Raw genomic sequence first — 56,102 nt, 5'->3', positions numbered from 1 at the left:
TGATCGCCATTGACCATGATGCGCTCGCCGGCGGCGATTTCCGGGTTCTGTTCCCTGATCCTGAAGCCGGTACGGCTGATCTCGCCATCGATCTGCGGGCAGATCGCAAGGTCCTCGAAGCTGAGCTTGCCGGGCGGGCCGACCTCGATAGCGATACCGCCGTCCTTCGGCTTGATATCCTCGATTTCCATCAGCGCGGCGCGGAAGACCGTCACCCGGAGAAGGGCGGCCTGCCAGTCGGCGATGGCACCGTAATTGTCGACATACCAGCGCAAGGCCGAATAGACCTGGTTGAAGGCAGCGGCCGCGGCCATGAGTTCGCCGAAGGTCATGGTTCCCGCGAAATAGGCGGGTGAGGCGATCAGGATCGGCACGATCATGGCGAGCCAGCCGAAGCCGGCCGTGACCCAGGTGAGATTGGTCAGCGCCATGGCAAGCTGGCGGATGACGGCAAGAACGGAATCGATCGCCTCGTGAATGTGGCGGCGCTCGGTTTCCTCGCCGCCGGCGAGCGCGATGGCCTCGAGGTTCTCGTTGGCGCGCATCAGCGAGAAGCGCAGGTCGGCTTCGCGCGCATAGCGTTCGGCATTGAGCCGGGTGAGCCGCCAGCCGACCACCTTGCTGAGCAGCGACGCGGCGGCGGCATAGATCAGCGCTCCCCAGACCATATAGCCGGGAATGGAGAAACTGTAGTCGCCGACATGAAAGACGAAGCCGCTCGACATCTGCCAGAGAACGCCGATGAAGCTGACGAGCAGGATCGTTGCCTGGACAAGTCCGATCGACAGCGAGGTGGTCATTTCCGCGAGCTTGCGGGCATCCTCGTGCAGGCGCTGGTCCGGATTGACGCCGAGCGGGCTCGACATCGAGAGCCGGTAGGCGCGGCGGTCCTTCAACCACTGGTCGACGACATCGCGCGACAGGCCCTCGCGCATGTAGAGCGCGGTCATCTGGTTGAGCCAGGTCTGGATGACGTTGAGCAGCAGCAGAAAACCGGCGATCAGGCCGAAATTGCCGAGCTCCCGGATGAAGGCATCGATGTCGCGCCGTTCCAGGGAATTGTAGAAGGGCACGTTCCAGCGGTTTATCAGGACCTGGCCGTAGGTGGTCAGGAGGATGACGGCAAGCAGCGCGCCGGCGACCACGAAGACCCGGTTGCGCACCGAGGATGCCCAGAAGGAATCGGCGGCGATCCGCACTTGCCGCGAAAAACTAAGTTCGACCGTCGCAGCCGTGGGGCGCCCGTTTGCAGCTTTTTCCGGATCCGAACTGACCATATATCACTGTCTCGCCGTATCGGCTTTTTCTTATATCATCACAAAGGCGCTGTGCACCCGTACCCGGACACAATACCAGCCTTCCTGCGACAGAATGGCAGAAATAGGTTGGAAAAGCGTTGCGGCCACGCAACATCGGCCGTTTCAGGCACTTTTTTGCAATGCCCTTGCCTCCCGCAGACCGCCGCGCTATGTCTCGTCCTGCTCTAACGGGGTGCCTCATGTCCTTTCCGGACGTGGAGCTGAGAGGCCAAAAGCCAACCCGCGGAACCTGATCCGGCTAACACCGGCGGAGGGATTAGACGCGTAAGACAAAGACGCCCTATCCCGAAATCCTACTTTTATGGAGGGGCGATATGCCGACCAAATCTCTTTCGTTTTTGAGCCGCGGGCTTGTTGCGGCCACGGTCTTTTCGTTGCTGCCTGCGCTCTCCGCGATGGCTGCGGACAAGACCCTGACGGTCTACACTTATGAAAGCTTCATCTCCGAATGGGGACCTGGGCCGAAGGTCAAGGAAGCCTTCGAGAAGACCTGCGGCTGCACCGTCGATTTTGTCGGCGTTGCCGATGGCGTGGCGCTGCTCACCCGCCTCAAGCTCGAAGGGGAAGCGACCAAGGCCGACGTGGTGCTCGGCCTCGACACCAACCTCGTCACGGAAGCGAAGCAGACCGGCCTGTTCGACACTCACGGCGTCGATGTTTCCAAGGTCTCCGTTCCCGGCGGTTTTTCCGACGACAGTTTCGTTCCCTACGACTATGGCCATTTCGCCGTGGTATACGATACCGAGACGTTGAAAAATCCGCCGAAGAGCCTGAAGGAGCTGGTGGAAGGCAACCCCGAAGAGAAGATCGTGATCGAGGATCCGCGCACCTCGACGCCCGGTCTCGGCCTTTTGCTCTGGGTGAAGTCGGTCTATGGCGACAAGGCCGCGGAGGCCTGGGGCAAACTCAAGGGCCGTGTGCTGACGGTCACTCCCGGCTGGTCGGAGGCCTATGGCCTGTTCACCAAGGGGGAGGCACCGATGGTGCTGTCCTATACGACGTCTCCGGCCTATCACATGGTGGCTGAGAACACCGACCGTTACCAGGCTGCAGAATTCTCCGAGGGGCACTACATCCAGATCGAGGTTGCCGGACTTCTCAAGAAGGCGCCGCAGAAGGAACTGGCCAAGGAATTCTTGCAGTTCATGGTCAGCCCCGGCTTTCAGGACGCCATACCGACCAATAACTGGATGATGCCGGTCGGTCCGACCTCGGAAGCGTTGCCGGACGCCTTCGGCAAGCTGGTCTCGCCGAAGGACACCTTCCTGATGAGCCCGGACGAGGTTGCCGCCAACCGCAAGGCATGGATCGACGAATGGCTCGCCGCCATGACCCTGAATTGAGCGGGACGGTTTTCCAGTTCATTGATCTTCGCGAGAGGCTGCCGGCGCTTACCGGTGGCCTCGTCGCATTTTCGGCGATTGCGGCCTTTATCGGCATTGCTGTCGTTTCGCTCCTTCAATTCGGCGGGGAAGGCGCGCTGCTGTCCGTGGCCACCGATCCGGTGGTCGGCACCGTGTTGCGTTTCACGCTGTTTCAGGCGGTGTTGTCGACGCTGCTTTCGGTCGCGTTTGCCATACCGGTCGCGCGGGCGCTTGCGCGGCAACCGCGATTTCCCGGACGTGTCTGGCTGATCCGGCTGATGGCGGTGCCGATGGGTCTGCCGGTGCTGATCGGAGCACTCGGCCTGCTCGGCATCTGGGGGCGACAGGGCCTCGTCAACGACCTGCTCGTCCTGCTCGGTGCGGGCCAGCGTTTCAGCATCTATGGGCTCGGCGGCATCCTGCTTGCCCACGTCTTCTTCAACATGCCGCTTGCGGCGCGGCTGGTCCTTGCCGCTCTCGAACGTATTCCGGCGGAATACTGGCGCACCAGCGCCGGTCTCGGCATGGGGTCGCTTTCCAATTTCCGCTTCATCGAATGGCCTGTCATCCGACGCATCCTGCCGGGGATCGCCGGGCTGATCTTCATGCTCTGCATCACCAGTTTCACGCTCGTACTGGTGCTCGGCGGGGGGCCGGCGGCAAGCACGATCGAGGTGGCAATCTATCAGGCGCTGCGGCTCGATTTCGATCCGCCGCGCGCGATATCGCTGGCGCTCCTGCAGATCGCGGTAACCGGTGTCATTCTCGGCTTGTTGTCGCTTGCCGGAACGCCGTCCGATCCGGGCGCGTCGGCCGGTGCCGTCGTCAGGCGTTTCGATGGACGCGCTCCGGTCACGCGGTTGCTTGACGGCATAGCGATCCTTGCCGCCGCGCTCTTTCTCGGGCTGCCGCTCGGGCAGGTGGCGATATCCGGCCTGAGGGCCGATCTCCTCAAGCTGACAGGCGAGAAGGCCTTCCAGGATGCGGCGCTGACCAGTCTCGCCATTGCGGCCTCAGCGGCAGTCATTTCCGTTGCGGCGAGTGTCGCGATCATCGAGGCACGGGCGGCGTTGCCCGCCGGCAAGCGGCGATCTCAGCCGGCAATGGTGTTTTCCGGACTGCTTGCAGCCTCGTCCTCGCTGGTGCTGCTGGTGCCGACGACGGTGCTAGCGACCGGGTGGTTCATGGTGCTCAGGGCTCACGGCAATACTTCTGCCTTCGCACCGGTCGTCGTGGTGTGCATCAATGCCCTGATGTCGCTGCCCTTTACGATGCGCGTGCTGGCGCCTGCCTTTGCCGAACACCGGGCGAGAACGGCGCGGCTTGCCGCAAGCCTCGGCATGCATGGCCTTGCCCGTCTGAAATTCGTCGACTGGCCGGTGCTGCATCGGCCGATACTGACCGGATTTTCCTTTTCGATGGCATTGTCGCTCGGCGATCTTGGCGCTGTGGCGCTGTTCGGTTCGGAAAACCTGACGACCCTGCCCTATCTGATCTATAGCCGGATGGGCAGCTATCGCAGCGACGATGCCGACGGTTTCGCCTTCCTGCTCGGTCTCGTCTGCCTGATACTGGCGCTGGCCGGAACGTGGGGAACCGCATCAGGAGAGGGGCGTGCCGATGTCGGGTAACGCGACGGGTGACATCGTGCTGGACGGCGTAAAGCTTCGCCTCGGCGAAGCCGTGTTCGATTTCGACTGCCGCATCGGCGCCGGGCGTATCACCGCCATTGCCGGTCCATCGGGCTCGGGCAAGTCGACACTCCTCAACCTGATCGCCGGTTTCGAGCGACCCGACCGGGGCCGGGTGCTGATCGCGGGCGAGGATGTGAGCGGGCTTGCGCCCGGCAGGCGGCCGGTCTCGCTGGTTTTCCAGGACAACAACCTCTTTTCCCATCTCGATGTCTTCACCAATGTCGGGCTCGGCATCGATCCGGCGATGCGGCTTTCCGCTGCGGACCGGGAGGCCGTCTCCATGGCCCTGTCTCGCGTCGGGCTCGCGGGCTATGACAAACGCAGCCCGGCGACGCTTTCGGGCGGAGAGCGTCAGAGAACGGCCTTTGCAAGGGCGCTGGTGCGACGCAAGCCGGTCATGCTGCTCGACGAACCGTTTGCCGCGCTCGATCCGGGGCTGAGGTCGTCAATGGCGGATCTGCTCATCGATCTGCACCGAGAGACGGGTGCGACGATCGTCATCGTCAGCCACGATCCGGACGAAGTGGCCCGGCTTGCGGGAGACGTCCTGTTCCTCGACCGGGGCCGGATCGTTTTCGACGGGCCGCATGACATGTTTGCGGAGACGGTCGATATCGAGGCGATCGGGCGGTTTCTCGGCCATTCGGGCGGCTGAGTGTGCCATTCCCGGTCGGTTCGCCTTAATTTGGACGTTCACCGGTGGCATGCGCTTAAGGAATGGGTGGTTTTCTTTTGTCGTCCTAGTCTTTTTGCGCCCACCTGCGCATCTTTTCCCTTATGCAAATTTATCCATATCCGATGAATGATGTTAAATGGATGGTGCCGAAGGATCGATTCTCGCAGGTCGCAACGGCAATTTTTTCCCGGACGCCATCGGTCCGGATCGCGGTAGGATGGTAGTGGGGCAGGATGCAGGTAATCGCCGATAAGAGCACAGCGCCGGTCGCTCGCGTTCGGCAGCGCCGATCGCCTGGCTTGCGGCGCGGGCTCGTCGCAACGCTTTCGGCCGCGCTCATGCTGACTTCCTGCCAGTCGCTGTTCGAGCAGGCCTATGTGCCGACGGTCAGCCCCTCCAGCAATCCGCAGATCGTCGACGAGGTGCAGAAGAACGATCCGCGCGCTCAGATGGGTGCGCGCGAGCATCCGCGCATTGTTGCAAGCTATGGCGGGGAATATCACGACGAAAAGACCGAGAAGCTGGTGGCGCGCATCGCCGGCGCCTTGACGGCGGTCTCGGAAAACCCGGCGCAATCCTATCGCATCACCATTCTCAATTCGCCGGCGATCAACGCTTTTGCGCTTCCCGGCGGCTATCTCTACGTGACGCGCGGACTGCTGGCGCTTGCCAACGACGCTTCCGAAGTCGCAGCCGTACTGTCTCACGAGATGGCGCACGTGACCGCCAATCACGGCATCGAGCGGCAGCGCCGCGAGGAGGCCGAGGTGATCGCGAGCCGCGTCGTCGCGGAAGTGCTGTCGAGCGATATTGCCGGCAAGCAGGCGCTGGCGCGCGGCAAGCTGAGGCTTGCGGCCTTTTCCCGCCAACAGGAGCTGCAGGCCGACGTGATCGGTGTGCGCACACTCGGCGAGGCCGGATACGATCCTTATGCCGCAGCTCGCTTCCTCGATTCCATGGCGGCCTACAGTCATTTCACGTCTGTCGATCCGGATGCGGACCAGAGCCTCGACTTCCTGTCGAGCCATCCGAACGCGCCGCAGCGCGTCGAGCTTGCCCGCCGGCATGCACGCGCCTTCGGGCCGGAGGGCACGCATGGCGAGACCGGCCGCGATTATTATCTCAACGGCATAGACGGGCTGCTTTACGGGGACAGCCCGCAGGAGGGTTATGTCCGTGGACAGACCTTCCTGCACGGAAGTCTCGGCATCCGCTTCGACGTGCCGGAAGGCTTCCAGATCGACAACAAGGTGGAGGCGGTTCTGGCGACCGGCCCCGGCGACGTGGCGATCCGCTTCGACGGCGTGGCGGACAACCAGAAGCGCAGTCTGGAAAACTACATTTCGAGCGGCTGGGTGACAGGGCTTCTGCCCGAGACGATCAAGCCGATCACGGTCAACGGGCTCGAAGCCGCGACAGCGAGGGCGACCGCCGACCGCTGGGATTTCGACATCACCGTGATCCGTATCGGGTCGCAGATCTTCCGGTTCCTGACCGCGGTGCCGAAGGGCAGCGCCATGCTCGATCCCACGGCCGAAAAGCTGCGCTCGAGCTTCCGTCGGATCACGCCGCAGGAGGCCGCCTCGCTGAAGCCTCTGCGCGTGCGGGTCGTCACCGTCGGGGCGGGCGAGACGATCGGCTCGCTTTCGGCGCGGATGATGGGAACGGACAGGAAGTTGGAACTGTTCCGGCTTATAAACGCGCTGACGCCGACTTCCACCATTCAGTCGGGAAGCCGGGTCAAGATCATTTCCGAGTAACCAGCGCCGATCAGAAGGACATTTCGAGCTTTTCTCCCGTCCGGGGGGCGACGCCGGCAAGCGCCGTCTTCAGCTTTTCCATGGCGCGGGTCTCGATCTGGCGCACGCGCTCCTTGGAAATGCCGAGTTCGACGCCGAGCTCCTCCAGCGTGACGGCGTCTTCCGTCAGCCGCCGTGCCTTGATGATGTGGCTTTCTCTTTCGTTAAGGCCGGTCATGGCGGCGCGCAGCCATGCGCTCCAACGCTCGCCGTCGATGATGCCGCTGACCTGTTCGTCCGGCGGGGGCTCGTCGCTTTCCAGCATATCGAGCTGTTCCGTACCCTCGCCATGCCGGCCGGCGACCGGAGCCTGCAGGGAGGCATCGTTGCCGGAAAGCCGTGCATCCATGGACTGGACGTCGGCGAGGCTGACGCCGAGAGCGGAGGCGATTTCCTGGTGGATGGCCTGTTCGCTCAGGCGGTTATCCCCACGGGCGAGCTTGGCGCGCAAGCGCCGCAGGTTGAAGAACAACGCCTTCTGGGAGGAGCTCGTACCGCCCCGGACGATCGACCAGTTGCGCAGGATATAGTCCTGCATGGAAGCCCGGATCCACCAGCCGGCATAGGTGGAGAAGCGCACCTCGCGCGCAGGATCGAAGCGGGCGGCGGCTTCCAGAAGCCCGATATAGCCTTCCTGTATCATGTCGTTTAACGGCAGGCCGAAGCCACGAAATTTCGAGGCCATGGCGATCACCAGGCGCATATGGGCCTGGGCGATGCGGTTGCGGGCCTGCTGGTCGTTTTCGTCCTTCCAGCGGATCGCGAGATCCAGCTCTTCCTCCCTGTCGAGGTAGGGCTGGGCCATAGCAAACCGGATGATATGTCTGTCGGCGGACATGGATTTCATCGTCGTCTCCATGGAATGCGCAACCGCTGCGGGACTATCCCGCCGGAACGAAGTTTCAACGGACGAGGGACGCTCCGGTTCCATGGCGGACGGGGCTTTTTTCAGCGAGCCGCCGGACGGGATCTTCCAGTCGTCGCCCTATTCTACGCATCAGGATGGCGCGTGGTTTTATCGTAATCGCGGGAAAAGCGATTCCGGCAGTATTTTTTTGGTCGTAAAGCGATGGGAGAAGGCGGCCAGGCTCAGTTGCCGTCGCCGAAAGGCTTTCCCAGGAGGTCGGGCGGGAGCCGATGCACGGGAATAAGAGAAAGCCTTGGTACCGGCCAGCCCTTGGCGTCCGGCATGAAGACCAGCCTGTAGCGGGCGAAGACATTGGCGAGCAACAACGAGAACCAGGCTCCGTAGGAGAGGCCTGCGATCACGTCGCTCGGATAATGGGCGGAGACCATGACGCGGCTGAAGCCCATCCAGAGTGCCAGCAGGATGAAGGCCAGCCGGTAGCGGGGCAGGAGCAGGATCAGCACCATGAAGATGGCGCCGACCGTCGTGGCATGGCCCGAGGGGAAGCTTTCGAATTTCGAGCCGCTGAAGGAGGAAAAGCCGAACGAGCCCCACTCGTCGAACTGGCTAGGCCGAGCGCGGCCGATGATCCGCTTCAGCAGGTTGGCCGAAAGCCCGGAAAGGGCGACGGCAAGGAAGAAATAGGCGCCGATCTGGGCGGCATAGAGGGCGCGGAAGCCGCGCTTTACGCTGCGGGACAGGCGGAGGGAGGAGAGCCCCTCGAAGAACAGGATGGCCGAGGCGATCAGGATCCAGCCCGAACTGCCGAAATCGGTGATGAGTTCGCCGAGCGAATGGGTGAAGGGGCCGGCCGGTCGCACCGCACCGACCGCTGTGTCGAAGACGAGGAAGGACAGAAGCACCAGATTGGCGGCGACGATCGCGAAGATCTGCCAGTAATGGGGTGCCGGAGGGTGGCGGTTCGCGTCCCGTCGCTTCTTGAGCCAGGCCCAGGTGGTTTCGATGCCCTTCACGTATGCCTTCCGCTTATTCCCGTTCCGCCATTCATGGATGCTGGGAATCCACATGGCATGCTGCCGCGGCAAGATGGTTGCCGCGGCAGCGAATTGCAAGGGCGATTGCGTCGCCGGCCACCGATCCGGTTCGGTCTGGTGCGGGAATGCCTTCGGCGACCCTATGTCTTTCCGGAAATCTCTCCGATTTCCACGATCATGCGGCGGCGGAAAGCGCCTTGAATTCGGCGAGGATCGCATCGCCCATTTCGGCGGTGCCGACGCGGGTTGCGCCTTCGGCCATGATGTCGCCGGTGCGGATGCCCTTGTCGAGCACGTTGGCGATCGCCTTTTCGAGGTTGTCGGCTTCCTTGACCATGTTGAAGGAGTAACGCAGGCACATGGCGAAGGAGGCGATCATGGCGATCGGGTTGGCGATGCCCTTGCCGGCGATATCGGGCGCCGAGCCGTGCACGGGCTCGTACATGGCCTTGCGCTTGCCGGTCTTGGCATCCGGTGCACCGAGCGATGCAGACGGCAGCATGCCGAGCGAACCGGTGAGCATGGCCGCCACGTCGGAGAGCATGTCGCCGAACAGGTTGTCGGTGACGATGACGTCGAACTGCTTCGGTGCGCGCACGAGCTGCATGCCGCCGGCATCGGCCAGCATGTGTTCGAGCTTCACGTCCGGATACTTCGTTTTGTGGGTCTCGGTGACCACCTGGTTCCAGAGCACGCCGGATTTCATGACGTTGCGCTTTTCCATCGAGCAGACGGCGTTCTTGCGGGTCCGGGCCAGTTCGAAGGCGACGGAGGCGATGCGTTCGATCTCGTAGGTATCGTAGACCTGGGTGTCGATGGCGCGCTTCTGGCCGTTGCCGAGGTCCGTGATGGTTTTCGGCTCGCCGAAATAGACGCCGCCGGTCAGTTCGCGCACGATCAGGATGTCGAGGCCTTCGACCAGTTCCGGCTTCAGGGAAGAGGCTTCGGCGAGGGCCGGATAGCAGATCGCCGGACGCAGGTTGGCGAAGAGCTCGAGATCCTTACGCAGGCGCAGAAGGCCTGCTTCCGGACGTACCTCGTAGGGCACTGCGTCCCACTTCGGGCCGCCGACCGCGCCGAACAGCACGGCGTCTGCGGCGAGCGCCTTCTCCATGTCGGCATCGGTGATCGCGACGCCATGGGCGTCATAGGCGGAACCGCCGACGAGGCCTTCGTCGGTGGTGAAGCCTGCGCCCTGTTCGGCATTCATGTAGTCGATGATCTTGCGCACTTCGGCCATGGTTTCCTGGCCGATGCCATCGCCGGGCAGAAGGAAGAGATTGCGCTGTGTCATGGGGAAGCCTCCCTGGCTTTGAAAGAGTTGCCGCCTTCTATCGGGCAAAGCCCTGCGTTTCAAGGACGCTCAACGGCAGAACGGTACGGTGGGAGGAGCCGTAGCCCGGGGCATCCCGGCGCGAGGGCTCAGGCCGCCGCGCCGGTATTGTTTTCCGAGGTCATATTCGAGAAGCGTCAGGCCCAGGGATGGTTGACGGCGTTCGTCTTTTCGAAGGAGGCAATGGCGCTGGCCTTTTCCAGCGTCAGGCCGATGTCGTCGAGGCCGTTCAGCAGACAATGGCGCTTGAAGGCGTCGATCTCGAACTTGATGCGGCCGCCATCCGGGCCAGTGATTTCCTGGGCTTCCAGATCGACCGTCAGCACGGCGTTGGAGCCGCGACCTGCGTCGTCCATCAGCTTGTCGAGTTCTTCCTGGCTGACGACGATCGGCAGGATGCCGTTCTTGAAGCAGTTGTTGTAGAAAATATCGGCAAAGCTCGTGGAGATCACACAGCGGATGCCGAAATCGAGCAGCGCCCACGGCGCATGTTCGCGGGACGAACCGCAGCCGAAATTGTCACCGGCGACCAGGATCTTGGCGTTCTGGTAGGCAGGCTTGTTGAGGACGAAATCCTCGTTGAGCGTGCCGTCTTCCTTGTAGCGGGCTTCGGCGAAGAGGCCTTTTCCGAGACCGGTACGCTTGATGGTCTTCAGATAGTCCTTCGGGATGATCATGTCCGTGTCGATATTGACGACCGGAAGCGGCGCGGCGACGCCGGTGAGCTTTTCGAACTTTTCCATCAGACCCTGCCCTCGGAATGCAATTCAGGAATTTCCGCAGCCCTTAGAGGAAAATTGTGCGGATTTGAAGGTCTTTATTGCCCGAAAGGGTACGCTCTCGCCCTGCGCGGCCGTTTTTGCCGCCAGCTTCCGCCGCTCCAACACGGCCCAGGCATCAGAGATCGATGATCGTGCCGCGTCCGTCGTTCCAGATGCGCATCTCGCGCTCGCCGGATTTCTTGCCTGCCTTGGCATAGACAGGGGCTGCCTTGGTCCGTGCGGTCAGCATGCGGTAGGCGAGCGAAAGCGTCAGCACGGCGCCGGCGATCAGCGTCAGCGAGACGGTAAAGGCGGCGGCTGCGGCAATGACAACGATGCCGGCAAGACCCAGAGCGACGGAACGAAGATTCTGCATGTTCGAAATCCTTTCTCGTTCATCAAGGTGGTCCTTCTTCATCGGGAATGCAAGGGCTTTCGAGCAAATGTCGGCTTGCGCGAGGGGGCAAAGATTGGCAGAACGCTGGCATGACTTCCTTTGCCGACGACCACCCTTCCAGATTGCGCCGTTCCGTCCTGAGCGTGCCTGCCGTCAACGTTCGCGCGCTCGAAAAGACCCATGGTCTCGCCTGCGACGCCGTCATCTTCGATCTGGAGGACTCGGTCTTTCCGGATAAAAAGGCCGAGGCGCGCGACAATCTTTGCCGTTTCTTCGCCGAAACGCCGCTTCGCGGGCGCGAAGCCGTTATCCGCGTGAACGAGATCGGCAGCGATTATTTCGCAGAGGACATGGCGGCTGTGATCGCATGCCGGCCCGATGCCGTCCTGCTTCCCAAGGTCGATGGACCCGATGCCGTTCGTGCGGTCGCGGATCTCCTGTCGGAGGCCGATGCGTCAGAAGGTCTCAGGATATGGGCGATGATCGAGACGCCACTCGGCGTGCTGAATGCGGGCCAGATCGCCGCTTCCGGCCGTACCGCCGGCGGTCGGCTCGACTGTTTCGTCGTCGGCCTGAACGACTTGAGAAAGGCGACGGGCGTGGCACCGGAGCCGGAACGCACCTATCTCGTACCCTTCCTGATGCAGGTGATCCTTGCGGCGCGCGCCTATGGACTCGACGCCATCGACAGCGTTTCGAACGATTTCCTCGATCTGGAGGCTTTCGGCCGCGAGTGCCTGCAGGGCCGCTCCATGGGCTTCGACGGCAAGATGCTGATCCATCCGGCGCAGATCGAGGGCGCCAACCGGCATTTCGGTTTTTCCCCGGAGGCGGTCGCCGAGGCCAGGGCGATCGTTGCGGCCTTTGCCGATCCGGCAGCGGCTGCGCTCAACGTCATCAATGTCGAGGGCCGCATGATCGAGCGGCTGCATCTCGATGAGGCTGAGAAACTTCTCGCGAAAATCGCGATCATAGAACAGAGAGAAGGCAAGATATCGTGAAAGTCTATCGTTTCCTCACAGGCCCGGATGACGCATCCTTCTGTCATCGGGTCACCGACGCTCTCAACAAGGGTTGGGAATTGCACGGCGCGCCGAGCCTTTCCTTCAACGCCGCGACCAACCAGATGTATTGCGGCCAGGCCGTGGTGAAGACCGTGCATGGCAAGGACTACGATCCGTCGATGAAGCTCGGCGAGCAGTAAGCCGGATAAAGGTCCGCCTTTCCGGCGGACCTTCGCGATCATTCGTGTTTCATTTGACGGCGGCGTTGCCGCCATCGGCATAAAGCGCCGAACCGGCGACGAAGCTCGACATCGGGCTTGCGAGGAAAAGCACTGCCTGGGCGATCTCCTCCGGTCTTGCGATTCGCTTCAATGCATGCAGGCCTGCGGCCCATTCCTTCTGGGCCTCATCTCCGGCCATGGCCGTGTCCGTGCCGCCGGGCAGAAGCGCGTTTGCGCGGATGTTCCGGCTTCCATAGTCCGCGGTAATTCCCTTCACCAGCCCCATGAGCCCTGCCTTCGCGGCCCCGTAGGCCGCCATGCCGGGCAGACCTACGCTGGTGCCGACGAAACTCGAAACGAAGACGAGGGCGCCCGCGCCGCTTTCCAGCATGGCCGGGATCTGGCGACGGGCGCCGAGAAAGGCCGATGTCAGGTTGGCGGCAAGCGTGTCCTGCCATTCCTTCGGGGCAATTTCCGCAAGCGGCCTGATCGGGCCGACCGTGCCGGCATTGTTGATCGCGATATCGAGCCTGCCGAACCGGCCTGTGGCGGCAGACACCAGTTCCGCGTGGGTTTCGTCCAAGCCGACGTCGCCTGCGACGGCGAGGGCCGTTCCGCCTTCCTGCCGGATGGCGTCGGCAACCTCGTCCAGCGCCCTGCGGCCGCGAGCGTTCAGGACGAGGGATGCGCCTTCGGCGGCAAGCAGCATGGCCGTTGCACGGCCGATGCCCGACGATGCACCGGTAATGATGGCGACTTTGTTTTTCAGAACCGACATGAGGACCTCCTTGAAATGGAGGCCAAGGGATAGGGGCGTGACAATGCAGCTGCCACCCGTTTCCTGCGTGGCCGGCTCAAGCCTGCGGATCTCGGCCGGAATTGCCTGCGCCTGCGGAATTCGGCCTGAAGCATTTCCGGCGAAAGTGGAAGCCGCTTTTGCTGGAGTTGCTCCTAGCGATCCGCAGCGGCGTCCTCGGCGCTTTCCTCGATGCGTTCCATGTCGTCATCGGAAAGGCCGAAATGATGGCCGATCTCATGGATCAGCACATGGGTGATGATGTCGCCGAGCGTCTCTTCGTTCTCCGCCCAGTAATCGAGAATCGGACGGCGATAGAGGGTGATGCGGTTCGGCATTTCGCCGGTTTCCATGGTGAAACGCTCGGAAATGCCACGTCCCTCGAACAGGCCGAGCAAATCGAAAGGCGTTTCGAGCGCCATGTCCTCGAAGACCTCGTCCGTCGGAAAATCGGCGATCTCGATAATCAGGTTGCCGGTCAGCGCACGAAATTCCTCCGGCAGATGGCCATAAGCCTCGATCGCCAACGATTCGAATGCGCTGATCGTCGGTGCGTGCCTGTCACGCCAATCTTCGGTCTGGTCAATGCGGGCCATCGTAGCTCCTTGTCGAGCCCTTCATATAGGATCTTTGCCGTCGCTTTTCGAGTGGGAATCCCGTCAAGGAATAAATTCACAGCAAATGTGGTTGACTCTTTGCAAAAGCTCTGGAATCCATAAGAACATATAGAGAACAAATTGACGGGAGAAACGTCATGGGCGGGAACGCTCTGGCGCAGGAAAAGCTTTTTGCCTTGCGCAAGGCGATTGCGAAGATCGAAGGCAAACCTGTCGCGGACGGGTTGATGCCGGTCGCTGGCGATATGGCTGCCCGGACTTCCGACGGTTCCGGTGGGAGGATGGACGGTCTCGGAGACCTTCTTCCCGAGGGCTTTCCGGCCGGGTCGATGATCGAGGTGCGCGGTGTGGCGATGCGGGATGCGGCGGCAGTCAGCGGCTTCGGTCTCGGGCTCTGCCTGGCGTGCCGACCCCACCGGCCGGACAGGCGGATCCTCTGGATCGGCGAACGGTCCGTCGCCCGGGAGGCGGGTCTACCTCATGCGGCGGGCCTTGCCGATTACGGCTTCCGGCCGGGCGAATTGCTGCATGCCATGCCGAGAAAGCTCGAAGATGCGCTGTGGCTGGCGGATGCGGCGCTTTCCTGCAGCGCCTTTTCCGCCGTGATGCTGGAGGTTCAGGGCAATCCGCGCGGCTTCGGCCTGACCGAGAGCCGGCGGCTCAGCCTGAAGGCCAAAGGAAGCGGCGGCTTCCTGCTTCTTCTGCGGCAGGCGGGCGAAGAGGAAGCAAGCAGCGCTTCCCTGCGCCTGCGCATCGAACCCGCACCGGCAGCGGCGCGGTCCTTGTCCGGCGGGACGATGCTTGGCGGCAGCATTGGCAATCCCGTCTTTCACCTTGTTCCGGAAAAGAGCCGGCTTGCGGCTCCCCCTGACCTTACCCTGGAGTGGAACCCCCATGACCATCTGTTTTACCCCGCAACTTCCCCTTCTTCCGGCGAGGCACTCCCCTTCCGTCCGGCGCATTCTGGCGCTCTGGTTTCCCCGGCTTTCGACCGACAGGCTGGCGCGACGGCGCTGGGGCCTGTCATGGCGTTCGAAAGGGCGTCCTGAACATCTGCCGGTTGTCTGCGCCGGCCGGATGCAAAACAGCATGCGGCTGACGGCGCTCGACGAAGCGGCCGAGGCAATCGGCCTGAGGGTGGGACAGGGACTTGCGGAAGCGCGGGCAATCTGCCCCACGCTCGAGGTCGTGGAAGCCGACCAGCATGCGGATCGGCATTTTCTCGAGGCGATTGCCGACTGGTGTGATCGCTATACGCCATTGGTGGCGATCGACGGGCTCGACGGGCTTCTGCTCGACATTACCGGCTGCGCTCATCTCTTTGGCGGAGAGCAGGGCCTGATCGACGATATTCTGCGGCGTCTTCTGCAACTCGGCCTTGACGTGCGGGGGGCGATTTCCTCGACCACTGGCCTTTCCTGGGCGGCGGTGCGGTTTTCGGACAGGCGGGTGATTGCCGACGAGGCGATGGTTGCGGTCCTTTCGGCCCTGCCGATGCGGGCGCTGCGCATCGACACCGATATGTCGCTGGCGCTTGCCCGGGTCGGCCTGAAACAGGTGGGCGATCTCCTGGCTGCGCCGCGCGGACCGTTGACGCGGCGTTTCGGGCCGGAACTTCTGCTCAGGCTCGACCAGGCGCTTGGGCGGGAGGGCGAACCGATCGTGCCGCGTCGGCCGGTCGCCTTTCTTTCGGTTGAGCGGCGTCTGGCTGAACCGGTTCGCGACGAGGAGGCGATCCTCGATCTCGTCGGGCGGCTGGCGGCGGGGCTGAAATCCGGGCTGGAAGGACGTGGCGAAGGCGGACGCCTCTTCGAACTCCTACTGTTTCGCGTGGACGGACGCGTCTTCCGCATCGAGATCGGAGCGGCAAGACCCTTGCGCGATGCTTCTCGGATCAAGGCCTTGTTCAACGAGCGCATGGCCGTGCTTCATGACGATCTGGATGCGGGCTTCGGTTTCGAAATCCTCAGGCTCAATGTCTTGCAATCGGAACCTCTCGATCAGAAACAGGCGGCGTTCGGTTCCCGGCCTGCCGGTTCGGATCAATCCCTTGATTTCATCGACCGGGTGGCGGCGCGCTTCGGGCGGGATTTTCTCAGGCAGCCCGTGCTTCATGCCAGCCATTGGCCGGAGCGGGCATCGAGCCTTGCTCCGCTTTCCGACATGGTGAGATCGGCTGCGGCGGATGTGGCGCGACCGGTCCGCAATGAACGACCGATCCGGCTTCTTGCCCATCCCGAACCGATCGAGGTCATGGCCGAGGTGCCGGACGGCGCTCCGGTCGGATTTCGCTGGCGCCGCGCCCTGCACCGGGTCGCCCGGGCCGAGGGACCGGAACGGCTGAGCGCGGAATGGTGGGTTGACGGCGAGGATACGCCCCCACGGGATTACTTCCGCATCGAGGACAGCGCCGGCCATCGGTTCTGGCTTTATCGTCAGGGACTTTACGAACGCGGCGCCACCGATCCCGGTTGGTTCATGCAAGGGTTCTTCGCATGAGCACGCCTGTTTTCTTCGAGATCGGGGCGGCGAGCAACTTCTCCTTCCTCGAAGGTGCCTCGCATCCCGAGGAGATGGTTGCGACGGCCAATGCGCTTGGCATCGCAGGGCTCGGACTTGCCGATCGCAACACAGTGGCGGGCGTGGTGCGCATGCATGCCGCAGCGAAAGTCACGGGTTACGCCATCAGGCCCGGTGCCCGGCTCGTTTTTGCCGATGGCACGCCGGAGCTTCTGGCCTATCCGATGAACCGGCGCGGCTGGGGACATCTCTGCCGGATGCTGAGTGCGGGAAACCTGCGATCGGAGAAGGGCATTTGCACACTCTATGAGGCCGATCTTCTCGAATGGTCCGAAGATCTCATGTTTGCGGCCATGGCGCCGGCATTCGCCAACCCCGAACAGGCGGAAGCGTTTTGCGGACGCCTGGCAGTTCTTGCCGCATATCTGACGGGTCGGCTCTATCTGACGCTGGTACCGCGTTATAACGGCCTCGACCGGCTAACCTTCGCCCGGCTGCAGGCGATGGGCGAACGGCTTTCCATCCCCCTCATTGCCAGCAATGCGCCCTTTTATCACGTGCCCGAACGCAAGCCGCTTGCCGATATCGTCACGGCCATTCGCGACCATGTGACGCTTGCTGAAGCCGGCTTCCGTCTCGCTGCCAATGCCGAGCGGCATCTGAAGCCGCCCGGTGAAATGGCGCGGCTTTTCCGTCTTTATCCCGACGCCATCGAGGCGACCGCCGATTTCTTCGGCCGGCTCGATTTCTCCCTCGATGAGCTCAGTCATCAATATCCCGATGAAACGGTCGATGGCGAGCCGGCGGACAGGGTCTTGCGCCGGCTGACCTATGAGGGGGCTGCCCGGCGCTTCCAGGAAGGCGTTCCGCCCAAGGTCGCAGACCTCCTCGAATACGAACTGAAACTGATCGCGGACAAGCGTTACGAACCTTATTTCCTGACCGTCCACCGCATCATCACCTATGCTCGCAGTCAGGACATTCTCTGCCAGGGACGCGGATCGGCCGCCAATTCCGCGGTGTGCTACTGCCTCGGCATTACCGAGGTGGATCCGTCGGCGACGACGCTGCTCTTCGACCGCTTCATTTCGACCGAACGCGAGGAGCCGCCAGATATCGATGTCGATTTCGAACATGCCCGGCGCCAGAAGGTCATCCAGTTCATCTACGACACCTACGGGCGCGAGCATGCGGCGCTGACGGCGGCTGTCATCAGTTACCGGGCCCGTTCGGCTGGCCGCGAGACGGCCAAGGTTTTCGGTCTTTCGGAGGATGTGCAATCGGCGCTTGCGGGGTCGATATGGGGCTGGTCCACATCCGAACTCTCGGAACGCGAGGCGCGGGCGGCAGGGCTCGAACTTGCCGATCCGACAACCCGCAGCGTCCTCGGTTACGCGTCGGAACTGATCGGGTTTCCCCGGCATCTTTCACAGCATGTCGGCGGTTTCGTGATCACCCGGGACCGGCTCGACGAGGTGGTCCCGATCATGAACACCGCCGATGGCCGTTACATGGTGGAGTGGAACAAGGACGACCTCGATACGCTGAAGATCCTCAAGGTCGACGTTCTCGCACTCGGCATGCTCACCTGCCTTGCCAAGGCGATGAAGCTGCTCGCCCGCGACTATGGGCGAGAGGAGACGCTTGCCACTCTTTTCAAGGATCAACAGGACGACGTCTACGACATGATCTGCCGGGCCGATACGCTCGGCGTCTTCCAGATCGAGAGCCGGGCGCAGATGAGCATGCTGCCGCGGCTGAAGCCCAGGCGGTTCTACGATCTGGTGATCGAGGTGGCGATCGTCCGGCCGGGCCCGATCCAGGGAAACATGGTGCATCCCTATCTGAAGAACCGCGAAAATGTCTCGCGGGGCCAGGAGGTCATATATCCGAAGCCTGAATTGAAGACCGTTCTTGAGCGGACGCTTGGGGTGCCGCTCTTCCAGGAACAGGCCATGCAGATCGCGATCACGGCTGCCGGTTTCACGCCGGCCGAGGCCGACCAGTTGCGGCGCGCCATGGCGACGTTCCGCCGAACGGGACAGGTTGCCGATTTCAGGCAGCGTTTCATCAAGGGCATGATGGCCAGGGGTTATGACGGGGATTTTGCCAAGCAATGCTTCAGCCAGATCGAGGGTTTCGGCGAATATGGGTTTCCCGAAAGCCACGCGGCTTCCTTTGCCCTGCTGGTTTATGCATCCGCCTGGATGAAGGCCTATTATCCCGACGTCTTCTGTGCGGCCATGCTCAATTCCCAACCCATGGGTTTCTATGCGCCGGCGCAACTCATACGCGATGCCCGCGAGCACGGGATCGATGTGCGGCCGGTCGATGTCAATTTTTCAGTCTGGGATGCAGAACTGGAAGAGGATGACTTTGGCGCCCGGCGCATCGCACAGCGGCATGCGTCGATGCGAACGGTCATTCTCAGCAGGAAGGCGATCCGGCTGGGTTTCCGTATGGTCAAAGGGTTGTCGGAGGCGGATATGAAACTGCTGGTCGAGCGACGAGGGCCAGGCTATGTCTCGATCCGGGACCTCTGGCTGAGGACCGGCCTGCCGCGATCGACGATCGAGCTGCTTGCCGATGCCGACGCTTTCACCTCGCTCGGACTTGACCGGCGGGATGCGCTTTGGGCGGCACGTGCCCTCGACAAGGAGGCCGTCGTCGAAAGCCTGCCGCTCTTCGAAAGAGTATCCGATAGCGACCTGCAGGTGGAGGAGCCGATGGCATTGCAGCCGATCCCGGCAGGTGAGGCGGTGATCCAGGATTATCGGGTTCTGGCGCTTTCACTGAAGGCGCATCCGCTTTCCTTCCTGCGCACCGATCTTGCGCGCCGCGGCATCGTCCGATCCGCCGAACTGGAAAATATTGCTGCCGGCCGCTTCGTGAAGGTCGCCGGGCTCGTTCTGGTTCGGCAGAGGCCTGGTTCGGCGAAGGGGGTTATCTTCATGACCGTCGAGGATGAGACCGGCATCGCCAATATCATCGTCTGGAAGAAGACTTTCGAGCGTTATCGCCCGATCGTGATGGGCGCGCGGCTGGTGACCGTCCATGGCCGACTGCAAAAGGCAAGCGGCGTCATCCATATCGTGGCCGAGCATATCGAGGATTCCACGGAAAAACTCGGCCTGCTCAAGGAGAGGGCGAACCGTTTTGGCGCTCCCGTTGGCGGCGAAACGGCGTATGGCGGCACGGCCGGTCGCCATCGCGGATCAACTGACGCCGGTCGGCATGGAGATGGGCCGATATCCCTGCCGGACCGGCGGAATGATGTGACGGAGGTCATGCCGAAGGGACGCAATTTTCATTAAGGGGATTGCAGTTCCTGGACGCCGGCCGGCCGGATATCCGTCCATGCCGCCTTCACGATATGTCTCATCTTCGCCCGCTGCCTTGCATCCCGGTGGATCGCTGCATCCGCTGGACCGGGCAACGCTTCCCTTCTTCTTTGCCGGTCGAGGTCCGGCATTGGCTTGCGATCCCTGGCCATCCGGCGAAGTCCTGCGGCATATACTCACCTGCGCCAGCCGGATCGGCGCGGATACGGATTTGCGGTTTTCATCGCCGTTCCGCTTGCTGTCCTCTTTCCGACCGGTGGCCCTTCATCGCATCTGGCGAGCCGCTTCTCGAATCGCGGGGGGATCCCGCCCCTTGGCGCCGCTACCGTCAGCGCTCCAGTTTCGCCCGCCGAAGGCCAGCCGCTTATGGATGCAGCGCTCTTCCACATATCGAGCAAGAGTGTTCAGCGGTTTTGCGGCAACAACATGCGTTAAAACAGGGGCGTAGAACGTGCCGAGCGTATCTGAAGATCGCGATGGGCTCTATATTCACGCGCCAGGAAACAGTCGCTCCTTATCCGAGCTGGCGGGCCCGATAAGGATGGCCTCCCAAAAAAGCGGACACCAATGTCCTCTCCTCAACCCAGCCGCTTGATGACAATCGTCCTAGTCTCGCGGGCGAGCGATCGAATGAGGTTGTCCACCAGATCGGCAGCCTGGGCAGCGATCTCCGGCACACCCGTCAGCTCGCCGAAGGCGGGGCGAGCGGGAGGGCCCGCAACGAAAAGGCTGGTGTTAGGAGTGCCGTCTGTGGCAATTGCGCGGCCGGCGTCGTCGCAGACCAAGCCCAGTCCCAGCGGATCGGATTGAATAAAGCCGTCCCGGTGCATTGCGAGCAGAAAACGCTGGTGCGAACAGTAGTCACGAAAATCGCGCCCTGTCGCGAGCAGAATGCGATTGCAGTGGCGTTCGGTCATGCCGCTTCGTGTCCGGATCGTCGTCGCCAGGTCATGCCTGTCGCCCCGCACTGAGCAGATATGGCCGGCGAGGATATCCATCCGCCGGGAGGCAAGGCCACGCTCAAGTGCGGCTGAAACCTGGGGAGGCATGCGGTAGCGATGAACGTCGTACCAGCGTCGCAACCGGCGGAGAAACTTTTGTCTTTCCGCCGAAGGCAAGTTCTGCCAGAGAGATTGGGATTGCTGACGCAGCGCATCGAAAACGGATTGCCATGGGATGCCTTGCGCCTGCGCCTGCGAGATGGTCGCGCGAACTCTGGCCAGAAGCTGGCGGGTGGAGGTCGGTTTTTCATCCAGGAACTCACCAAACGGGGCAAAGCCTGCACCAGCATGGGGCCTCGGCAGAAGGCCGGACCGGGACAGAAGAGTGACCTGCCCGAAGTGTCCCAGAGCCTCGAGACGAACAATGGCATCCAGGGCAGTGAGACCGGAGCCGACAATCAGGATCGGCTCGGCCGGATCGATATTTTCAAAGGCGTTCGGCGCGAATGCATCGATAACGCCGCCCGCGGCGCGGCGGTCAAGCGTATCCAGCACCGGTGGCCTCGACACAGCCGGATGACCGGTCGCCAGAATCAGGACGTCGGCTGCGACAGACATGCCTCCCGCACTCGTCACGCGCCATTGTTCCTCCATTCGGGAGACGGACCGCACATTTTCCCGAACGTGGCGAATTGCGCCTCGCTCGAGCAAGGGTGACAGCTGCGTCTCCATGAACCGCCCGAAGTCGCGGCGCCGGGCGAACACGCCCTCCGGCGTTACTGCCCGGGGATCTACGGTGAGGGTTCCACTCGTCTGCAGCCAGTCCAGAAAGGCCGCAGGCGCGCCCGGAATGGCACGCATGCGGTGTGCTGCGACGTTGAGACGAAGATCTGCGTCTTCGACATCGTAAGCAAGACCGGAGCCCAGCCTGTCACGCGGCTCGAAGACCGTCACTTCCTCCAGGTCTCGTGGGCCGCGCTCGACAAGAAGCTTGGCGATCAGGGCGCCGGTGTAGCCTCCTCCGATAATGGCGATTCGTGAACTCGATCTATGCGCGGTGGGGTAGGATCGCACCGAGGACATTCTGATTTTCAACATGGCAGACTTCCTTGCGGTTCGCGGCGGTACATCTGGACATATTTTCTATAAAATATATGTAGTTTAAAAACGCTTGTCTACAGGGACGGTTCCCCCGCTGCTATCTCTTGCTTCCGACACCATGAGCGGAGAGAAAGCATGAGCACCTTCATCGCGACCGAGTTTGCAGAGCCCGCCATTCGCCCTGTCTTCGATCGACCGGCGGATGCCGAAAGCTTGAAGGAGGCGCTGAGAACCCTCGGCGGGGGCGTCAGCGTTATCACCGCAGGCGAAGGCGAAGAGCGGTCCGGCGCGACCGTCACCTCTGCAACGGCGCTGTCCGTCGAACCTCCGCGCATGCTGGTATCCCTGAACAGATCCTCCTCGACGTGGCCCGTCGTCGAGCGCTTTCGCCATTTCGCGGTGAATGTGATCGGGGTCGACCACAGGAGCATCGCGAACCGTTTCGCCGGGATAGGGGGGGTGCGGGGGCCTGAGCGATATGCCGGCGCCGAATGGACGAGGCTTGCAAGCGGGGCGCCGGTGCTGGAAAATGCCGTGGCGGCGCTCGATTGTGAGGTCGAGGAGGCCATCGAGCGGCATAGCCACGTGATCGTGATCGGCAAGGTTCTGGCTATACGTCTCGGGCAGGGACAATCGTTGCTGTATCAGAACGGACGGTACCATTCGATCTGCAACGGGGCGGGCAAAAGTGTCGAGCGGTTTTGTGGTGACGGCGTGCGATAAAACAAAGCCTTAAAGCGTGCGGAGCGAATCCGGAGGATCGCGATGGGCGTCACGGATTGCGGTCGATCTCTCAGGCGGAGGCATTGAATGATGACATCGGCTCCAGATCGATTGCGTCCCGTTCCCGCGACGCTTCCGACCGAGGGGCATGTCATCGCCGCCGTCGAGGCCTTTTTACGGGCGCCACTTCCGCAGGGCCGTGACGGGATGTCGGCGCTGTCGAGGACCGGGCTTCTCGCGATTTCCATACCCGCGGCCTTCGGGGGCGCGGACATCTCGAACACGATCGTCGCCGAAGCCGTGAGCCGACTGGCCGTTTCCAGCAAGGATCTGGCCATTCACTTTGCGAGACACTTGGTGGCGCTCGAACTCCTTCGCACTAGCGGCTCAATCGAACAGCGCAAGGCCCTCTATACCCGAGTGGTCCTTGGGGAGACGTTCGAGCGCCTTTCCATTCTACCGGGCGATCACGTCCCGCGACTGGTCCGCCAAGGTCTATCCTTCACCGTGGAGCCGGCCCCTGCACCGGGTCCGGCTTCCGAAGCAGACTGGCGCGTGGTGGCGGGACTGGGGCCCGGCACCGTTGAGGTTGCGGCAATACTGCCGGGGACGCACTGGCAGGCGGAAGACGATGAAGCCGTGCCATCCGCCGCGACTTCCGTCTCTCCCGACCATGTTCTCGAAATGGCTCCTGAAGCATCGCTGCTAGCCGAGTTCATGGAGACTTTTCTGGACGGGGCGATCCTCCGCGGTGAATATGACGACGCATCCGGAAGCGGCATGCCGGACAATCTGTCGGTCGAATTCGAGCTTCTGGATGCCATGATCCTGAAGGTGGCGTCGGTTATCGACATCATACAAGTGGACCAGTCCCAACTCGATGTCGCCCGCATTCTACGCCTCCGTCAGGCCTTGGAAGCAGCGCGCCGCCGTTCAGGTGGTGCGACGGTTCGCGGTCGATAAGGCTCGCGGGGATCGCGGCAGTCTCACAGGCTTCGAACGCGGCGCAGCCGGCGGAACGGATGGGCACAAGACGACCCGTCCCGAGCGGAGCGATCTCTTCGATAGCGGTTCCGTCGGCGGCCTCGACAGCGCAAGGTCGACCAGCGCTTTCAGCCAAATCTGCCTTTTTGTCAGCGTGCGGTGCAGAGGTTCCGCTCGTGAGCCATGGCTGCGGGCTTCGCGAAAATACGCGGGATTCCCAAATCGCGTGTGCAAGGCGCGTGCTGGGGTCGCATTCCAGGTCCTCCTTCTTTTCCGGGTCCCGCGTCAGTCCGTTCGTGAGTGCGCTTGCGGCGGAAAATCAATTCGCGAAGCAGCGGAATATTCGCAATTCTATTTCTCTATATAAAATATAGACAATGTAGGCTGCTGTCATTCGATTATCTGACCGAGAGAGGACGAGCCCATGACACGCAAGATCAGACTTGGAGCATTTCTGCCCGGTGGCGGACAGCATATCGCCTCGTGGCGGCATCCCGACCAACCCGTCGACGGAGCGGTCAGTTTCGAGTTCCACAAACAGTTGGCATTAACCGCGGAGCGCGGCCTGTTCGACGCCTATTTTCTGGCGGACGGTCTCGCGGTGGGTTTCGGCGGCGCTCGGGAAGGCGGCAATGCCCGCGTTGCGGGCTTCGAACCGGTCACGCTCTTTGCAGCCCTCGCACCCTTCACCACCCATCTCGGCTTCATCGCAACCGCCTCGACGACCTATGAAGAGCCCTACAATACCGCGCGCAAATTTGCATCGCTCGATTTGATCTCTGACGGGCGTGCGGGCTGGAACGTCGTGACCACAACCGGCGATGCCACGGCGCAGAACTTCAATCGTGATGCGCAGTTGCCGCATGCCGATCGTTACAGGCGCGCCGTCGAGCATGTAGAGGTCGTCAGGAAACTCTGGGACAGTTTCGAGGATGATGCCTTCATCCGCGACAAGGAGACCGGCGTCTTCTTCGATCCCGCCAAGCTTCACGATGCTGACCACAAGGGCGAGCACTTCAGGGTCAAGGGCCCGCTGAACGTCTCGCGTTCGCGCCAGGGCCATCCGGTCATCGTCCAGGCCGGTCAGTCGGACGACGGTCGCGGTCTTGCTGCGGCGACGGCCGAAGTGATCTTCACCGCGCACCAGCACATCGAGACGGCGCGGGAATTCTATCGCGACATCAAGAACCGCGCACGCGGTCTCGGGCGCAATCCCGACCACATTTTAATCATGCCGGGCGTGTCGCCTTTCGTTGGCCGCACGGAAGAGGAGGCGCGCGAGAAATACGATCGCCTCACCTCGCTCATTCTCGAAGAGGACGGCGTCGGTCTCCTCAACGGCCTGACAGGCGGAACGCTCGACCTGCGGGATTACGATCTCGACGGTCCTCTGCCGCCGGCTCCGCCAACCGAGGGCATGAAGAGCCGGCAGGCGCTGATCCGTCAGATCGCCGACGAAAACAACTTCTCGATCCGTCAGCTCTACCAGTGGGTCGCTTCGGCGCGTGGTCACTTCACGATCGTCGGAACGCCCGGGCAGATCGCCGACACGCTGCAGGAATGGTTCGAGAACGAGGCTGCCGACGGCTTCAACATTCTGCCGCCATGGCTGCCGACCGGCCTCAACGACTTCGTCGACCTGGTGATCCCTGAACTGCAGCGTCGCGGGCTGTTCCGCACCGCCTACGAGGGTCGGACACTGCGCGAGAACCTCGGCCTGCCATTTCCCGTAAACCGTCATGCCGGTAAGCACCCGGTCATCCAGGCCGCGGAGTGAGGTTCAGCCATGTCCTATGAAGATCTTCGGCATGGCAGCGCCTATGGTCTCGGCCTCTCCGGAACGGAAGGCCGCACGCCGAAATGGCTGATACAGACGGCGGTAGCCGTGACACCGGTCCTCTCCCGCTATGGCCTGGTCATCGGGTTTCTGGTGTTCTGGCAGGCATCGGTCAAGTTCGGCCTCGTGAACGCTTCGGTATTCCCGCCCCTCGACCAGATTATCGCTGCCCTCTGGAAGGGTATCGCCTCGGGTGCCCTCGTGGATGACATCGCGATCAGCCTGCAGCGATCGGGCATCGCATTCGCCGCAGCGGTCGGGCTCGGTATCCCGCTTGGTCTCCTGATGGGCCAGGTCCGCGCAATCGAGCAGGTGCTCGATCCACTGCTGCAATTCTTTCGCCAGACGTCGGCTCTCGCCCTTTATCCCGTCTTCATTCTGCTGCTCGGGTTGGGGGAAGCGTCCAAGGTCTTCGTCATCTTCTGGGCGACGCTCTTTCCGATCCTTCTGTCCACCATCGGCGGGGTGAAGGAAGTGGATCGGAAACTGATCGAAATGGCACGCACTTACGGCGCCGGACCGCTCCAGATCTTCCGCCGGGTGGTCTTGCCGGCATCCGTTCCCGCCATCTTTGTCGGTCTGAGGCTTTCGGCGACCACCGCGTTGTTACTCCTTATCGCGGCCGAAATGATCGGCGCCAACAAAGGCATCGGCTTCCAGGTGATGAATGCCCAGTACAATTTCCAGATCCCGTTGATGTTCGCCGCGATCCTGCTTCTGGCGCTTCTCGGCCTCGCCGCCAATGCTGCGCTGGTCTTCCTGCAGCGACGCCTCTGCCGATGGGCCTGAACGCCCGGACCGGCACCTTCCCGTTATCTCGTGCCCGTTATCTCGTGATTGAAAGGAAAATTCCCATGACACCCCATTCCCGCAAGCTGTTCCTCTCCGCAGTCATCGCGCTTTCTCTGGCAGACACCGCCTATGCCGCGGAGGAGGTCAAGCTCCGCTATCTCGCCAGCCAGGGCGGATTGTCGGCCCATGAACTTGCCGCCGAGCTCGGCTATTTCGACGGCACCGGTATTACCATTGAAAATGTCGGCTATGCCACGGGTGGTCCGACCTCGCTGGTCGCGCTTGCCTCGGGCGATGTGGAAATCGGCAGCGCCGCGACCTCTGCCGTGCTGAACTCGATCGTGGGCGGAAACGATTTCGTCGCCGCCTATCCGTCGAACGGCATCAATGACGAGGTGCAATCGATCTTCTATGTGCTCGAAGACAGCCCGATAAAGGATATCAAAGACATAGCTGGTAAGAGCATCGCGGTGAACACGCTCGGAGCTCATCTTGACTATACGATCCGCGAGGCGCTCCATTCGGTCGACCTGCCCTCCGATGCCGCCAATCAGATCGTCGTTCCGGGGCCGCAGCTGGAGCAGGTCCTCAGGTCGGGCCAGGTCGACATTTCGGCTTTCGGCTACTGGCAGACCACCTTCGAAGGCGCGGCCAGGCAAAATGGCGGACTGCGCGCGATCTTCGATGATACCGACGTGCTCGGAGAAATCGCCGGCGGCTTCGTTGTTCTGCGCCGCGACTTCATCGCGACGCATCCGCAAGTCGCCAGGGTTTTCGTCGAACAATCGCAGCGCGCCCTGGATTACGCCCGCGAACATCCCGAGGAGACCAGGGCGATTTTTGCCAAGGCGCTCGCCGAACGCGGCGAAAATCCGGACATCGCCCGCTATTTCAGGGGTTATGGCGTGCGGCCGGGCGGCAAGGCGGTCGAGCGCGATCTTCAGTTCTGGATCGACGTCCTTGTGCGCGAAGGCAAGCTCAAGGAAGGGCAACTGGCCGCAAGGGACCTTCTCTACACTCCCGAGACGGCGAGCAATTGAGGCGTGACGATGGCTCCTTCAGGCACGATTCGCGGAGAAGTGGCGGTTCGTCACCTTTCCAAGTCCTTCATCCTCAACGGCATACCCTTGCCGGTTCTGCATGACCTGAACCTTATGATCCGCTCGGGCGAGAGCCTGGCGATCGTGGGGGCCAGCGGCTCCGGCAAGACGACGCTTCTCAGAATTCTTGCAGGTCTCGAAGAGGCCGATGGCGGCGATGTGCTGATCGATGGCCGACAGGTCCGCGGCGTCGGCACCGAGCGGGCGGTCATCTTCCAGGAGCCACGCCTTCTGCCCTGGTTGACGGTAATCGACAATATCGGTTTCGGCCTGGAGACGAGAGGCCTATCCCGCGAGGAGGCCCGGCTCGCCTCCCAGAGATATGTCGATCTCGTCGGCCTCAAGGGCTTCGAGACCGCCTATCCCCGTCAGCTCTCGGGCGGCATGGCGCAGAGGGTGGGCATCGCCCGCGCGCTTGCCGTCCAGCCGGAGATCCTTCTGCTCGACGAACCCCTGGGTGCGCTCGACGCCATGACCAAGATCGGCATGCAGCAGGAGTTGGCGCGCATCTGGAAGGAGGAGGACGTGACGACGGTGCTCGTTACTCACGATCTCGAGGAGGCGATCTTCCTGGCTGACCGCATCCTGATCCTGCCGCGCGAAAAAGGCGGGGAGCCAAGGCTGATCGACATCGACCTTCCGCGCCCGCGCGATCGCAGCACCCCCGGCTTTGTGCGCCAGCGCGAAGAATTGCTCGGGCTGTTCGGCCTGCATTAGCAACCCGAACTGCTGCCAGTTGCAGCCGGTCCGCTTTCACGAAGACCCTCGGGCGCGGGCAAGCGTAAGAAAGCACCCGGGGAACGAACCCGCCGGTCAAAGGCGACGGCCTATCGGTGCAAAGCTTTGCTCAAAGACAACTCATTCACGCAAGGCGAAGAAGAACGCGCAGTTTTTATGGGATATCATGCACGTACGCTGCGTTGATGCTGTCACCCCCATGCATCGGGTAATGAAATGGCGGAGAGGGTGGGATTCGAACCCACGATACGGTTGCCCGTATGCCGCATTTCGAGTGCGGTGCTTTCGACCACTCAGCCACCTCTCCGCTTGAGCATGATGACGCGTTGGTCAGCGCGGGCTGTCTCATAGCGGGTGTTTCAAAGGCTGGCAAGCGCGAATATCGCCTGACCCTAAGCTTTTATCTTGACAGTTTTTTGCGCCTCACGTATGCGACCGGGGAATTAGACATGGGCGTACTGTGTCTCGTTTTCCCCCGCTTCGATGCGGGAAGCCACCGGCGGGTGTTTCGGGTTCAAATAGAGCCGAGGGCATCCGCTACACCGACTGACAAAAAGACAGCCGTCCGGCAAGCCGGGCAGAGCTGGAACGAACATGAAAGGATAAAAAATGTTCGCAGTCATCAAGACCGGCGGTAAGCAGTACCGCGTCAACACCAACGACGTGCTCTCCATCGAGAAGCTGGAAGCCGAAGCTGGTGCAACCGTAGAATTCACCGAAGTCCTCGTTGTCGGCGAAGGTGCCGATGCGAAGATCGGCGCGCCTTTCGTCGCCGGTGCTTCCGTCAAGGCCGAAGTCGTCGAGCAGACCCGCGGCAAGAAGGTGATCGCATTCAAGAAGCGTCGTCGCCAGAACTCCAAGCGTTCGCGCGGCCATCGCCAGCACCACACCGTGGTGCGCATCACCGACATCGTAGCCGCTTAATCGCGCTCAAACGAGAACAAGGTTTAAAGGAGAACTCCAATGGCACACAAAAAAGCTGGCGGTTCCTCGCGTAACGGTCGCGATTCCGAGTCCAAGCGCCTTGGCGTGAAGAAGTTCGGCGGCGAAGTCGTCGTTGCAGGCAACATTATCGTGCGTCAGCGCGGCACCCAGTGGCATCCGGGTGCGAACGTCGGCATGGGCAAGGACCATACCCTCTTTGCACTTTCCGCCGGCAATGTCGCGTACCGTACGAAGGCCAACGGCCGAGTATACGTGTCCGTAATGCCGAAAACGGCGGAAGCAGCGGAATAAGCCGGTAACGCTCTAAACAGCCGGCGTCTCATCGACCCGGCTGTCCGTAACAGGTTCAGTCTAGAAAACAGGGGAGATGGGGCGCCACCCAACTCCCCTTTTTCTTGTGCCTTTTCAACCAGAAGGAGACTGAACCATGCAAAGCGAATTGTTGAGGGTCGACCAATCCCGGTCACCCCAGGACCGGCTCAGGCCGGATCGGCAGCGGAGCGATTGCCCCGTCTTGTTATCGCAGCGGCTCGTCATGCGGGCCCCCCACGAAGAAGACATCGACGCCCTTGCCCATCTCGCCAACAACGCCGCGATCGCGACCATGGTGTCGCGCATGCCGCACCCGTATACGGCTAAAGACGCCGCCGATTTCGTGCGACGCACGAATATCGGCGAGATTGGCAAGTGCGTCTATGCCATCACAAAAGCCGTAAACGGAGAGTTCCTCGGTTGCTGCGGGCTCGAACCGCATCCCAGCGACGACGAGACGTTGGAGATCGGATACTGGCTCGGCGAACCCTACTGGAACCGGGGCTATGGCACGGAGGCTGCGCATGCGCTGATCGACATGGCTTTCCGTACCCGCGACATCGAGCGGATCGATGCCCGTTGCAGGGTCACCAACATCGCCTCACGGCGGGTGATCCAGAAGTGCGGCTTCCAGTTCCAGGGTTCCGGCATGGTCGGCAACCTTGCGACCGGCGGCATGATGCCCGTCGAATGGTACAGGCTCGACCGCAAGACCTGGATGTCGCTCAAGAGCTGGGGGGAGATGAGATGAATGCTCTCCTCCAGCGTCCCGGAACGCGACCGCCCGGACCTTGCCCCATCATCGAGACGAAGCGGCTGGTGCTCCGACCGCAGCGCATGGGCGATGCCGATGCGATCGCCCAGTCTCTCTCCGACTATCAGGTGGTGCGGATGCTGGCGCGGGTGCCGGTTCCCTACGATCGTCAGGACGCCACCGACTGGCTGAGCCGGGTGACGTCCGGCCTGACGCCGGACTGGTCGTTCGCAATCACCGCCTCGGGGGACGACGTGCATATCGGCGCCGTCGCCATCGAGCTCCGGCATGGCCAGTGGAATCTCGGCTACTGGCTGGACCGCTACTACTGGGGCAGGGGCATCATGTCCGAGGCGGCTGCCGCGGCGGTCGAGCGCTTCTTCCGCCGCATGCCGGAGGAGGTGCTGCATTCCGGTGCTTTCGCCGACAATGCCGCCTCGCTGCGCATTCAGGAAAAGCTCGGCTTTGCGGTCACCCGCAGCGGCGATCTCTACTCGCGTTCCCGCAATGCGGTCGCGCCGCATATCGAGACGCGGGTGACGCAGCCGGATTTCCGTCCGGGCGCATGAAAACGGGATGCCGGGCAGGTTGATGCTGCCCGGCATCGCCGGCGGGCGGCGCTTGTCAGTGTCAGGCGAGCTCCACCCAGACCGGGAAATGATCCGAACCCGGGGCGGAAACGTCGACGCTTGCGTTTTTCAGGCGAGAGGCGAGATCACCACTGAGGAAACAGTAGTCGAGATGCTTGCGCACGGTGCGATCGGGACTCATCCAGCTGTAGCCTTCCGGGCTATGGGCGCGGCAATGCGCCAGCGCATCGAGCGGCAGGTCGGCGCGCGGCACGCGGCCGTAGAAGGCGTCATTGAGGCCGACCATCTCGATATATTCGGGCGATTCCGGTTCCATGTTGAAATCGCCCATGACGAGGTAGCCGGAGGGAACCGGCAGACCCTTAAGCCCGAATTCGCAGGCTCCCGTCAGAGCTCCGCCTTCGTGGGCGAAGTTTGCGACACGTTCCTTGATGAAGCGGATCTGGGCGATCCGTTCGCCGGGCGAAACGTGATCGAGATGGAGGGAATAGACGCGCAGCGGGCCGTCTGGCGCGTCTATAACGGCCTCGACTGCGCCGCGTTGCAGGTTGAGCTTGTCATAGGTTCGGCTGCGCGGCAGCAGCAGATGCCGGGTCGCAAGGATCGGGTAGCGCGACAAGACCATGTTGCCGAACTGGAAGCGACGTTCGGCGCGGCGGCCACCAATGACCTGTTGGTCGACCAGAACGTCGCAAGCCGCACCGAAGGCGCAGGAGTATTCGGGAAAGAGCCCGGCGAAAGTTTCGACGAGATCGGCATGGCCGTTGCGATGAAAACCGCGGGTTACTTCCTGCAGGGCGATGACATCGGCGTCCCGGATGCTGTCGGCAATCCGCACGGGGTCGAATTTGTCATCCAGACCCATGCCGAACTGGATGTTGTAGCTGACGAACTTCACGATACTCTTTGACCTCCGCTTCAACCGGCTATATCGATGGCCGCATAAATTCCGTACATCCCGACACGTTATCAATGGCTGAAGCATGAAATTTCTCGACGAGGCAAAGGTTTATATCCGCTCAGGCGACGGTGGCGCCGGAAGCGTCTCGTTCCGTCGCGAAAAATTCATCGAGTTCGGCGGCCCGGACGGCGGTGATGGCGGGCGCGGCGGCGACGTGTGGGTGGAGGCCGTCAACGGTCTCAACACGCTGATCGACTTCCGCTTCCAACAGCACTTCAAGGCCAAGGTCGGCATGCATGGCATGGGCCGCAACCGGACCGGCGCGAACGGCGACGACGTGACGCTGAAAGTGCCTGTTGGCACGCAGATCTTCGAGGAAGACAACGAGACGCTGATTGTCGACATGACCGTCGAAGGCCAGCGTTTCCGGCTTGCCAAGGGCGGCAATGGCGGCTTTGGCAACGCCCATTTCAAGTCGTCCACCAACCAGGCGCCGAACTGGGCCAATCCCGGTCTCGAGGGTGAGGAGAAGACGATCTGGCTGAGGCTGAAACTGATTGCCGATGCCGGCCTCGTCGGTCTGCCGAATGCCGGCAAGTCGACTTTCCTCGCATCGGTGACCCGCGCCCGGCCGAAGATCGCCAACTATCCCTTCACGACACTGCATCCGAACCTCGGCGTCGCGACCATAGACGAGCGGGAATTCATTCTCGCCGACATTCCCGGCCTGATCGAAGGCGCTCATGAAGGTGTGGGCATCGGCGACCGCTTCCTTGGTCATGTCGAGCGCACGCGCGTGCTGCTGCATCTCGTTTCCGCACAGGAGGAAAATGTCGGCAAGGCCTACAAGACCGTGAAGCATGAGCTGGAAGCCTATGGTGGCGGGCTCGAGGACAAGCCGGAGATCGTCGCGTTGTCGCAGATCGACGTGCTTGACGAAGCGGGCCTGAATAAGAAGGCGCAGGAGCTGAAAAAGGCCTCCGGCAAGGTGCCGCTGCTTCTTTCCGCCATCACCGGCAAGGGCATGACCGAGGCGCTCCGCGCGCTCCGGGACGTCATCGTCGCCGAGAACGGGGACGTGGATCTTCCGGAAAAGCGGGACAAGAACCGCAAGCGCGATCTGGATACGGAAAGCGACGAATAGCATGACCGCCGCACGCAAATCGCTGACTCGCTATAAGCGCATCGTCATCAAGATCGGTTCGGCGCTGCTGGTCGATCGCGGCAGCGGTCTGAAGAAAGCCTGGCTCGATGCCATCTGCGACGATATCGCTGAGCTCAAGGCTCGCGGCATCGACGTGCTGGTCGTTTCCTCGGGTGCGATTGCGCTCGGAAGAACGGTACTCGACCTTCCCTCCGGGGCGCTGAAACTGGAGGAGAGCCAGGCGGCGGCTGCAGTCGGTCAGATTGCGCTTGCGCGTCACTGGTCGGAAAGCCTGTCACGCTCCTCCATCGTCGCCGGCCAGATCCTCCTGACGCTCGGCGATACCGAGGAGCGCCGGCGCTATCTCAATGCGCGCGCTACGCTGAAACAGCTTCTGAAGATCGGGGCTGTCCCGATCATCAACGAGAACGACACTGTCGCCACGACCGAGATTCGCTACGGCGACAACGACCGGCTTGCCGCCCGCGTCGCCACCATGGCCGGCGCCGACCTGCTGGTGCTTTTGTCGGATATCGACGGTCTCTACACCGCACCGCCGCATCTCGATCCGCAGGCGAGGTTCCTCGACACCGTTGCCGAGATCACACCGGAGATCGAGGCGATGGCCGGCGGGGCCGCGTCCGAACTTTCGCGCGGCGGCATGCGGACCAAGATCGATGCCGGCAAGATCGCGACCGGAGCGGGCTGTGCGATGATTATCGCTTCGGGCAAGGCCGACCATCCGCTGAAAAGCATCGTCGATGGCGCTCGCCATTCGTGGTTTGCACCGTCCGCGGCACCCGTCACCGCGCGCAAGACCTGGATCGCCGGCCAGCTCCAGCCGGCGGGCGAACTGCATATCGATGCCGGCGCGCAGGTTGCGCTCAAGGCGGGCAAGAGCCTGCTGCCGGCCGGTGTGCGCACGGTTGCCGGCCAGTTCAGCCGCGGCGATACCGTTTCGGTCATCGGAACCGAAGGCCGCGAGATTGCCCGGGGGCTCGCCGGCTACGATGCCGACGATGCCCGCAAGATCGCCGGTCGCAAGTCCGGCGAGATCGAGGAGATCCTCGGTTATGCCGGTCGCTCGGCCATGATCCACCGGGACGACCTGGTGATGACCGATCCGGCACATAAGCACGAGCATATTGCGAGTGCCGAAAACAAGGACGAAGCCCATGCTTGACACGGCAAACGCCAACCAGACGGACATCGACGCCCTGATGCTCGATATCGGCCGCAGTGCACGCGCTGCCGCCCGACCGTTGGCGATTGCCCCAACCGAGCAGAAGAATGCGGCGCTCATCGCCATGGCCGATGCGATCCTGGCCGGCGAGGAAGCGATCCTTGCGGCCAATGCCATCGATGTCGAAAACGGCAAGGCCTCGGGTTTGACGGGCTCCTTCATGGACCGCCTGACGCTCGATTCCAACCGGGTTGCCGCCATCGCAAAGGGCATTCGTGAAGTCGCTGAACTGAAGGACCCCGTCGGCGAAATCATGGCCGCCTGGGAGCGCCCGAACGGTCTCCGGATCGAGCGTGTGCGCACGCCGCTCGGTGTGATCGGCGTCATCTACGAGAGCCGTCCGAACGTGACGGCGGATGCCGGTGCGCTTTGCCTGAAGGCCGGTAATGCTGTCATCCTGCGCGGCGGTTCGGATTCGGTTCATTCCTCGCGTGCGATCCATGCCTGCCTCGTGAAGGGGCTCGAAAAGGCGGGCCTGCCTGCGGATGCGATCCAGCTCGTTCCCGTCACGGATCGTGCCGCGGTCGGCGCCATGCTGACCGGCCTCGGGGGCACGATCGACGTCATCGTGCCGCGCGGCGGCAAGAGCCTTGTCGCCCGCGTCCAGTCGGAGGCGCGCGTGCCGGTCTTCGCCCACCTCGAAGGCCTCTGCCATATCTATGTGGATGCTTCGGCCGATCTCGAAATGGCGAAGAAGATCGTGGTCAATTCCAAGATGCGCCGCACCGGCATCTGTGGCGCGGCCGAAACCCTGCTCGTGGACAGTGCGGCGATCGGCACCCATCTGATGCCGATTCTCGAGGCGCTGACGGAAGCGGGCTGCGAAATCCGCGCCTCGGCGACGGTGCTGAAGGTCCATCCGGGGTTCAAGCCGGCGACAGAGGAAGACTGGCGCACCGAATATCTCGATGCCATCATCGCGGTCGCGATCGTGGATGGTGTTTCCGGCGCGATCGACCATATCAACCGCTATTCGTCGAACCATACGGAAGCGGTGCTGGCGGAAGATCCTGACGTCGTCGAGCGCTTCTTCAACGAGATCGATTCCGCAATCCTGCTGCATAATGCCTCCACCCAGTTTGCCGACGGCGGCGAGTTCGGCATGGGGGCGGAAATCGGGATCGCCACCGGCAAGATGCACGCGCGCGGTCCCGTGGGTGTCGAACAACTGACATCCTTCAAGTACCGGGTGCGTGGCACCGGACAGGTGCGGCCCTGACGTGACGGCCAAGGACCCGATTGCCCACCGATACCGTTTCATGCCGCATACCGAGCGCGGCATGGTGATCGGCCTGTTCGGCGGGTCCTTCAATCCGCCGCATGAAGGGCACGCGCTGGTGGCCGAGATCGCGATCAGGCGACTCGGCCTCGACCAGCTCTGGTGGATCGTGACGCCTGGCAATCCCTTGAAGAGCCACAGCAATCTCGCTCCCCTTTCCGAACGGCTGGCAAAATGCGAGGAATTTGCCACGGACCCCCGCATCAAGGTGACGGCCTTCGAGCAGACGCTCGGCACCAGCTATACGGCAAGGACACTGGATTATGTGAAGGCGCGCAATCCGCATGCGCGCTTCATCTGGATCATGGGCGCCGACAATCTCAAATCGTTCCACAAGTGGCAGCAATGGCGGCGGATCGCGACGACTTTCCCCATCGCGGTGATCGACAGGCCGGGTTCGACACTGTCCTATCTCTCGTCGAAAATGGCGCGGACCTTCGATTATGCCCGCATCGACGAGGACGATGCCGGCGTCCTCTGGAAGAAAAAGGCCCCTGCCTGGACCTTCATCCACGGGCCGCGCTCGCCGCTGAGCTCCACTGCGCTCAGGGAGGCTGCCGAATGATGCTTCCCGTGCTGTCCACATAGCCAATTCGGGCTCTCTTGAAAGATTAACGGAACGATGCCACCTTCTATGAGCGATTACCGAACGAGGGAATCGCCGACGTGCTGTTCTGTTATGCCAAGGAAAGGAAAAACTCTGACAACAGTACACACCAAGGGAAAGATGCCTGTCGTCCTTCCCAAAAGCCCGGAACGTGGCGCCGATGCCGCAGCCCGCGCGCTTGAGCTGGTCCTTGCAAGCCTCGAGGACTCCAAGGCAGAAGATATCGTCACCATCAACATTGCCGGAAAATCCGCGCTGGGCGACTACATGGTCGTAGTCTCCGGGCGCTCGAACCGGCATGTGACCGCGATCAGTGAGCACCTGATTTCCGACCTCAAGGAGGAGGGCTTCGGCTCCGCCCGAGTCGAGGGACTGGAAACGGGCGACTGGGTGCTGATAGACACCGGTGACGTGATCGTGCATGTGTTCCGTCCTGAAATCCGCGAGTTCTACAACATCGAAAAGATGTGGGCGGCTCCGGATATCGAGGAAGGGCGACTGCACTAGACCATCGACTGTCGGCCGGCTGCCGCTCATCCGGCAGTGAAGGAAGCCGAGCGATGCAGCGATCCAGGCTATCGCTGCCGATCAGGTTTTGCGGTCGAAATGGATGGAGTGCGACATGCGAATTGGCATCTATGCCGTGGGCCGGCTGAAATCCGGGCCGGAGAAGGAACTTGCGTCCCGCTATCTGGACCGGTTTGCCAAGGCGGGACCGCCGAACGGCCTTGAGCTTTTCCGCATGGTCGAACTCCCCGAAAGCCGCGCGGGAAACGCGCAGACGCGCAAGCGTGAGGAAGCTGCCGAGCTGCTGAAAAGCATGCCGGACGGTGTTATGATCGTTGTGCTCGACGAGCGTGGCAAGGCGCTCGACAGCGAGGAGTTCGCTGCGCTGCTCGGCGAACATCGCGACCGCGGCCAGCGCGATCTCGCAATCGTGATCGGAGGCGCCGATGGCGTCGATCCGGACCTTCGGGAACGGGCGAAGGTCGTTCTCAACCTCGGAAGGCTGACATGGCCGCACCAACTGGTGCGAATCCTGATCGCCGAACAGCTTTACCGCGCCGTCACCATTCTTTCCGGCCATCCCTATCATCGGGTCTGATCCATGCCGGTGTCGCATGGCGCTTTGCGCCGACGGCAAATCAGCGTAATTTCCGCGGCGAACCGGGAAAGCCCCTTGCGACAAGACAAACGACCAACCATGCAAAAAGCCTTCACGGCCTCCGGGCGCCGCGTCCTGCGCGCCGGCGCGGGCGGCGCGCTGACGATGCTTGCTGCGGTCATGGCCGGACATGTCCTGACGCCCGCGAGGGCACAGGAACCGATTGAGCCCGCAACTCCGGCCGCTTCCACGGTTACGCCAGGTGGCGGGCAGGCCGCAGCCCCGTCTCCCGAATCCGGTGCGGAGGACGCGGCGCAGGCCCTGCGCCAGAAGCGGGATCAGATCGGGCGCGAACTGCAGGAGCTTTCCCGAAGCATGCAGCTTTCCCAGGAGAAGGCCGAGAACCTCCAGCAGAGCATCGCCGCGATCGCCAAGACCTCGGAAAGCCTGAAATCGGCGCTGATCGAATCCGCTGCGCGACGCAAGGAACTGGAACGAAAGATGGCCGGGAGCGAGCGCAAACTTGCCGATCTCGGTATCCGGGAAGACAAGATACGGCATTCCTTCAAGGAACGGCGTGCGGTTCTCGCGGAGGTGCTGGCCGCGCTCCAACGCATGGGCCGCAACCCGCCGCCGGCACTTCTGGTCAGCCCGGACGATGCGCTTGCCTCGGTGAGAACGGCCATTCTGCTTGGCGCCGTGGTTCCCGGCGTCCGCAAGGAGACGGACCGGCTTGCCGCCGATCTGCAGGAACTCTTGAGGCTGCGCGACGAAGGCCAGAAGGAAATGGCCAGTCTTGTTGCGACCATGCAGAGCCGGCAGGAGGAAGAGCGGCGCATGGATCTGCTGCTTGTCGAAAACGACCGCCTTTCGAAGCGCAATGCCGAGGAACTGGAGACAGAAAGACGCCGTTCCGAAGAACTCGCGGAGCGCGCCTCAACCATGGAGGGACTGATCGCCTCGCTGGAAAGCGAGATCTCCTCGGTGCGGGAGGCGGTCGAAGCGGCGCGTGCGGAAGAAGAGAAACGGCGTCAGCAGACAGAGGAACAAAAGCAGAAAGCAAGGGAGCTGGCGCTCTCGACATTGCCCGATAAAAACCGCATTGCGCCCGCATATCCCTTCTCGGAGCTGAAGAAGAAACTGGAACTGCCCGTCGCGGGCGATATCCTACGTCAGTTCGGCGATCCGGACGGCACGGGACATGCGGCGAAGGGCATGGTGATCGCCGCGTCAGCCGGTGCGCTGGTAACGGCGCCGGCCGATGCCTGGGTGGTTTTCGCGGGGGAATTTCGCAGTTACGGACAGATGGTGATCCTGAATACCGGTGACGGTTATCATGTCGTTCTCTCAGGCATGGACAGGATCAGCACCAGCCAGGGCAAGTTCGTGCTTTCGGGCGAACCGCTGGCGGTGATGGGAGAAAAAAGAGTGGCGAGCGCGACGGGTTTGGCGCTGGAAACCGATCGTCCGACCCTTTACATTGAGTTTCGCAAAGATGGAAAACCGGTTGATTCCCGTCCGTGGTGGACAGGGAACGATTCTGGAAAGGCTGAGAATGGTACGTAGGGTCTCTCTTGTTCTCGTCGGTGCACTGATGGGTGCGACTGCGATGAGCGTTCTTTATTCGGCCGGAATTCCTGCCCAGGCAGCGGGAGCCTCGACCTACAAGGAGCTGTCGATTTTCGGCGATGTCTTCGAACGGGTGCGAGCCCAGTACGTTACGCCGCCGGATGAGGAAAAACTGGTCGAAAATGCCATCAACGGCATGCTGACCTCGCTCGATCCTCATTCGGTCTACATGAATGCCAAGGATGCGGCGGACATGCAGACCCAGACCAAGGGCGAGTTCGGCGGCATCGGCATCGAAGTGACGATGGAAGACGAACTGGTCAAGGTTATCACTCCGATCGACGACACGCCCGGCGCCAAGGCCGGCATTCTCGCCGGCGACTTCATCTCCGAGATCAACGGCGAATCCGTTCGCGGCTTGAAGCTGGAAGACGCCGTCGACAAGATGCGCGGTCCGGTCAATACGCCGATCAAGCTCACCATCCTGCGTAAGGGCGCGGACAAGCCAATCGAGCTTAGCGTCGTGCGCGAAATCATTCCGATCCGGGCGGTGAAGTCGCGTGTCGAGGGCGATGTCGGTTATCTCAGGGTGATCTCGTTCACCGAGAAGACCTACGACGATCTCGAAGCCGCCATCGCCAAGATCAAGAAGGAAGTCCCGGCTGACAAGCTGAAGGGCTATGTCCTCGACCTTCGCCTCAACCCGGGCGGTCTGCTCGATCAGGCGATCTATGTTTCGGACGCTTTCCTCGAGCGTGGCGAAGTCGTTTCCACCCGTTCGCGCGATCCGGAGGATACCCGCCGCTTCAATGCCAGTGCCGGCGATCTGACCGACGGCAAGCCGGTCATCGTGCTGGTCAATGGCGGTTCCGCCTCGGCCTCGGAAATCGTGGCCGGTGCGCTGCAGGATCTGAAGCGAGCGACCGTCGTCGGTACGCGTTCGTTCGGCAAGGGCTCAGTGCAGACGATCATTCCGATGGGCGACAAGGGGGCGCTGCGGCTGACGACGGCGCTTTATTACACGCCGTCCGGCAAGTCGATCCAGGGCACGGGCATCGAACCGGACGTCAAGGTCGAACAGCCGCTGCCACCGGAACTTCAAGGCAAGGTTCGCGCCGAGGGCGAATCCGCGCTGCCGGGCCACATCAAGGGCCAGAACGAGAACGAGGAAGGCTCCGGCTCTTCAGCTTATGTTCCGCCGGAGGCCAAGGACGACCTCCAGCTCAACTACGCGCTCGATCTGCTGCGCGGGGTGAAGACGGATCCTTCCTTCCCGCCGGACCCGCAGAAGGCCGTGGTTTCGAAGTAAAAACAAGGGCGCCGGCGTAATCCGGCGCCCCAACGCATTTGCGACCCGGGAGCGGATAGAACCTTGAGCGCCGATCTCCACGCACCGCTCGGTCAGAGCCGCAAGACCGGTGGCGCGCGCCGCCGTGTTCCTTCCCCAGGCGCGCTCGCAGGTGGTTTTTTTGTTCTCGGCCTCCTCGGACTTTCCTTCTATTCGACATTCGCGCCGCTGCCGCTCACAACGCTGCAGCCGACGGATCTGCAGGAAGTTGCGGCTTCGGCGGACGCTGACGTGTTGAAACCGGATGCGGAACAGGGGCTTCTGGCCAGCCGACCGAGGTCAGGGGCCAATGTCGAACGCACCGTGACCGAGGATGGTTCGGTGGTGACGAAATATTCCCCCAGGCAACGGGACGGAAAAGGTCCCGTGCTGATCGGCGCCCAGGATATCGGCCAGGATCCGCGCATGGCTGCCTTTCCGGACGATGATCTGTTGGAGGATACGCCGGAAGGGCGCATTCCGGTCGTGGGGGCCGACGGTCTGCGCTCCGTCGACCTTTATGCCCGGCCATGGTCCGGCGCGCGCGGCACGCGCGTCGCCATCGTGGTAGGCGGTATCGGGCTCAGCCAGACGGGAAGCCAGAAGGCCGTGCGGGAATTGCCCGCGGATATCACGCTTGCCTTCGCCTCGACCGGCAACAGCCTGACCCGCTGGATGCAGGAGGCACGCCGCAAGGGCCATGAAGTGCTGTTGCAGGTGCCATTCGAGCCGATCGATTATCCGGCTAATGATCCAGGCCGTGGCACGCTGCTGACGAGCCGATCCGCTGCCGACAATCTGAAAAGGCTGCATGAGGCGATGGCGCGGATGACCAATTACACCGGTATCATGAACTATATGGGCGGCCGGTTTCTTGCCGATGGCGAGGCCCTGGAGCCGGTGATGCGCGATATCGGCGAGCGGGGCCTGCTCTTTCTCGATGACGGGTCCACGGCCCGTTCGCTCAGCGGCGATTTCGCCAAGGCGATCGGCATGCCGCACGCCTATGGCAATCTGTTGCTCGACGGCCAGCTCGACCGGCGCGCCATTCTTGACAAGCTGGATGAGCTGGAGCGCATAGCGCGTCGCAGCGGCGGGGCGATCGGCACGGCATCGGCCTTCGACGAGACGATCCTGGCGATCCGCGACTGGGCCAAGGAAGCCTCCGGCCGTGGTATCGAAATCGTCGGCGTTTCCGCATTCGCGACCGATTCGGAACAATGAAAGGATGAAACGAGAGCCATGAGCGAGCCGAAGATCAGAGCCGAAGACCTGCCCTACCGTCCCTGCGTCGGCGTCATGGTGCTGAACCGTGAGGGTCTTGTCTGGGCCGGCCGGCGGATACCCGAGGGCAATTCGGAATATGACGGCTCGCCCATGCTCTGGCAGATGCCGCAGGGTGGCATAGACAGTGGCGAGGAGCCGCTGGCTGCGGCCATCCGGGAGCTCTACGAGGAAACCGGCATGAGGAGCGTGTCGCTCCTTGCAGAGGCCGGACGCTGGATCAATTACGATCTTCCCCCCGAGCTCATCGGCATCGGGTTGAAGGGTAAGTATCGAGGGCAGACGCAGCGCTGGTTCGCCTTTCGTTTCGAGGGTAACGAGGACGAGATAGCCATCTCGCCGCCGCCGGGCGGACATATCGCCGAGTTCGATGCCTGGGCGTGGAAGCCGATGGCCGAACTTCCGGAGCTAATCGTTCCGTTCAAGCGCAAGGTCTATGACGAGGTTGTCGCGGAATTCTCGCATCTGGCGGGCGTTCCGGCCTAATTGAACCTGCCCGCAGAAAGGCAGAGGAAAAGGCGTCGCCCGGAGACGACGCCTTCAAAGATCCCATCAACGATCTGGCGTTCAGCCTTGCGTGATCGGCGCGATCTGGATTTCCACGCGGCGGTTCTGCGCGCGTCCGTCCGGCGTCGCGTTGGATGCGATCGGCTGGCTCGGACCGAAGCCGACGGAGGAAACGCGACGCTGATCCACACCCTGGCCAAACAGGTAGTTGGCGACCGAGTCGGCGCGGTTCTGCGACAGCTGCTGGTTATGCTGCAAGCTGCCGGTCGAATCGGTATGACCGTTGACGTCGACCAGCGTGCGGTTGAACTTGTTGAGGACGATCGCGACCGAGTTCAGCGTCGGATAGAACTGCGGCATGACTGCATACTGGTCGGTGGCGAAGGTGATGTTGGACGGCATGTTGAGGATGATCCGGTCGCCGACGCGGGTGACCGAGATGCCCGTTCCCTGCAACTGGGCGCGCAATTCGGCTTCCTGCTGGTCCATGTAGTTGCCGATCGCGCCGCCGGCCAGCGCGCCGATACCGGCGCCGATCAGGGCGGCATTGCGGCTTGAGCGCCCGCCACCGCCGACGACCGCGCCGCCGACTGCACCGAGAGCCGCACCGAGCACTGCGCCGCCTGCGGTATTGGAAACCTTCTGCTGACCGGTATAGGGATCGGTCGTGGTGCAGGAGGAAAGATAGATCGCGGCGAGCGCGAGGATCGAAAGCTTCTTGATCATCGTCGGAATCACTCCCAGTGGAACTCGGAAGGCCTCAACAGCCAAATTGCGGCAATATGAAGTTGCGAGGCCGGCGATCTTACTCGGCGGCGCTCTTTCTGCCATAGCGCTTTTCGATGTAGTCGATCACCAGTGCTTCGAAATCCGACGCGATATTGGGGCCACGCAGCGTCATCGCCTTCTGTCCGTCGATGAAGACGGGGGCAGCCGGGCTTTCGCCCGTTCCGGGAAGCGAGATGCCGATATCGGCATGCTTGCTCTCACCCGGTCCGTTGACGATGCAGCCCATCACCGCGACGTTGAGCCCCTCGACGCCGGGATAGCGCTCGCGCCAGATCGGCATGTTCTTGCGGATGTCGTTCTGAATACGCTGGGCGAGTTCCTGGAACACCGTCGAGGTGGTGCGTCCGCAGCCGGGACAGGCGGCGACCACCGGCACGAACTGGCGAAAGCCCATTACCTGCAGGAGTTCCTGGGCCACCTGAACTTCACGGGTGCGGTCGCCGTTCGGCTCGGGCGTCAGCGAAACGCGGATCGTATCGCCGATCCCGTGCTGCAGAACGTAACCCATGGCGGCGGACGATGCGACAATGCCCTTCGAGCCCATCCCTGCCTCGGTTAGGCCGAGATGCAGCGCATGGTTGGAGCGCTCGGCCAGCATGGAATAGACGGCGATGAGGTCCTGCACCTGGGAAACCTTGGCCGAGAGGATGATGCGGTTGCGCGGCAGGCCGATCTCTTCGGCAAGCTCGGCGGACAGAAGCGCCGATTGCACGATCGCCTCGCGCGTCACCTGCCGGGCGGAAAGCGGGAAGCCTTCCTCCTGGTTCTTGTCCATCAGCCGGGTCAGAAGCTCCTGGTCGAGCGAACCCCAGTTGACGCCGATGCGGACAGGCTTGTCGTAGCGGATCGCCATTTCGACGATATCGGCGAACTGCTTGTCCTTCTTGTCCTTGAAGCCGACATTGCCGGGATTGATGCGGTATTTCGCCAGGGCCTCGGCGCAGGCCGGATGATCGGCCAGAAGCTTGTGGCCGATATAGTGGAAATCGCCGACGAGCGGCACATCTATGCCGAGCCGCAGCAGCCGCTCGCGGATCTTCGGCACGGCGGCCGCGCTCTCGTCACGGTCGACCGTGATGCGCACGATCTCGGACCCTGCCTTGAACAGCGCCGCCACCTGGGCGACCGTCGCATCGACATCGGCCGTATCTGTGTTGGTCATCGATTGCACGACGACGGGCGCGCCGCCGCCGACGATCACGCCGCCGACGTCGACAGCCACGGTTGCACGGCGCGGTTTGGGATCAAATTCGTCTGCTGAAGCCATCGGAGTCTCTCGAACGGCAGAAAACTGCACGACTGAGGTGGATCAAACGGGGTCGCTTGTCAACCGCAGGCTAAAAAACCTTCATGTCTCGAGCGGGGTCACAAGCAGACGCACCAGCACCGGAAGCTTGCGGGAGAGCGCCTCTATGTCCCGTGTCCGCATCTTCATGCCCTCGGCGGCATCAAGAAGAATTGATGCAATCTCCTCCAGGGAAATGTCGCCCGCCGCGGTGCCGATCCGACCCGCCTTGGAGGCTGACAGCAATCCCCTGGCAATCTCCGTTTCAACGGTCCTCATCCAGGCGAGGAACAGGTCACCGGCAAATTCGTGCTTCACGTCGAAAATTTCCGCGCCATGCGGCGTTTCGGCAATCTCCTGGTGCGGACGCAGGATGCCCTCGATCAGCGCCGCCTCGACCTCTTCGCTGACAGACCTTCGCCCGTCGAAGCATCCGGCGACCTTCTCCCGCATTTCCTCCATCTTCATTTCAACGCAGGCGCCGAAGATGTCCGCCTTGTTGCGGTATAGAAGATAGAGCGCGGGGCGGGAAAGCCCTGCGGCCCTGGCGATGTCGTCCATCGTCGTGCGCTTATAGCCGTAGGTTATGAAGGTGGCGAGCGCCGCCGCCAGCGCTGCCGTCCGTTTGTGATCGGTTTTCAAATCAGCCATATTTGACATTCTGACATATTTTGTTATTTTGTCACGACGATAATCCCGGACGACCCTAAAGCAGGAGGGCTTCGAAGTGAACCTGATCGTCAATGGTACGGCACGCGCCGTCGAGGTGGAACCGGACATGCCGCTCCTTTGGGCGCTGCGCGATGCGCTCAACATAAAGGGGCCGAAATTCGGCTGCGGCGCGGGTCTGTGCGGGGCCTGCACGGTCATCATCGACGGCGAGGCGGTGCGCTCGTGCCAGATCGCGGCAGCAGACGTCACCTCGCCCGTCCGCACCATCGACGGGCTTGCCTCCGGGAATGAGCTTCATGCGGTCCAGCAGGCATGGATCGACGAACAGGTGGCGCAGTGCGGCTATTGCCAGGCCGGCCAGATCATGAGCGCCGTAGCGCTGCTGGAGAACAATCCCTCTCCCACGGATGAGGAGATCGACGCCGCCATGGCCGGCAATCTCTGTCGCTGCGGCACATATCCGCGCATCCGCGCCGCGATACACAGGGCAGCCGTGCAAATGGCGGGGGCATGACCATGGCGAGCATCGGCAAGATCGCGCGGCGCACCTTTCTTCTCGGCACGGCCGCGGTCGCGGGTGGCGTCGCCTTCGGCTACTACAGCTACAGGAAGCCCTTCGCCAACCCGCTGAAGGATGAACTTGCAGAAGGCGAGGCGACCTTCAATCCCTATATCAAGATCGGTTCCGACAACCGTATCACCATCATTGCCCCGCGGGCCGAGATGGGGCAGGGCAGCTACACGACGCTTATCGCCCTTGTCTGCGAGGAACTCGACGTTTCGCTGGATCAGGTGGTCATCGAACACGGACCGTCGGCGCCTGCCTATTACAATGCGGCGGCCATGCGTGAAGGCGCGCCGTTTCCGCGCTTCGACGAAAGCTTCCTGGCCGAGAGCCTGCGCGGCACCATGGGCGTCGTCGCGAAATTCGTCGCCTTGCAGTTCACCGGCGGTTCGACCTCGATGATCGACGGTTTCGACAGGATGCGTCAGGCAGGTGCCGCCGCGCGCGAGACCCTGAAGCAGGCGGCCGGCCGTCGGCTCGGAGTGGGGGTGGGATCGCTGACGACGAAAGACGGCATCATCACTGATACTGCATCCGGCAGGGTGCTCTATTACGGGGAAGTGGCGCTGGAAGCCGCGGAACTGGTGCCACCGTCCGACATTGCCTTGCGTGAGCGAAAGGACTGGAAGCTCCTCGGCAAGCCGCAGCCGCGCAAGGACATGCTGGCCAAGGTTACCGGCGCGCCGATCTACGGCGTCGACGTCGACCTGCCCGACATACTTTACGGTACGGTCAGGATGAACCCGAGTCCCGGCGGCAGGATGAAAACCTTCGATGCCGCCGCAGCGCTCGCCATGCCAGGCGTGAAGAAGGTCGTCGCGATAGACAGCCCCTATGGGCATGGCATCGGCGTGATCGCTGACAATACCTGGCGTGCTTTCAAGGCGGCGGAAGCCGTCACCATCGAATGGGAAAAGGGACCGATCCCGCCCTCATCCGCCGATATGCAGGCCTTGCTCACGGAAGCCCTCAAGGGATCGGATTCCTTCAGCTTGCGCACGCTCGGCGATCCGGACCTCGTCTTCGCCGACGCTCCCCATGACAGCATCGTTGAGGCGGAATACGACGCGCCATTCCTCTCCCATGCCGCCATGGAACCGATGAATGCCACCGCAAGGCTAAAGGACGGTCTGCTGGAGGTCTGGGCGCCGAATCAGGGACCGACGCTGATCGATACGGTGGGTTCCCGCATCACAGGCCTGCCGAAGGAAAAGATCAGGGTCCATACCACCTTTCTCGGCGGCGGTTTCGGGCGTCGTATCGAACCGGATTTTTCCGATTACGCGATCCGGCTTGCTCTCGAAGCAGAGGGGAGGCCGGTAAAGGTGACCTGGACCCGCGAGGAGGACATGACGCATGGTCCCTATCGTCCGGTGGCCAAGGCGCGCTACAAGGCGGTTCTCGGCGAAAAGGGCGTCCCCCGTGCGCTTGCAGGGTCAGTTGCCTCGCCTTCGGTGATGGAGAGCGCCATCGGTCGCTATTATCCTGACATACCCATGGGAGGACCTGACAACGCCCTTATCGACGGCGCCTTCAACCAGCCCTATGGTATCGAGAACTATCGCATCGACGGTCGCAAGGTGCCGCTGGCGGTTCCGGTCGGCTTCTGGCGTTCGGTCGGCAACTCCTACAACGTGTTCATGCATGAAAGCTTCATCGACGAGATTGCTCATGCCGGCGGCCGAGATCCGCTCGATCTCCGCAGAGACCTGATGGCGGATTTTCCCGTCGCCCGCACCGTCGTCGAGAAAGCGGCCGACATGGCCGGCTGGGGAACGCCCGCCCGGCCCGGCCATGCCCGGGGCCTCGCCTTCTCGCTCTCCTTCGGCACATGGGTTGCCGAGGTGGTGGAAGTGTCCGACCGGAATGGTGCGATCCACATCGAGAACGTCTGGTGCGCTGCAGATCCGGGTCTCGTGCTCGATCCGCTCAACTTCAAGGCCCAGATGATGTCGGGCATCGTTTTCGGCCTGTCGGCGGCCATCGGCCAGCAGATCACCTTTGCAGACGGCGTGGTCGAGCAATCCAATTTCCACGATCACGATGCATTGCGCATCGACAGATGTCCGAGGATCGAGGTCGAGCTTCTGGAAAACTCGACGCACATGGGCGGCGCGGGCGAGCCCGGCACTCCGCCGTCGATGCCGGCGCTCGGCAATGCGATCTTCGCACTGACCGGCAAGCGGCTCCGCCGCCTGCCTTTTGCAAACGAAATCGAATTTGCCTGACCGGTCGAGGCCGTCAGTGTCCCCGAACGCTGTCGGCATGCCGGGCGAGGCCCGATAATGCCAATACCACAAGGGTCAGCAGGGATGCTCCGGTATAGACGGTCGAAAGCGATGTGTATTCGGCGATGAAGCCGATCACCGACGGCGCAAACAGGATACCCGAATAACCGAGCGAGGTGACAACCGAAAGCCCGATCCCAGGGGCAAGTCCGGGAATATTGCCGCCGGCCGAAAAGGCGATCGGCACCATGTTGGAAATGCCGATGCCTGCAATGCCGAAGCCGATCAGTGCGACCGTCACATCGGGTGCCTGCCCGGCGATAACGAGGCCGACGAAGGATATGGCGGCACAGATCCGCAGCGTTCTGACGGCACCCAGCCGGTCGCGTACCAGATCGCCGGCAAACCGCATTGCCGCCATGGCGAGAGAAAAAGCGGCAAAGGCGAAGCCGGACAGTGCGGTCGGCGCGTTGAGTTCGTCTCGCAGGTAGAGCGCGCCCCAGTCTAGAATGGAGCCTTCCGGAATCATCGAAAACAGTGCGACGATGCCGATCAGCCAAGGCAGCGGCGAAAGCGGAAAACGGGCGCGCTCCCGCTGTTCCGAGGGATGCGGAGTGTCGGCGAAGATCATCGGCCGGATGATGAAGAAGAGAGCCAGTCCTACGCCCGCTACGATCAGAGCGTGGCCCAGAGGCCCTAGAACTGCGATGAGAATCCCGCCGGTTGCCGAACCGACTAGGCATCCCAGGCTCCAAAACGCATGGCAGGACGACATGATGGAGCGGCGCATCGACCGCTCGACCTCGACCGCGTTTGCGTTCATCGCAACATCCATCGCACCACCGATGCCCCCGAACAGGAAAATGGCAATGGCTCCCGCCCAGACGGAATGAACGAGCGTCAGCCCGACGATTGTCGGCAGGAAGAAGAACGCGACGACCTGAACGACGCGGCTCGAGCCGTACCGGGCGATCTGCACGCCGGCAATCGGCATGAGAAGAAGAGAGCCGATACCGAAAACGAACAGCATGACGCCGAGGCCCGCCTCGCTGAGCTGTAACGCCGATGCGAAGATGGGGATCTTCGGCGCCCAAGCACCCATCATCAGCCCGTTGAGAAAGAACAGCACCGAAACCGCCGCCCGAGAGCGGGTAATCATGCATCCACCTGCATCCGGTGCGGCAGCTTCTTTGACAATCTCCACCATAGCGGTCTCCCTTCGCCTCGGCGCGACTCTATTTAAATCGATTGAATTCACAACGGCCGAGTTGGCCTCTTCTTTTCACGATTTGTGTCTTTGCGACATGGGCGAATTCATCCCGATTGACACGCAGTTCGTAACGGGAAAGATGTGGATCGCTTCCTCCGGCCGGCGCGCCCGCGCCCGTCGTTTCCCTAAAGATCCGCTACAGGTGCAAGAGTGAAAACCTCCGTCGGCATCGGCATCCTGCTGACCAGCCTTTCCTATTTCCTGTTCACCCTGCACGATGGCACCATCAAGATCCTCGTGGAAACCACGGCGGTCTGGCAGATCCTCTTCTTCCGCAGCGCCACAATCCTCGTCGGCTGCCTGATTTTCGGCGGCCCTTCCCTCGTTCGCGAAACTTTGTCGTCTCCGGTCGTGAAGCCGATGATGATCCGCAGCGTGCTGCTTCTGACCGCCTGGCTCTCCTATTACAACGCGGCAAAGAGCATGCAGCTTGCGGCCTTGCAGACGCTCTACTATGCCGCTCCGGTGGTTGCGACCCTGCTTGCCGTCCCGATCCTCAAGGAACGGGTGACACCACCGCGCTGGATCGCGGTCATCGTCGGCTTTCTCGGTGTTCTGATCGCCAGCAATCCCATCGGCATGAAGATCACGTTTCCGGTCTATCTCGCCCTTCAGGCTGCCTGCCTCTGGGCGTTTTCGACCGTTCTGCTGCGGCGCACCGCCATGGGCGCCCGCTCGCTGGTGCAGATGACGGTGACGAACAGCTTCTTCCTGGTCCTGACCGGAGGGATGCTGATGCAGGTCTGGCACACGCCGACTACCGGCGAGCTTGCGCTCTCGCTGGCGACCGGCATCATCGGCGGCGTTGCCCAACTCGCCTTTTTCGAAGGTATGCGACGTGCTCCGATCTCCGTTCTCGCGCCGTTCGAATATACCTCGCTCGTCTGGGCCTTCGTGCTGGGCTATGCAATCTGGGGCGATATCCCCGCCGCCAACGTCTTCATCGGTGCCGCGCTGATCTGCAGCGCTGGCCTGATTATCGTTTTCAGCGAGCGGCTGACGGCCAGGAGCTAGAAATCTCTCCTCTCCTCCGCCGACCTCCCTCCGCGAAATAGCACTTGATAGAATATAAATCATCATATATACGAATATATGTATGTATTTTCCCGGAGGTTGAAATGTCTCTCGATCGCATGGTTCTGGCTTTTGCCGGTGTGATGGTCCTTCTTTCCGTCGCCCTGACGGTCTTCGTGCATCCGCTGTTCGTCTGGTTTACCGTTTTTATCGGCGCCAACCTGCTGCAATCCGCCTTTACCGGCTTCTGCCCGGCCGCGACGATCTTCAAGAAGCTCGGCATCCGCCCGGGAACGGCATTCTGATTCACCTGCCACGAGGAACGGCACCATGACTGTCCAGCCGCTTGCCCGCCTTACGGCGTTCACCCTTGCACTCATGGCGACCAGCGCGCTGCACGCCGAAACCCTTCAACTTCAGCCGATGCCGGTCCCGGAATGGAAGGCGGTCTATGGCCGCGTGGAGGCCCGCAACAGCGTAGCTGCCCGCGCGCGCATCGGCGGAACCGTTGTCGACCTCAAGGTCACGGAGGGCGACAGCGTCGGTACGGGTGACGTGATCGCCACGGTCAAGGACGATAAGATCGACTTCCAGATCGCCGCGATCGATGCCCAGCTCCTTGGGTTGAAGGCATCGCTGGACAACGCCCAGTCGGAACTGAGCCGCGGCGAGGAACTTATCAAGCGTGGGGTGACCACTGCCCAGCGGCTCGATGCCCTGCGCACGCAGGTCGATGTCGTGCGCAACCAAATCGCAGCCGCCGAAGCGCAGCGGTCTGTCTACATAGAGCAGGGCAAGGAGGGCGACGTCCTCGCTCCGACCGCCGGCAAGGTCCTGACCGTTCCCGTCACCAGAGATGCCGTCGTCATGGCCGGCGAGACCGTTGCCACGATCGGCGGCGGCGGCTTTTACCTGCGCCTCGCCATCCCCGAACGCCATGCCGACCTTCTTGAGGAAGGCGCTTCGATCGAGATCGACAGCGGCAACGGCCATGAAAACAAGGGGCGCCTGGCCAAGATCTATCCGGAGATCGACAACGGCCGGGTCATCGCCGATGTCGAAGTCAGCGATCTGCCGACCTCCTTCGTCAACAAGCGTGTCCTCGTGCGGGTGCCGGTTGGCGAACGCAACGCGCTCTTCCTGCCGCGAACCGCGCTGAAGAACCGCTACGGCGTCGACTATGTCACCATCAGGGCCGGCGAGGGGACGGCCGAGCGCGCTGTCGTGACCGCGAAACCGATCCGGATCGACGGCCAGCCGATGACTGAAATCCTGACCGGCCTTTCCGCCGGCGACGAGATCGTATTGCCATGAAGATTCCCGGTCTTGGTATTGCCGGCGGCCTGACGAAAAGCTTCATCACCTCGCCGCTTACCCCGCTTTTTCTGCTTGCCGCGCTGGCGCTCGGCCTTGTCGCGCTGATGACGCTGCCGCGCGAGGAGGAGCCGCAAATCTCCGTGCCGATGGTCGATATCATCGTGCAGGCCGACGGACTGAAGGCGGAAGACGCGGTCAAGCTCGTCACCGAGCCACTGGAGACTATCGTCAAGGGTATCAATGACGTCGAACACGTCTACAGCACGACCTATGATGACAAGGCAGTGGTCACCGCGCGCTTCATCGTCGGAACCTCCGGAGACAGCGCGGTTTTGCGCGTCCACGACAAGATCCGCGCCAATATGGGCTCGATCCCGGTCGGCATTCCCGAACCGCTGGTCGTCGGGCGCACCATCGACGATGTGGCGATCGTTTCGCTGACGCTGACGCCCTCCGAAGACAAGGGTGCCGGCGTCGATGACACCGCGATCACCCGCATCGCCCGCGAACTGCGCGTCGAAATGGCAAAGATCGACGACGTCGGCCTCAGTTACCTCGTCGGGGAGACGGGCGACGCCATTCGTATCGCGCCTGATCCCGAAAAACTGGCGCTCAACGGGGTAACGCTGCAGCAGCTTTCCTCAAAGGTCACGGCGGCCAACCGCGCCTTCCCGACCGGAGAGATCAGGAACGACGGCCGGCAGATCAACGTCGTTGCAGGAGAAACCCTCTCTACGCCCACCGAGATCGGCAACCTGTTGCTGACCACCCGTGACAACCGCCCCGTATATGTACGCGATGTCGCGGACGTTTCTTTCGTCACCGATACGGAAGAAGCCCGCACCTCGACCGTTACGCGGGGCGAGAGCGGCGACATGAAGCGTGTGCCGGCCGTCACCTTGGCGCTTGCCAAGCGCGCCGGCGCCAACGCCGTCGTCGTTTCCGAAGAGATCCTCCACCGTGTCGAGGAACTGAAGGGCAAGCTGATCCCGGACAGCATGTCGGTCGAGGTCACCCGCAATTACGGCGAAACCGCCAACGAGAAGGCCAACGAACTGCTCTTTCATCTCGGATTGGCGACGCTTTCCATTATCGCGCTCGTTTGGGTCGCCATCGGTCGCCGCGAGGCCGTCGTTGTCGCGATCGTCATCCCGATGACGATCTTGCTTACCCTCTTTGCTGCGAACCTGATGGGCTACACGCTGAACCGCGTCTCGCTCTTTGCCCTGATCTTCTCGATCGGCATTCTTGTCGACGACGCCATCGTCGTCATCGAAAACATCGCGAGGCACTGGGGTTTCAACGACGGCAAGGATCGCCGTCAAGCGGCCATCGACGCCGTTGCCGAAGTCGGCAATCCGACCATTGTGGCCACGCTCACCGTGGTTGCCGCCCTTCTGCCGATGATGTTCGTTTCCGGCATGATGGGTCCGTATATGAGCCCGATCCCGGCAAACGCCTCGGCCGCGATGATCTTCTCCTTCTTCGTCGCCGTCGTGGTCACGCCCTGGCTGATGTTGAAGATTGCCGGAAAAGCGAAGCTGCATCATGACGCCGCTCACGGCACCGGCGGCAGGCTCGGCGATGGCTATGCCGCGGTCGCCCGCCCGGTCCTCGCCTCGAAAAGGGCAAGCTGGGTCTTCCTCCTTCTCGTCGGCGTCGCAACCCTCGGCTCCCTCTCGCTCTTCTACACGAAGCATGTCACGGTGAAGCTCCTGCCCTTCGACAACAAATCGGAACTGCAGGTCCAGATCGACCTGCCGGAAGGTTCATCCGTCGAGGCAACCGATGCGGTGGCCCAAGATGTGGCGAGGGTCGCGCTTGCCACGCCGGAGGTCGTCAGCGTCCAGACCCACGCGGCAACGGCCTCACCCTTCAACTTCAACGGACTGGTGCGTCACGCCTATCTGCGTTCGAGCGCCTATATGGGTGACGTGCAGCTCAACCTGACGCCGAAGGGCGAGCGTGACCGTTCGAGCCATGACATCGCGCTCGACCTGCGCAAGCGGCTTCTGACGGAGGTTGCCATGCCGGAAGGAACCGTGCTGAAGGTGGTGGAACCGCCGCCCGGACCGCCTGTCATGGCGACACTGCTGGCGGAGATCTACGGCCCCGACGCCGACACCCGCCGTGCGACCGCCGGCAAGGTGAAGGAAGCCTTCCAGTCCGTGCCCTTCATCGTCGATGTCGACGATAGCTACGGAACGCCCTCCCCGCGTCTGCGCGCGACGATCTCGACCGACGACCTCGATTTCTTCGGCGTATCGGAAGACGATGTCTTCGACACGTTGTCGATCCTGAACGGCACCACGACCATCGGCTATTCCCATCGTGGGGAAGGCCGCGCGCCGATCCCGATCGTCATCAGCCGGCCGAAGGGCGCGAAAGTGCTCGACGAAAAGTTCCTCTCGACGCCGATTCCTGCCAATCTGCTGCCGGGTTCGCGCTCGGTCGTCGAACTCGGCGACGTCATCCGCGTCACGGAGGAAAAGGCGTCATTCCCGATCTTCCGGCACAACGGCCGCTATGCCGAGATGGTCACAGCCGAGCTGGCCGGCGATTTCGAGGCACCGCTCTATGGCATGCTCGCCGTTCAGGATGCGCTGGACAAGCAGGATTGGACCGGCCTCGAAAAGCCGGACGTCGCTCTTCATGGCCAGCCGGCAGATGAAAGCAAGTCCGTGCTTCTGTGGGACGGCGAGTGGGAAGTGACCTGGGTCACCTTCCGCGACATGGGGGCGGCCTTCATGGTGGCGCTGCTCGGGATCTACATCCTCGTGGTCGCCCAGTTCGGCTCGTTCAAACTGCCTTTGGTCATCCTGACGCCGATCCCGCTGACCTTCATCGGCATCCTCGGCGGTCACTGGCTGTTCCATGCGCCCTTCACCGCGACCTCGATGATCGGGTTCATCGCGCTGGCAGGCATTATCGTGCGCAATTCGATCCTGCTGGTGGATTTCATCCGCCATGCCGCTTCGCCCGAACGCCCGCTAACAGAGGTCCTGATCGAAGCCGGCTCCATACGCTTCAAGCCAATCCTGCTGACGGCGCTCGCCGCCATGATCGGTGCCGCGGTGATCCTGACCGACCCCATTTTCCAGGGGTTGGCAATCTCGCTGCTCTTTGGCCTCGCCTCCTCGACGCTTCTGACCGTGCTGGTGATCCCGGCGATCTACCGGGTGTTGCGGACTTGAAAGCGGATCTTGTGTGCATCCGATTCCGCAAGATCGGATGACAACCCCTCTGGCCTGCCGGCCATCTCTCCCACAAGGGGGGAGACCATTCGTGGCAATGCTTCGTCAGGCTTCTGCAGGAGCGACCGGCAAGCAAGATGGTGCACCGGTCCTTGCTGTATTGAAGCAGGTGTTGATCGAGCCCCTCCAAGGGTTGGGGAGGGGCCTTTTGCCGCTACTTCGCAGCCAGCCACTTCTCCGTCAGTTCGACCCAGAAGCTGGTGCCGACCGGCAGGATGTCGTCGTTGAAGTCGTAACGTGGATGGTGCAGCGGCGGGTCGTTGGGCGTGCGCTGCGTGCCGAGGAAGAAATAGCAGCCCGGCCGCTTCTCCAGCATGTAGGCGAAATCCTCGCTGCCCATGGTCGGCCGGTCCATGTCGTAGACCTTGTCGGCGCCGGCAAAATCGATGGCGAGCGCACGGATGAAGTCGGTTTCCGCCTTGTGATTGATCGTGGCGTTGTAGCCGCGTTGGTAGTCGAGCGTGACGCTCATGCCGTAGCTGGCGGCCTGTCCCTCGGCAATGGTGCGGATGCGCTCCTCGAGCTGGTCGCGCACCTTAGGGTCGAAGGAGCGGATGGAAAGCTTCATTTCCGCCCGTTCGGGAATGACGTTGCTCGCCGCACCCGCATGAAAGGCCCCGACCGTAATGACGCTCGGATCGATGGGGTGGATGTTGCGCGAGACGACGGTCTGTAAAGCCATGATGATCGAGGCACCGCAGACAATGGGGTCGGCGGTATCCTGCGGCTCCGCGCCATGGCCGCCGCGGCCGTTGACCGTGATGACGCATTCGTCGACCGCCGCCATGATCGGCCCTTCGCGCAGGGCGAACTTGCCGAAGGGAATGGTCGGGTCGTTATGCAGCGCGAATACGGCATCGCAGGGAAATTTCTCGAACAGGCCGTCCTCCATCATGATCCTGGCGCCGCCGAAATTCTCTTCGGCCGGCTGGAAGATCAGATGCACGACGCCATCGAAATTGCGGCGCTCGGCAAGGATGCGCGCGGCGCCGAGCAGCATGGCGGTATGTCCGTCGTGACCGCAGGCATGCATGACACCGGGGTTCTTGCTGGCATAGGCCGCGCCCGTCTCCTCGAGGATCGGCAGGGCATCGAAATCCGCGCGGATGCCGATGCTCTTCGTGCTCGTCCCGTTTCTGAGGGTCGCCACGACGCCGGTTTTCGCCAGCCCGCGATGCACCTCGTAACCAAGCGCCTCGAGCTGCTTTGCCACGTAATCCGATGTATCGAACTCGGAAAGGCCGATCTCCGGATACTGGTGGAGATGGTGACGGGTCGCCAGCACATCGGCCATGTAGTTCGAGAATTGTATCGTCATCGTCATGCACCACGGTTTGGAATGCGGTTTTCGAGAAAGCGGAATGCCATGACCAGAAGACCGGTCAGGCAGAGGTAGATCAGCGCCAGCAATAGCAGCGGTTCGTAGGTGAGATAAGTCTCCTGCCTGACTTTCGATATCACGGCATAGACATCGACCACCGTGATGGTGGCGACAAGCGGTGTGGATTTGAGCTGCAGCACGGTTTCGCCGGTCAGGGTGGGAAGCACCCGATGGATCGCCCGTGGCAGCCAGATTCGGCGAAACATCGTTAGCCGGCTCATGCCGAAGGCACGCGCTGCTTCGAGCTCACCCTTCGGAACCCCGGCAAACGCGCCGCGCATCACCTCGCCCTCGTAGGCCGCAAAGGACAGCATCAGCGCCGCAAAACCATAGGGCCATGCCTGCCGGAGATAGGGCCAGAGAAAGGACGAACGGATCTCGGGATACTGGGCGAAGAGCGAGCCGAGACCGTAATAGAGCAGCCAGAGCTGCAGCAGCAGCGGCGTGCCGCGAATGATCGTGCAGAATATTTTGGCCGGCCAGGCCAGCAGTTTCGGACCCGTGACCTGCACGAGCCCGATCGGAACCGCCAGCAGAAATCCGAAAAAGGCGGTCAAAAACAGCAGCAGCAATGTCTGCCAGACGCCGGCGACAAGACGCCACTGGTATTTCGGCAACCAGTCCCAGCGCATGAACCAAGCGGCGCAAAGGACGATTGCCGCAAAAACCGCCATCATGAATAGCCGGTGCGGCTCGAACAGGTGCCGCGCCTTTGGCGGCTGATAGGCGGGCATTCCGGACGCGATCTCGGTCATCTCGTTACACCGGCTCCGCAATTCCGCGCCGCGCCCGGCGCTCGA

General features: G+C 62.3%; 52 protein-coding genes, 1 tRNA gene and 1 riboswitch (2 of these 54 cut by a window edge). Of the genes, 35 read left to right on the top strand and 18 right to left on the bottom strand.

What is annotated here, in order from left to right; all coding sequences use genetic code 11:
* Positions 1-1,277, bottom strand: partial view of an ABC transporter ATP-binding protein/permease gene (locus tag J5N58_RS09900; RefSeq protein WP_112830555.1) — the 5' portion only. 529 nt of this gene lie to the left of the window's left edge; only the first 1,277 of its 1,806 coding nucleotides appear in the window; its start codon is at positions 1,275-1,277; its stop codon lies beyond the left edge, outside the window.
* Positions 1,278-1,477: 200 nt separating this feature from the next.
* Positions 1,478-1,592: riboswitch (TPP riboswitch) on the top strand.
* Between the two features lie 41 nt (positions 1,593-1,633).
* Here J5N58_RS09900 and thiB point away from each other — a divergent pair.
* The 4 genes from thiB (at position 1,634) to J5N58_RS09880 (ending at position 6,813) form a co-directional block, all read left to right on the top strand.
* Positions 1,634-2,662 carry a thiamine ABC transporter substrate binding subunit gene (gene thiB, locus J5N58_RS09895; RefSeq protein ID WP_112830554.1) on the top strand — a complete coding sequence of 343 codons (1,029 nt, stop codon included), beginning with the start codon at positions 1,634-1,636 and terminating at the stop codon, positions 2,660-2,662.
* The gene (gene thiP, locus J5N58_RS09890) at positions 2,635-4,314 is read left to right on the top strand and encodes a thiamine/thiamine pyrophosphate ABC transporter permease (protein ID WP_112830553.1); all 1,680 of its coding nucleotides are present in this window, start codon (positions 2,635-2,637) and stop codon (positions 4,312-4,314) included. The genes thiB and thiP overlap by 28 nt, the downstream gene beginning before the upstream one ends.
* Positions 4,304-5,032 carry a thiamine ABC transporter ATP-binding protein gene (locus J5N58_RS09885; RefSeq protein WP_244710703.1) on the top strand — a complete coding sequence of 243 codons (729 nt, stop codon included), beginning with the start codon at positions 4,304-4,306 and terminating at the stop codon, positions 5,030-5,032. The genes thiP and J5N58_RS09885 overlap by 11 nt, the downstream gene beginning before the upstream one ends.
* Positions 5,033-5,352: 320 nt before the next feature.
* Positions 5,353-6,813 carry a M48 family metalloprotease gene (locus J5N58_RS09880; RefSeq protein WP_113443222.1) on the top strand — a complete coding sequence of 487 codons (1,461 nt, stop codon included), beginning with the start codon at positions 5,353-5,355 and terminating at the stop codon, positions 6,811-6,813.
* 10 nt (positions 6,814-6,823) lie between these two features.
* Here J5N58_RS09880 and J5N58_RS09875 read toward each other — a convergent pair whose 3' ends face one another.
* The 5 genes from J5N58_RS09875 to J5N58_RS09855 form a co-directional block, all read right to left on the bottom strand.
* On the bottom strand, positions 6,824-7,699 hold the full coding sequence (locus J5N58_RS09875; protein ID WP_112830551.1) for an RNA polymerase factor sigma-32: 876 nt from the start codon (positions 7,697-7,699) through the stop codon (positions 6,824-6,826).
* A gap of 242 nt (positions 7,700-7,941) precedes the next feature.
* Positions 7,942-8,733 carry a lipid A 1-phosphatase LpxE gene (gene lpxE, locus J5N58_RS09870; protein WP_244710633.1) on the bottom strand — a complete coding sequence of 264 codons (792 nt, stop codon included), beginning with the start codon at positions 8,731-8,733 and terminating at the stop codon, positions 7,942-7,944.
* Positions 8,734-8,929: 196 nt separating this feature from the next.
* Positions 8,930-10,048, bottom strand: coding sequence for a 3-isopropylmalate dehydrogenase (gene leuB, locus J5N58_RS09865; protein WP_112830549.1), 1,119 nt, complete (start codon positions 10,046-10,048; stop codon positions 8,930-8,932).
* A gap of 176 nt (positions 10,049-10,224) precedes the next feature.
* Positions 10,225-10,830 carry a 3-isopropylmalate dehydratase small subunit gene (gene leuD, locus J5N58_RS09860; RefSeq protein WP_112830548.1) on the bottom strand — a complete coding sequence of 202 codons (606 nt, stop codon included), beginning with the start codon at positions 10,828-10,830 and terminating at the stop codon, positions 10,225-10,227.
* Between the two features lie 154 nt (positions 10,831-10,984).
* Positions 10,985-11,224, bottom strand: a complete 240-nt coding sequence (locus J5N58_RS09855; RefSeq protein WP_112830720.1) for a hypothetical protein — start codon at positions 11,222-11,224, stop codon at positions 10,985-10,987.
* A gap of 110 nt (positions 11,225-11,334) precedes the next feature.
* On the opposite strand from J5N58_RS09855, the gene J5N58_RS09850 reads away from it, so the two are divergent.
* A complete protein-coding gene (locus tag J5N58_RS09850) occupies positions 11,335-12,246 on the top strand; it encodes an HpcH/HpaI aldolase/citrate lyase family protein (RefSeq protein ID WP_244710631.1) in 912 nt (303 codons plus the stop codon).
* Positions 12,243-12,449 (top strand): DUF1737 domain-containing protein, encoded by a 207-nt coding sequence (locus J5N58_RS09845; protein ID WP_112830546.1) that lies wholly within the window; start codon positions 12,243-12,245, stop codon positions 12,447-12,449. The genes J5N58_RS09850 and J5N58_RS09845 overlap by 4 nt, the downstream gene beginning before the upstream one ends.
* Positions 12,450-12,498: 49 nt before the next feature.
* Here the strand turns inward: J5N58_RS09845 and J5N58_RS09840 are convergent, their stop codons facing one another.
* Positions 12,499-13,248, bottom strand: coding sequence for an SDR family oxidoreductase (locus tag J5N58_RS09840; RefSeq protein ID WP_112830545.1), 750 nt, complete (start codon positions 13,246-13,248; stop codon positions 12,499-12,501).
* A gap of 173 nt (positions 13,249-13,421) precedes the next feature.
* The gene (locus J5N58_RS09835; protein ID WP_112830544.1) at positions 13,422-13,862 is read right to left on the bottom strand and encodes a metallopeptidase family protein; all 441 of its coding nucleotides are present in this window, start codon (positions 13,860-13,862) and stop codon (positions 13,422-13,424) included.
* Positions 13,863-14,020: 158 nt separating this feature from the next.
* Between J5N58_RS09835 and J5N58_RS09830 the strand changes: the two genes are divergently transcribed.
* Genes J5N58_RS09830 through J5N58_RS09820 form a run of 3 tightly spaced genes read left to right on the top strand, consistent with a single transcriptional unit; the run spans position 14,021 to position 19,717 of the window.
* A complete protein-coding gene (locus J5N58_RS09830) occupies positions 14,021-14,932 on the top strand; it encodes an ImuA family protein (protein WP_244710629.1) in 912 nt (303 codons plus the stop codon).
* Positions 14,844-16,382: a Y-family DNA polymerase gene (locus tag J5N58_RS09825; protein ID WP_342345984.1), complete on the top strand. Its 1,539-nt coding sequence runs from the start codon at positions 14,844-14,846 to the stop codon at positions 16,380-16,382. The genes J5N58_RS09830 and J5N58_RS09825 overlap by 89 nt, the downstream gene beginning before the upstream one ends.
* The gene (locus tag J5N58_RS09820; RefSeq protein WP_244710625.1) at positions 16,379-19,717 is read left to right on the top strand and encodes an error-prone DNA polymerase; all 3,339 of its coding nucleotides are present in this window, start codon (positions 16,379-16,381) and stop codon (positions 19,715-19,717) included. Before J5N58_RS09825 ends, J5N58_RS09820 begins: the two co-directional genes overlap by 4 nt.
* Before the next feature lie 605 nt (positions 19,718-20,322).
* Here J5N58_RS09820 and J5N58_RS09815 read toward each other — a convergent pair.
* Positions 20,323-21,783 (bottom strand): FAD/NAD(P)-binding protein, encoded by a 1,461-nt coding sequence (locus J5N58_RS09815; RefSeq protein WP_113443134.1) that lies wholly within the window; start codon positions 21,781-21,783, stop codon positions 20,323-20,325.
* A gap of 138 nt (positions 21,784-21,921) precedes the next feature.
* Here J5N58_RS09815 and J5N58_RS09810 point away from each other — a divergent pair, with 138 nt between their 5' ends.
* From J5N58_RS09810 to J5N58_RS09785, 6 genes are all read left to right on the top strand, one after another.
* Entirely contained in the window at positions 21,922-22,509 is a 588-nt protein-coding gene (locus tag J5N58_RS09810) for a flavin reductase family protein (protein ID WP_112830539.1), read from the top strand.
* An 87-nt stretch (positions 22,510-22,596) separates the two neighbouring features.
* A complete protein-coding gene (locus J5N58_RS09805; RefSeq protein ID WP_244710623.1) occupies positions 22,597-23,472 on the top strand; it encodes an acyl-CoA dehydrogenase family protein in 876 nt (291 codons plus the stop codon).
* A 445-nt stretch (positions 23,473-23,917) separates the two neighbouring features.
* On the top strand, positions 23,918-25,270 hold the full coding sequence (locus tag J5N58_RS09800; RefSeq protein WP_112830537.1) for an LLM class flavin-dependent oxidoreductase: 1,353 nt from the start codon (positions 23,918-23,920) through the stop codon (positions 25,268-25,270).
* A 9-nt stretch (positions 25,271-25,279) separates the two neighbouring features.
* Positions 25,280-26,119 carry an ABC transporter permease gene (locus J5N58_RS09795; RefSeq protein WP_113443133.1) on the top strand — a complete coding sequence of 280 codons (840 nt, stop codon included), beginning with the start codon at positions 25,280-25,282 and terminating at the stop codon, positions 26,117-26,119.
* A gap of 65 nt (positions 26,120-26,184) precedes the next feature.
* Positions 26,185-27,162: an ABC transporter substrate-binding protein gene (locus J5N58_RS09790; protein WP_113443132.1), complete on the top strand. Its 978-nt coding sequence runs from the start codon at positions 26,185-26,187 to the stop codon at positions 27,160-27,162.
* 9 nt (positions 27,163-27,171) lie between these two features.
* A complete protein-coding gene (locus tag J5N58_RS09785; protein WP_113443131.1) occupies positions 27,172-27,939 on the top strand; it encodes an ABC transporter ATP-binding protein in 768 nt (255 codons plus the stop codon).
* A gap of 238 nt (positions 27,940-28,177) precedes the next feature.
* Here the strand turns inward: J5N58_RS09785 and J5N58_RS09780 are convergent.
* Positions 28,178-28,267 (bottom strand) — tRNA-Ser (locus J5N58_RS09780).
* A 302-nt stretch (positions 28,268-28,569) separates the two neighbouring features.
* Between J5N58_RS09780 and rplU the strand changes: the two genes are divergently transcribed.
* From rplU to J5N58_RS09760, 4 genes are all read left to right on the top strand, one after another.
* Entirely contained in the window at positions 28,570-28,884 is a 315-nt protein-coding gene (gene rplU / locus J5N58_RS09775; protein WP_112830514.1) for a 50S ribosomal protein L21, read from the top strand.
* Between the two features lie 39 nt (positions 28,885-28,923).
* Positions 28,924-29,196 carry a 50S ribosomal protein L27 gene (gene rpmA / locus J5N58_RS09770; RefSeq protein ID WP_112830513.1) on the top strand — a complete coding sequence of 91 codons (273 nt, stop codon included), beginning with the start codon at positions 28,924-28,926 and terminating at the stop codon, positions 29,194-29,196.
* Between the two features lie 136 nt (positions 29,197-29,332).
* Positions 29,333-29,968, top strand: coding sequence for a GNAT family N-acetyltransferase (locus J5N58_RS09765; protein ID WP_112830512.1), 636 nt, complete (start codon positions 29,333-29,335; stop codon positions 29,966-29,968).
* A complete protein-coding gene (locus J5N58_RS09760) occupies positions 29,965-30,540 on the top strand; it encodes a GNAT family N-acetyltransferase (RefSeq protein WP_113437719.1) in 576 nt (191 codons plus the stop codon). The genes J5N58_RS09765 and J5N58_RS09760 overlap by 4 nt, the downstream gene beginning before the upstream one ends.
* Positions 30,541-30,601: 61 nt before the next feature.
* Here the strand turns inward: J5N58_RS09760 and J5N58_RS09755 are convergent, their stop codons facing one another.
* Positions 30,602-31,459 (bottom strand): endonuclease/exonuclease/phosphatase family protein, encoded by an 858-nt coding sequence (locus tag J5N58_RS09755; protein WP_244710621.1) that lies wholly within the window; start codon positions 31,457-31,459, stop codon positions 30,602-30,604.
* Between the two features lie 85 nt (positions 31,460-31,544).
* Between J5N58_RS09755 and obgE the strand changes: the two genes are divergently transcribed.
* The 10 genes from obgE to J5N58_RS09705 all read left to right on the top strand — a co-directional run bounded on the left by obgE (position 31,545) and on the right by J5N58_RS09705 (position 41,506).
* Positions 31,545-32,606 carry a GTPase ObgE gene (obgE, locus tag J5N58_RS09750; RefSeq protein ID WP_244710619.1) on the top strand — a complete coding sequence of 354 codons (1,062 nt, stop codon included), beginning with the start codon at positions 31,545-31,547 and terminating at the stop codon, positions 32,604-32,606.
* A 1-nt stretch (position 32,607) separates the two neighbouring features.
* A complete protein-coding gene (proB, locus tag J5N58_RS09745) occupies positions 32,608-33,789 on the top strand; it encodes a glutamate 5-kinase (protein ID WP_112830508.1) in 1,182 nt (393 codons plus the stop codon).
* Positions 33,782-35,068, top strand: coding sequence for a glutamate-5-semialdehyde dehydrogenase (locus J5N58_RS09740; RefSeq protein ID WP_113443130.1), 1,287 nt, complete (start codon positions 33,782-33,784; stop codon positions 35,066-35,068). Before proB ends, J5N58_RS09740 begins: the two co-directional genes overlap by 8 nt.
* Entirely contained in the window at positions 35,043-35,693 is a 651-nt protein-coding gene (locus J5N58_RS09735; RefSeq protein WP_113338127.1) for a nicotinate-nucleotide adenylyltransferase, read from the top strand. The genes J5N58_RS09740 and J5N58_RS09735 overlap by 26 nt, the downstream gene beginning before the upstream one ends.
* Positions 35,694-35,807: 114 nt before the next feature.
* On the top strand, positions 35,808-36,242 hold the full coding sequence (gene rsfS / locus J5N58_RS09730) for a ribosome silencing factor (protein ID WP_112830506.1): 435 nt from the start codon (positions 35,808-35,810) through the stop codon (positions 36,240-36,242).
* Between the two features lie 115 nt (positions 36,243-36,357).
* Positions 36,358-36,840: a 23S rRNA (pseudouridine(1915)-N(3))-methyltransferase RlmH gene (gene rlmH, locus J5N58_RS09725; RefSeq protein WP_113443218.1), complete on the top strand. Its 483-nt coding sequence runs from the start codon at positions 36,358-36,360 to the stop codon at positions 36,838-36,840.
* 99 nt (positions 36,841-36,939) lie between these two features.
* Positions 36,940-38,406, top strand: a complete 1,467-nt coding sequence (locus J5N58_RS09720) for a murein hydrolase activator EnvC family protein (protein ID WP_244710617.1) — start codon at positions 36,940-36,942, stop codon at positions 38,404-38,406.
* Positions 38,396-39,718, top strand: coding sequence for a S41 family peptidase (locus J5N58_RS09715; protein ID WP_112830505.1), 1,323 nt, complete (start codon positions 38,396-38,398; stop codon positions 39,716-39,718). The genes J5N58_RS09720 and J5N58_RS09715 overlap by 11 nt, the downstream gene beginning before the upstream one ends.
* Positions 39,719-39,781: 63 nt before the next feature.
* Complete coding sequence (locus J5N58_RS09710; protein ID WP_113443129.1) at positions 39,782-40,960, top strand: divergent polysaccharide deacetylase family protein; 1,179 nt, start codon at positions 39,782-39,784, stop codon at positions 40,958-40,960.
* An 18-nt stretch (positions 40,961-40,978) separates the two neighbouring features.
* Positions 40,979-41,506, top strand: coding sequence for an RNA pyrophosphohydrolase (locus tag J5N58_RS09705; RefSeq protein WP_113443128.1), 528 nt, complete (start codon positions 40,979-40,981; stop codon positions 41,504-41,506).
* Positions 41,507-41,587: 81 nt separating this feature from the next.
* Here J5N58_RS09705 and J5N58_RS09700 read toward each other — a convergent pair whose 3' ends face one another.
* The 3 genes from J5N58_RS09700 to J5N58_RS09690 form a co-directional block, all read right to left on the bottom strand.
* Positions 41,588-42,253 (bottom strand): YiaD family glycine zipper/OmpA-like lipoprotein, encoded by a 666-nt coding sequence (locus J5N58_RS09700; protein WP_112830502.1) that lies wholly within the window; start codon positions 42,251-42,253, stop codon positions 41,588-41,590.
* Between the two features lie 79 nt (positions 42,254-42,332).
* Entirely contained in the window at positions 42,333-43,583 is a 1,251-nt protein-coding gene (ispG, locus tag J5N58_RS09695; RefSeq protein WP_113443127.1) for a flavodoxin-dependent (E)-4-hydroxy-3-methylbut-2-enyl-diphosphate synthase, read from the bottom strand.
* Positions 43,584-43,664: 81 nt separating this feature from the next.
* A complete protein-coding gene (locus tag J5N58_RS09690) occupies positions 43,665-44,252 on the bottom strand; it encodes a TetR/AcrR family transcriptional regulator (protein ID WP_162757395.1) in 588 nt (195 codons plus the stop codon).
* Between the two features lie 76 nt (positions 44,253-44,328).
* Between J5N58_RS09690 and J5N58_RS09685 the strand changes: the two genes are divergently transcribed.
* Entirely contained in the window at positions 44,329-44,787 is a 459-nt protein-coding gene (locus tag J5N58_RS09685) for a 2Fe-2S iron-sulfur cluster-binding protein (protein WP_113443216.1), read from the top strand.
* Complete coding sequence (locus J5N58_RS09680) at positions 44,784-47,066, top strand: xanthine dehydrogenase family protein molybdopterin-binding subunit (RefSeq protein ID WP_244710615.1); 2,283 nt, start codon at positions 44,784-44,786, stop codon at positions 47,064-47,066. The genes J5N58_RS09685 and J5N58_RS09680 overlap by 4 nt, the downstream gene beginning before the upstream one ends.
* Positions 47,067-47,079: 13 nt before the next feature.
* On the opposite strand, the gene J5N58_RS09675 is transcribed toward J5N58_RS09680, so the two are convergent.
* Positions 47,080-48,273: an MFS transporter gene (locus tag J5N58_RS09675; protein ID WP_244710613.1), complete on the bottom strand. Its 1,194-nt coding sequence runs from the start codon at positions 48,271-48,273 to the stop codon at positions 47,080-47,082.
* A gap of 213 nt (positions 48,274-48,486) precedes the next feature.
* Here J5N58_RS09675 and J5N58_RS09670 point away from each other — a divergent pair, with 213 nt between their 5' ends.
* From J5N58_RS09670 to J5N58_RS09655, 4 genes are all read left to right on the top strand, one after another.
* Positions 48,487-49,350, top strand: a complete 864-nt coding sequence (locus tag J5N58_RS09670; protein WP_112830498.1) for a DMT family transporter — start codon at positions 48,487-48,489, stop codon at positions 49,348-49,350.
* Between the two features lie 104 nt (positions 49,351-49,454).
* Complete coding sequence (locus tag J5N58_RS09665; protein ID WP_113465977.1) at positions 49,455-49,655, top strand: YgaP family membrane protein; 201 nt, start codon at positions 49,455-49,457, stop codon at positions 49,653-49,655.
* A gap of 25 nt (positions 49,656-49,680) precedes the next feature.
* Positions 49,681-50,664 carry an efflux RND transporter periplasmic adaptor subunit gene (locus J5N58_RS09660; RefSeq protein ID WP_244710611.1) on the top strand — a complete coding sequence of 328 codons (984 nt, stop codon included), beginning with the start codon at positions 49,681-49,683 and terminating at the stop codon, positions 50,662-50,664.
* Complete coding sequence (locus J5N58_RS09655; protein ID WP_113465976.1) at positions 50,661-53,861, top strand: efflux RND transporter permease subunit; 3,201 nt, start codon at positions 50,661-50,663, stop codon at positions 53,859-53,861. Before J5N58_RS09660 ends, J5N58_RS09655 begins: the two co-directional genes overlap by 4 nt.
* Positions 53,862-54,075: 214 nt before the next feature.
* On the opposite strand, the gene J5N58_RS09650 is transcribed toward J5N58_RS09655, so the two are convergent.
* The 3 genes in view from J5N58_RS09650 to J5N58_RS09640 are tightly spaced (at most 4 nt apart) and all read right to left on the bottom strand, a layout consistent with a single transcriptional unit that may run on beyond the window.
* The gene (locus J5N58_RS09650) at positions 54,076-55,239 is read right to left on the bottom strand and encodes a M20 aminoacylase family protein (protein ID WP_244710609.1); all 1,164 of its coding nucleotides are present in this window, start codon (positions 55,237-55,239) and stop codon (positions 54,076-54,078) included.
* A gap of 2 nt (positions 55,240-55,241) precedes the next feature.
* Positions 55,242-56,057, bottom strand: a complete 816-nt coding sequence (locus tag J5N58_RS09645; RefSeq protein WP_113443124.1) for an ABC transporter permease subunit — start codon at positions 56,055-56,057, stop codon at positions 55,242-55,244.
* A gap of 4 nt (positions 56,058-56,061) precedes the next feature.
* Positions 56,062-56,102: the final stretch of an ABC transporter permease gene (locus J5N58_RS09640; RefSeq protein ID WP_244710607.1), read on the bottom strand. The gene runs 691 nt beyond the window's last position; 41 of the gene's 732 nt are visible here — the last part of the coding sequence; its start codon lies beyond the right edge, outside the window; it ends in the stop codon at positions 56,062-56,064.

This window comes from Paenirhizobium cremeum (assembly GCF_022884085.1).
Lineage (GTDB): Bacteria > Pseudomonadota > Alphaproteobacteria > Rhizobiales > Rhizobiaceae > Allorhizobium > Allorhizobium cremeum.
Note: the sequence above shows the minus strand (reverse complement) of the source record. Positions and strands in the feature narration are given on the sequence as shown.

Excerpts from the sequence above, each read along its gene's own strand:
- thiB (WP_112830554.1), top strand. The coding sequence starts at position 1,634 with ATGCCGACCAAATCTCTTTCGTTTTTGAGCCGCGGGCTTGTTGCGGCC.
- thiP (WP_112830553.1), top strand. The coding sequence starts at position 2,635 with ATGGCTCGCCGCCATGACCCTGAATTGAGCGGGACGGTTTTCCAGTTC.
- J5N58_RS09885 (WP_244710703.1), top strand. The coding sequence starts at position 4,304 with ATGTCGGGTAACGCGACGGGTGACATCGTGCTGGACGGCGTAAAGCTT.
- J5N58_RS09875 (WP_112830551.1), bottom strand. The coding sequence starts at position 7,699 with ATGAAATCCATGTCCGCCGACAGACATATCATCCGGTTTGCTATGGCC.
- leuB (WP_112830549.1), bottom strand. The coding sequence starts at position 10,048 with ATGACACAGCGCAATCTCTTCCTTCTGCCCGGCGATGGCATCGGCCAG.
- leuD (WP_112830548.1), bottom strand. The coding sequence starts at position 10,830 with ATGGAAAAGTTCGAAAAGCTCACCGGCGTCGCCGCGCCGCTTCCGGTC.
- J5N58_RS09855 (WP_112830720.1), bottom strand. The coding sequence starts at position 11,224 with ATGCAGAATCTTCGTTCCGTCGCTCTGGGTCTTGCCGGCATCGTTGTC.
- J5N58_RS09850 (WP_244710631.1), top strand. The coding sequence starts at position 11,335 with ATGACTTCCTTTGCCGACGACCACCCTTCCAGATTGCGCCGTTCCGTC.
- J5N58_RS09840 (WP_112830545.1), bottom strand. The coding sequence starts at position 13,248 with ATGTCGGTTCTGAAAAACAAAGTCGCCATCATTACCGGTGCATCGTCG.
- J5N58_RS09835 (WP_112830544.1), bottom strand. The coding sequence starts at position 13,862 with ATGGCCCGCATTGACCAGACCGAAGATTGGCGTGACAGGCACGCACCG.
- J5N58_RS09830 (WP_244710629.1), top strand. The coding sequence starts at position 14,021 with ATGGGCGGGAACGCTCTGGCGCAGGAAAAGCTTTTTGCCTTGCGCAAG.
- J5N58_RS09820 (WP_244710625.1), top strand. The coding sequence starts at position 16,379 with ATGAGCACGCCTGTTTTCTTCGAGATCGGGGCGGCGAGCAACTTCTCC.
- J5N58_RS09815 (WP_113443134.1), bottom strand. The coding sequence starts at position 21,783 with ATGTTGAAAATCAGAATGTCCTCGGTGCGATCCTACCCCACCGCGCAT.
- J5N58_RS09810 (WP_112830539.1), top strand. The coding sequence starts at position 21,922 with ATGAGCACCTTCATCGCGACCGAGTTTGCAGAGCCCGCCATTCGCCCT.
- J5N58_RS09805 (WP_244710623.1), top strand. The coding sequence starts at position 22,597 with ATGATGACATCGGCTCCAGATCGATTGCGTCCCGTTCCCGCGACGCTT.
- J5N58_RS09800 (WP_112830537.1), top strand. The coding sequence starts at position 23,918 with ATGACACGCAAGATCAGACTTGGAGCATTTCTGCCCGGTGGCGGACAG.
- J5N58_RS09795 (WP_113443133.1), top strand. The coding sequence starts at position 25,280 with ATGTCCTATGAAGATCTTCGGCATGGCAGCGCCTATGGTCTCGGCCTC.
- J5N58_RS09790 (WP_113443132.1), top strand. The coding sequence starts at position 26,185 with ATGACACCCCATTCCCGCAAGCTGTTCCTCTCCGCAGTCATCGCGCTT.
- J5N58_RS09785 (WP_113443131.1), top strand. The coding sequence starts at position 27,172 with ATGGCTCCTTCAGGCACGATTCGCGGAGAAGTGGCGGTTCGTCACCTT.
- rplU (WP_112830514.1), top strand. The coding sequence starts at position 28,570 with ATGTTCGCAGTCATCAAGACCGGCGGTAAGCAGTACCGCGTCAACACC.
- rpmA (WP_112830513.1), top strand. The coding sequence starts at position 28,924 with ATGGCACACAAAAAAGCTGGCGGTTCCTCGCGTAACGGTCGCGATTCC.
- J5N58_RS09765 (WP_112830512.1), top strand. The coding sequence starts at position 29,333 with ATGCAAAGCGAATTGTTGAGGGTCGACCAATCCCGGTCACCCCAGGAC.
- J5N58_RS09760 (WP_113437719.1), top strand. The coding sequence starts at position 29,965 with ATGAATGCTCTCCTCCAGCGTCCCGGAACGCGACCGCCCGGACCTTGC.
- obgE (WP_244710619.1), top strand. The coding sequence starts at position 31,545 with ATGAAATTTCTCGACGAGGCAAAGGTTTATATCCGCTCAGGCGACGGT.
- proB (WP_112830508.1), top strand. The coding sequence starts at position 32,608 with ATGACCGCCGCACGCAAATCGCTGACTCGCTATAAGCGCATCGTCATC.
- J5N58_RS09740 (WP_113443130.1), top strand. The coding sequence starts at position 33,782 with ATGCTTGACACGGCAAACGCCAACCAGACGGACATCGACGCCCTGATG.
- rsfS (WP_112830506.1), top strand. The coding sequence starts at position 35,808 with ATGCCAAGGAAAGGAAAAACTCTGACAACAGTACACACCAAGGGAAAG.
- rlmH (WP_113443218.1), top strand. The coding sequence starts at position 36,358 with ATGCGAATTGGCATCTATGCCGTGGGCCGGCTGAAATCCGGGCCGGAG.
- J5N58_RS09720 (WP_244710617.1), top strand. The coding sequence starts at position 36,940 with ATGCAAAAAGCCTTCACGGCCTCCGGGCGCCGCGTCCTGCGCGCCGGC.
- J5N58_RS09715 (WP_112830505.1), top strand. The coding sequence starts at position 38,396 with ATGGTACGTAGGGTCTCTCTTGTTCTCGTCGGTGCACTGATGGGTGCG.
- J5N58_RS09705 (WP_113443128.1), top strand. The coding sequence starts at position 40,979 with ATGAGCGAGCCGAAGATCAGAGCCGAAGACCTGCCCTACCGTCCCTGC.
- J5N58_RS09700 (WP_112830502.1), bottom strand. The coding sequence starts at position 42,253 with ATGATCAAGAAGCTTTCGATCCTCGCGCTCGCCGCGATCTATCTTTCC.
- ispG (WP_113443127.1), bottom strand. The coding sequence starts at position 43,583 with ATGGCTTCAGCAGACGAATTTGATCCCAAACCGCGCCGTGCAACCGTG.
- J5N58_RS09690 (WP_162757395.1), bottom strand. The coding sequence starts at position 44,252 with ATGGCTGATTTGAAAACCGATCACAAACGGACGGCAGCGCTGGCGGCG.
- J5N58_RS09680 (WP_244710615.1), top strand. The coding sequence starts at position 44,784 with ATGACCATGGCGAGCATCGGCAAGATCGCGCGGCGCACCTTTCTTCTC.
- J5N58_RS09675 (WP_244710613.1), bottom strand. The coding sequence starts at position 48,273 with ATGGTGGAGATTGTCAAAGAAGCTGCCGCACCGGATGCAGGTGGATGC.
- J5N58_RS09665 (WP_113465977.1), top strand. The coding sequence starts at position 49,455 with ATGTCTCTCGATCGCATGGTTCTGGCTTTTGCCGGTGTGATGGTCCTT.
- J5N58_RS09660 (WP_244710611.1), top strand. The coding sequence starts at position 49,681 with ATGACTGTCCAGCCGCTTGCCCGCCTTACGGCGTTCACCCTTGCACTC.
- J5N58_RS09655 (WP_113465976.1), top strand. The coding sequence starts at position 50,661 with ATGAAGATTCCCGGTCTTGGTATTGCCGGCGGCCTGACGAAAAGCTTC.
- J5N58_RS09650 (WP_244710609.1), bottom strand. The coding sequence starts at position 55,239 with ATGACGATACAATTCTCGAACTACATGGCCGATGTGCTGGCGACCCGT.
- J5N58_RS09645 (WP_113443124.1), bottom strand. The coding sequence starts at position 56,057 with ATGACCGAGATCGCGTCCGGAATGCCCGCCTATCAGCCGCCAAAGGCG.